Origin of the sequence: Allobosea spartocytisi (assembly GCF_014764685.1) — a bacterium.
Classification (GTDB): domain Bacteria; phylum Pseudomonadota; class Alphaproteobacteria; order Rhizobiales; family Beijerinckiaceae; genus Allobosea; species Allobosea spartocytisi.
This window is the reverse complement of the sequence record NZ_JACXWY010000005.1, coordinates 1-55169: the sequence shown is the minus strand read 5'-3', so window position 1 is coordinate 55169 and position 55169 is coordinate 1. Positions and strand designations below refer to the sequence as shown.

Sequence of the window (55169 nt, the reverse complement as noted above, 5' to 3'; positions counted from 1 at the left end):
GGATCGGCGACAGCCATCGCGGCTTCCTCGGCTTCCGCGCCCGCTTCGAGGGCAGGGCCGCGCATTCGAGCGACCCCGGCGCCGGCGCGAGCGCGATCTATCCGGCCGCCGATTTCATCGGCTTCCTGAAGAGCATCGGGCACCGCACCGGCGTGGGCGCCAGCGCGACCACGGTCAATATCGGCCGGATCGAGGGCGGAACCGCGATCAATATCGTGCCGTCCCTCTGCGAGGTGCTCTGGGAGTTCAGGCCGGTCACGGCTGGCGATGCCGCCGAGATCGAGGCACTCGCTCGCGCCTATCTCGCCCGCGCGATGCCGGACGACATCCGCCCATCGCTGCTGCGGGAGATCCATGTCCCGCCGCTCAGCGCGGACGGCGAGGCGGGGGCGCTCGCGGTCGCGGCCGCGCTCGGCGGCATCGTGCCGCCCTTCCCGATGGCCTTCGGCACGGAGGCCGGCTTCTTCCAGGCGGCGGGCATCTCCGCCGTGGTCTGCGGGCCGGGTTCGATCGCGCAGGCTCACCAGCCCGACGAATGGATCGCGCGCGCCGAGCTCGATGCCGCCGACGCCTTTCTCGCCCGCCTTACCGGCTGGGCCCGACGCCAGCACGCCTGAACGCCCGCAGCCTCGACGCCAAGGGCCTGTTTTCCAAAGAGGGGATCACCATGACAGAACTCGCCGCCACGCATGGCATGTCCGAATCCGAATCCGGAGCCGGGAAGACGGCCAGCAGGTTTTCGAGCCGACGGGCGGTGATCGCCGCCGTCGCCGGCAACACGCTGGAATGGTACGACTTCGCCGTCTACGGCTTCTTCGCGCTGACGCTCGCCAAGCTCTTCTTTCCCGCGGGCGACGCCACGGTTTCGCTTCTGCTCACCGTCGCCACCTTCGGCGTCGGCTTCGTGATGCGCCCGGTCGGGGCGCTCGTGCTCGGCACGCTCGCCGACCGGCGCGGCCGCAAGGTGGCGCTTTCGCTGACGATCCTGCTGATGGCGCTCGGCACCGCGATGATCGCTTTCGCGCCGACCTACGCAACAGCCGGCGCCTGGGCGCCGGCGATCATCGTGCTCGCGCGGCTGATCCAGGGCTTCTCCGCCGGTGGCGAGATCGGCGGCGCCACCGCCTTCCTGGTCGAGCATGCCCCGCCCGAGCGCCGCGGGCTCTATGCGAGCTGGCAGCAGGCGAGCCAGGCCGGTGCCCTGCTGCTGGGCTCCCTGACGGGCGCGCTGCTCACCGGCCTGCTCCCGCAGGCCGAGCTCGAGGCCTGGGGTTGGCGCGTGCCGTTCCTGATCGGGCTCCTGATCGCGCCGGTCGGTCTCTACATCCGCTCGCGCGTCGACGAGACCGAGGCCTTCAAGGCCATCCTGCGCGAGCGTACCGCGCGGCCTGAGACCGATTTCTCTCCTTTGCGCGACACGCTCGGCCAGCATCGGGCCGCCGTGATCACAGGCTTCGGCATCACCATCGCCTGGACGGTCTGCACCTATTTCTTCCTGGTCACCATGCCGACCTATGCGGTGCGCCAGCTCGGCGTGCCACAGAGCGCGAGCCTTCTCGCCAACAGCGTCGGGCTCGCGCTGATCGTCGTGCTGGCGCCCGTCTTCGGCGCCTGGTCCGACAAGGTGGGCCGGCGCCCGATCATGCTGGCCTCGGTGGTGGGGCTCTTCCTGCTGAGCTGGCCGATGCTCCTCTGGCTGACGGGCCAGCCCAGCGCCTTCAACCTCATGCTCGCGCAGATCGTCTTCGCCGTGCTGATCGCGGGCTTCAGCGGCCCCGCGCCGGCGGCGATGGCTGAGCTCTATCCGCCCGCCATGCGCTCGACCGGCCTGTCCATCGCCTATAATTTCGCGGTCACGCTTTTCGGCGGCTTCGCGCCCTTCATCACCACCTGGCTGATCGTGCAGACCGGGAGCGCGCTCGCACCGGCCTGGTACGTCATGCTGGCGGCAGCCTTCAGCCTGACGGCCCTGCTCATGGGCGGCAAGCTGATGCGGATGTCCGCCGGGCGCTGAGCGAGGCGGGCGGCGGCGCGGCATCCGCATCTTCGCTGGACAGGATTGCGTGCCTGCCCAGCAGGACGCCTCGGCAGCCTTACGGATGCGATCCGGCTTTGGCCGTCCGAGATCGCATGCCGTTCACCCTCACGCCACGGCGGCCGACATCGCGGCAACCGGGATGTCTGCCGGCGATTGAGCGTCAGCCAGGCGGTCGATCTGCTGCTGGACCTGGGCCATCACCTGCCGGGAGAACGGCCCGAGATGGAGATAGAGCGCGACCATCATCATCACATAGGGCAGCGCCTGGCGATTATGCGTGAGGCAATCGATCACGGTTTTCCAGAACTCGCGCCGCACGCCGCCTTTCGCCGTCGTCATGCGCCAGATCAGGCGCCATGACGATCTCATCTCCTCCCACTCCATCGACTTCGGCAGCTCCAGCTGGCGATTGGTGCAGTCGAGCATGCGGCCGACCCGCCGGACGCGCCCGAAGAAGGCGCCGGGTGCATAGACCGCCTCGAGCACCGCCCTGTAGTCGTCCAGGATGGCGCGGCGCGGGCGGCTGGTGACGAAGTTGAGCCCGGCGGTGCACTGATCGCCCAGCCCTTGCGTATGGTCGGCGTCGTCGGGAATGGACAGGCGGCCTTCGCGATCGAGACGCCGCGTCAATTGGGTGTTGGGCAGCGCATAGAGCAGGCCGACCATGCAGACAGGGATCGCGGTATCCTCGATGCAGTCGATCATGCCGCGCGCGACGCTGCCCTTCTCGCTGTCGAAGCCGAGGATGAAGCCGGCATTCACGAAAAGCCCGGCCTTGTAGATGCGATGGACGCTCTCCTGGAGGCTGCGGCGGGTGTTCTGCTTCTTCTGCATCGAGACCAGCGTGTCGGTATCCGGGCTTTCGATGCCGACAAAGATCGTGAAGAAGTTGGCCTCGCTCATGGACTGCATCAGAGCGGCGTCGTCGGCGAGATTGATCGATGCCTCGGTCGAGAACTCGAAAGGAAAGTTCCTGTCCCTGATCCATTGCGTCAGGGCGGGCAGGAATTGCTTCAACGCCTTCTTGTTGCCGATCAGGTTGTCGTCGACGAAATCGACATGGCCGCGATATCCGAGCGCGTGGAGGGTATCCAGCTCGGCCAGGATCTGCGCGTTCGTCTTCGTGCGCGGCACGCGGCCATAGAGCTCGATGATGTCGCAGAATTCGCAATTGAACGGGCAGCCGCGTGAGAACTGCACGCCGACATGCAGGTAATGCGCGAATTTCAGGAGGTCGAAGCGCGGTGTCGGGCTCCTGGTGACGTCGGTCTTGCCCATCTCGGAGCGGAAGTCCCCGCTTCTCGCCCCCGCGTTCCAGGCATCGACGAAGCCAGCCATGATCTCCTCGGCCTCGCCCAGCACCCGAAAATCGGCGGCCTCGTAGATCTCGGGCGTCGATGTCGCATCGGGACCGCCGACCACGACCGGCTTTCCTCGGGAGCGGCACTGCGCGATGACGGCCAGCGTTCCGTCCTGCTGCGGCAGCATGCCCCCGGTCATGACGAGATCCGCCCAGGCGAAGTCCCGTTCGTCGAGCTCCTCCGCATTCAGGTCGAGGAGCCGGATCTCCCATGTCGCGGGAAGCAGCGCCGCAACGGTGATCAATCCGAGTGGCGCGGCGGGGTGGCGCGCTCCGGCCAGTTCGCAGGTCGCCTTGTAGTTCCAGAAGGATCCCGGGTTGAACCGCGGATAGATCATCAGCACCCGGCAGCGGTCGATCGACATCTCATCTTCCTTGTTCGCGCTTGGTGAGCCGGGGAGGAAGCGGGAGCGGCAAGATCGCGGCGGCCATTCGGGGCACGATCCAGAATGGCTCCGGGCAGTTCCCACCCATAGCACCATTGCTCCAACCGTTCGAGGACGGATAAGCGAGGGTCGGTCGCCCTTATCCGGAGAGAGCAAGGCCGGTGCCGCGGCGTGGCGCGCGCAATTCGCCTTTCACATCAAAGCGCTGCCCATTCTCGGATGGTTGCGGGGCCACCGGGACAGCTCCAGAAACTGCCGCAAGCGACAAAGCTTGGAGGCGGCAGCGGCTCAGGCACATGTTCGCGCCCTCCGCGCCTGAGGAGCTTGAGATACGGCAGCGACGACGCTCCGATCGATCGTGATCGACACCTCCTGAAACGGCGATAAGATCGCAGGGCATGGTCCTGTTCGAGTCGATCCTCGCCATCATGTTCGGGGCTGTCCTTCTCGCAGCGGGGTCGCGGCGGGCCGGTATCCCCTACCCGGTCGTGCTCGCCATCGGCGGGACGGCGCTCGCCTTCATTCCCAATGCGCCGCGCATCACGCTGGATCCGGAGCTCGTGCTCGCCCTGTTCGTCGCGCCGATCCTGCTCGATGCGGCCTTCGACAGCTCGCCGCGCGATCTGCGCCGGAACTGGCTGCCGGTGACCAGCCTGGTGTTCATCGCCGTCGGCGTCACGACCGCTGCCGTCGCCCTGGTGGCGCGGTGGTTCGTGCCCGAACTGCCCTGGGGGGCTGCGATCGCGCTGGGAGCGATCGTCGCGCCGCCGGACGCCGTCGCGGCGACGGCGATCCTGCGCAGGGTGCGGCCGCCCCATCGCATCGTCGTGATCCTCGAGGGCGAGAGCCTGCTGAACGATGCGACCGCGCTGCTGATCTACCGCCTGGCGCTGGGAGCCGTCGCAGCCGGCAGCTTCAGCTTGACGAGCGCCTTGCCGGCCTTCGCCCTCGTCACGGTGGGCAGCATCATTCTCGGCGCGCTGCTGGGCTGGGTTTCGGTGCGGCTGCTCGCGCTGTTCGGCGACCCGCCAAGCGCCATCATCCTGCAGTTCATCTCGACCTTCGGCGTCTGGATCCTGGCGGAGCGGCTGCATCTGTCCGGGATCATCACCATCGTCGTCTATGGCATCGTTCTCGCGCGAACAGCACCGGCCCGGACGAGCGCGCGGCTGCGCATCCCCTCCTATGCCGTGTGGGAGACCACGGTCTTCGTGCTCCAGGTCCTTGCCTTCGTGCTGGTCGGCTTGCAGTTGAGGCCGATCCTCGAGGGTTTCGACGCCGCGCAGCGCGTCGAAAATGCCTGGATCGCGTTCGCGGTTCTCGCAACCGTCATCGTGGTCAGGCTGACATGGGTGGCGACCTACAGGACGCTCGCCCTCATGCGTCCGGGCCGAACCTCCGGCGCGAGCGACAAGGCGGCCTCGCTCCGGAACATCAAGGGCAGCGCCGTCGTCGCCTGGAGCGGCATGCGCGGCATCGTCACGCTCGCCGCCGCCTACGCCCTTCCCGCCGGTTTCCCCCATCGGGACATGATCCTGCTCTGCGCCTTCACCGTCGTGGTCGGTACGCTGCTGATCCAGGGGCTGACGCTTGCGCCGCTGCTGCGCTATCTCGCCATCAGCGACGATCACCCGGTCGACCGTGAGTTCGCCCTGGCGCGGAAGGCGGCGCTTGAGGCGGCGATCGAATCGCTCGAAGGCGCGCTTCCGGCGGCTGCGGCGCCGATCCGGCAGGAGTATCGCGACATGCTGGAGCAGACCGGGCGGACCGCGCAGCTCGACACCGACCATAACGCCCTGCGGCGGACGGCGCTCGCGGTTGCGCGCAAGACGGCATTCGATCTGCGGCAGCGCGGCACCATCGGCGACGACGCCTTCCACCGACTCGAGGAGGAGCTCGACTGGCTGGAGCTCGGCGCTTCCCCGCGGGAGGGCACTGCATGAAGCCGCTCGATGTCGCGATCGTCGGGGCCGGAGCGGCCGGCGTGGCCGCAGGCCGGCATCTCGCCGCGTCCGGGCTTGCCGTGCTTCTGATCGAGGCGACCGACAGGATCGGCGGGCGGGCGCATACCGCTTTCGGCGACGGCCTGCATTTCGACCTCGGCTGCGGCTGGCTTCATTCGGCGGATCGAAACCCCTGGGCCGCGCTGGCACCGGAGCTCGGCTTCCAGCTCGACCGAACCACGCCGCCATGGGGCGTCCAGTTTCGCGATCTCGGCTTTCCCGCGGCCGACCAGCACGCCGCGCGCGCGGCCTTCGCCCGTTTCGAGCAGCGCCTGCGTGAGGCGCCGCCCGGCAGCGATCGCGCCTCGGATCGTCTCGATGCCCGCGACCGCTGGACGCCCTATCTCGAGGCGCTGAGCACCTACATCAACGGCACGGAGCTGGAGCAGCTTTCGATCCGCGACTATCTCGCCTATGCCGATGCCGACAGCGGCGTGAACTGGCGCGTGAGCGAGGGCTATGGCCGCCTCATTGCCGCCGCGGCGAAGGACGTTCCGGTCGCGTTGGGCACGCCGGTCTCGGGCATCGACGCATCGGGACGCGCGTTGAGGCTGACCACCGCCAGAGGCGAGATCGAGGCGGCGCGCGTCATCGTCACCGTCCCGACCGACGTGCTTGCCTCCGGCGGGATACGTCTGCCGCCGCGGGCTTCGGATCACATCGATGCCGCCAGTGCGCTGCCTCTCGGCCTGGCCGACAAGATCATCTTCAAATTGTCCGATTGCGACGGATTCGAACCGGACACGCAGGTCCTGGGCAATCCGTATGTGGCGCGAACGGCAAGTTACCACCTGAGGCCGTTCGGCCGGCCGCTGATCGAAGGCTTCGTCGGCGGCGCGGCTGCACGCGAGCTCGAAGCCGATGGCGGCGCTTTCGCCGCTTTCGCGCTCGATGAGCTGGCCGGGCTTTTCGGCTCGGGGATCCGGAGCCGGCTGAAGCCGATCGCGCAATCGCGCTGGGGCCGCCAGCCTTTTGCGCGAGGCTCCTACAGCCACGCCTTGCCAGGCCATGCCGAAGCCCGGGCCATTCTCGCCGGGGATGTCGATGGCAGGCTCTTCTTTGCCGGCGAGGCCTGCTCGACGCAGGATTTCTCGACCGCGCATGGCGCCTTTCAAACCGGCCTTGCTGCCGCACGAGCCGTTCTGGCAACGCGGAAGGCTCGTTTGCAGGTCTAGAGACCTGAGGAGCGTTGTCGCGGGTGTCATGCGCTTCGGCCTCACCCCGCCCGGACTTCGTCACGCGCGCGGCGTGGAGCTGGCGATGGCCGGCGCGCACGATGCCGAGGTCATGGCCCCATCGAGCATGCCACCGACAAGGAGGCCAAAATCTATCGCCGGCAGGCAGAGCGCCGCAGCCTCACAGGCAATGGACGAGCGAAGATCGACAACGTCATCGACCTGCGCGCCAAGCGCCGATCCCAGAACCAAGGGGGAGTTTGTGTTTGTAAGCGGCCCTGTAACCGGGCTGCAAACGGGGCTCTCGAAAGAGAGCTAAGTAATGGCGCGCCCGAAAGGATTCGAACCTCTGACCCTCAGATTCGTAGTCTGATGCTCTATCCAGCTGAGCTACGGGCGCGTATCAGTGCGTCAAGACGCTTGCGCGTCTGGCCTGATGCGGCGGATGTAGCCGCTCGCTTTCGTCTTGGCAACCCAGAAAATGACGGTGCCTCGCAAAGGGGCTCGGCTGTGGACAGCGCTGGGCGTCACCCGGCTGGACAAGCGGGCCGAAGACGCCGAGGAGGCGTCCTACAATGCCGCGGCGAGCCAAGCCCGGTGACCGGAAAGCAGATCGCCGGATCGGGTTCGATGCCGCCGAGCCATCAGCCGACGGGCGAGCCGATGGCGAGTTTCGGGCGCGGTTCGCGCTTGGGCCGGGCAGGGGGGCGGCCCTTCGGGAGCTTCTCCGCGATCCCGTACAGCCGCTCGCGGCGCTCGAGTTCGCCCCAGATCTCGTTCGGCTCGATGCCCATGGCCGCCCAGAGGGCGACGAGATTGTAGATCAGGTCGGCGCTTTCCAGGATCGTCTCGCGACGCTGGCCCTGAAGTGCGGCGATGCCGGTCTCGACCGCCTCCTCCGCCACCTTCTTCGCCATCTTGGCCATGCCGCCGGCGAAGAGCTTGGCCGTGCGCGAGCGGCTGGGGTCGCCTCCGCGGGTCCGCCTGATGGCAGCGTGAAGTCTCTGGACCGAATCACTCATCATCCGACCCTCAAGCGGCCAAATGTGAGTTTGATGACAGCGGCGGGCGAGGGCTTGCCGGGGAGGGATTGCGGGTATATACCCCGGAAATGCCTTCCCGCTGCTATTGCACCGTCCTGAGAACCGTGACCCGTCGGGTGGCCGGGGTCTATGATCGCGCGCTCGCGCCGCTCGGCATCAATATCGCCCAGTACAGCCTGATGCGGAACATCGAGCGGAACGCCCCGCTGACATTGACGCAGCTCGCCCGCCTGACCGAGCTCGACCGTTCGACCATCGGGCGCAATGTCCGCGTGCTGCAGCGCATGGGGCTGGTGGAACTCGGCCGTGGCGACGACCAGCGCGAGGCCATGGTCGAGCTGAGCGAACGCGGCCAAGCGCTCCTGAACGAGGCCGGGCCGCTCTGGGACGGCATTCAGAGCCAGATGGAGCAGGAGCTCGGCCCCACCACCTTGGCGCTGCTGGAAGCCGTCGCGGCGAACTGACGAAGCCTTTGTTTCGGACATAATGCGGGCATATGCCCTTAATGGAGATCACGATGGATCAGATCGTTCATCCGCCGTCCGGCCTTGCCGGCGCGCTGGGGCGCCGAGGCATTCACTATGGCTGGGTGGTCGCCGCCGTGACCTTCCTGACCATGCTGGTCACGGCCGGCGCGGTCGGCGCGCCGGGCGTTCTGATCGGTCCGCTGGAGCGGGAATTCGGCTGGGCGACGGCGGATATCTCCTCGGCGCTGGCGGTGCGGCTCGTGCTGTTTGGCCTGATGGGCCCCTTCGCGGCGGCCTTCATGAACCGGTTCGGGGTCCGGCGGGTCGCGAGCACCGCGCTCGTGCTGATCGCCAGCGGCATTCTCGGCTCCTTCGCGATGACCAAGATCTGGCATCTCGTGCTGCTCTGGGGCGTCGTTGTCGGATTGGGCACGGGGCTGACCGCGATGGTGCTGGGCGCGACGGTGGCGACGCGCTGGTTCCAGCACAGGCGGGGGCTGGTGATCGGCCTGCTGACGGCGAGCACCGCGACCGGGCAGCTCGTCTTCCTGCCGCTGCTGGCCGGGCTGGCGGACAGTGTCGGCTGGCGCGGCGCGCTCGTCTTCGTGCTCGGGATGCTGCTGTTTGCGGCCTTGATGGTGCTGCTGCTGATGCGGGACCGGCCGTCCGATCTGGGCCTCGCGCCTTATGGTGGCGACCGGATCGTGCCGGCGCCGGCGCAGCCCGCCGGTTTCGGGGCGATGCTGATGTCGCCGTTGCTGGCGCTGCGCGAGGCGGCCGGGACGGGCGCCTTCTGGCTGCTCTTCGGCACCTTCTTCGTCTGCGGGGCGAGCACCAACGGCCTCGTCCAGACGCATTTCGTCTCGCTCTGCGGCGATTTCGGCATGGCGGCGGTGACGGCGGCGAGCGTGCTGGCGATGATCGGCGTCTTCGACTTCATCGGCACGGTCGGCTCGGGCTGGCTGTCCGACCGCTATGACAGCCGCTGGCTGCTGTTCTGGTATTATGGCCTGCGCGGGCTGTCGCTGCTCTACCTGCCCTTCACCGATTTTTCGTTCTACGGCTTGTCGCTCTTTGCCGTGTTCTACGGGCTCGACTGGGTCGCGACCGTGCCGCCGACGGTGAAGATCACCGCCGACCGCTTCGGCGAGCGGGCCAATCTGGTCTTCGGCTGGATCTTCGCGGGCCACCAGCTCGGCGCCGCCTTCGCAGCCTATGGGGCGGGCTTCAGCCGCACGGCCTATGACAGCTACCTGCCGGCCTTCTTCATCGCCGGGGCGCTGTGCCTGATCGCTGCCGGCATGGCGGTCTGCCTCAAGGGCGGCAGCCTGCCGCTGCGGGCCCGGCAGGCCGCCGCAGCCTAGGAAATGCGGGTGGCCGAGCCTTGCGTCGCAGGCTCGGCCCTTCGCTCAGCGGGTGGCGCGGCGCGTGGCGCGCGCGACGGACGGCCCGGTGACGGCTCCGGCTGCACCGCCGACGACGGCGCCGACCGGTCCGGCCACGACGGCGCCCGTGCCGGCGCCGACAGCGGCGCCGCCGATGCGCTGCTCCACGGTGTTGCCGCAGGCGGCGAGCATGAGGGCGGCGGCGAGGGCGGAAGCGAGAAGGGGCAGGCGCATGGGCCGGGTCTCCGGTGAAGGCGAGGATGGGAACGCTGTCTTGTCGCCAAGGTTCCCGAGGATGGAAAGCGGATTTCCTGCCGGAGCGGTGGCGATCGCACTTGCGATCCACGGAAAAATCCGTATACAGCCGACATCGCAACAGTCGCACCGTTGTCATGGGCGATGAGGGCCGCGAGGCTCGCTTCGCAGACTGTGAGTTTTTTGACCGGCGCGCTCGCGAGGGCGGGCCGATGGAGTTGGTACAATGAAGATCCGCAATTCGCTGAAGTCGCTGCGTGCGCGCCATCGCGACAACCAGCTGGTGCGCCGCAAGGGCCGCGTCTACATCATCAACAAGGTCCAGAAGCGCTTCAAGGCGCGTCAGGGCTGAGCTTCCACGCAGCCTGCAAGGCCGCGCGGCGGAGCCAGGACTTTGCGAAGCGGGACGCCGATGGCGTGCCGCTTTTTTGCGTTGCCTCGCGCAGGCGCCGTCCCGCCTCGCCGGTGCGTGATTTGACGTCCCGGACAGGGCGACTAAATTCTCCCTCATGAGCGCATCTCGCATCGGCACCGCCCTTCTGGCGCTGGCCCTGACATCGGCAGGCGCCATGGCGCAGGCCGTTCCGCCGCAGCGGCCGGGCTCGGTCGCGCCCTCCGACAAGATGGAAAACCCGGCCGCGCCGGAGGCTCCCGCGCCGCGCACGCCGGCGGCGACGCTCGACCGGCTGTTCCAGCGCCTGCATGACGCGAAAACGCCGGAAGAGGCGCAGGGCGTCGCCAACCTGATCCAGCGACGCTGGGCGCGCTCGGGCTCCGACACGGCGGACCTGCTGATGACGCGGGCGCAGGAGGCGCTCAAGGCCAAGCAGACGGATCTGGCGATCGAATTGCTCGACCGGGTCATCAGCCTGCAGCCGGACTGGGCCGAGGCCTGGAACCAGCGCGCCAACGCGCTCTACATCGCCGGCGACCCGATCCGCTCGCTGTTCGACATCGGCGAGACGCTGAAGCGCGAGCCGCGCCATTACGGCGCGATGATGGGGCTCGGCCTCATCCTGCGCCAGCAGGGCGACGACAAGGCGGCCATGGTCGCCTTCCGCCGGGCGCTGGATGTCTATCCGGAATTCGAGACGGTGAAGAAGGCCGTCGAGTCGCTCAAATTCGAGGTCGACGGGCGCGATACCTGAGCGCCCGGAAACCTCCCGTCATGCTCGGGCTTGACCCGAGCATCTCTCGCCGAAGTGGATTTCAGCGCTTTGTCGTCCCGAGATTCTCGGGTCTGCGCTTCGCTTCGCCCGAGAATGACGCTGAGCGATGGCCGGCTCACGCCTTCGCGACATGCTCCTGCGCGACGAAGGCGATGCGGACCATGTTGGTCGCGCCCGGCGTGCCGAAGGGAACGCCGGCGACGACGATCACCCGGTCGCCGATCTTGGCGTAATGCTCGCGCACTGCGAATTTGCAGGCGCGGAAGGCCATGTCGTCCGCGTCGCTTGCGTCCTTGGTGACGATGGCGTGGACGCCCCAGACCAAGGTGAGGCGTCGCGCCGTGGCGCGGTTCGGCGTCAGGGCGATCACGGTCGAATTGGGGCGTTCGCGCGCAATGCGGAAGGCGGTGGAGCCGGACGAGGTCCAGGCGCAGATCGCCTTGAGGTTCAGCGTCTCGGCGATCTCGTGGGAAGCCTTGGCGATGGCGTCGGCGCCGGTGGCCTCCGGCTCGTTGCGCTGCGAATCGAGGATCGAGCGGTAGACCGCGTCGTTTTCGACCTCCTCGGCGATGCGGTTCATCATCGTCACCGCCTCGACCGGATACTGGCCGGCGGCGCTCTCGGCCGAGAGCATCACCGCGTCGGCGCCCTCGAAGACCGCGGTCGCGACGTCGGAGACCTCGGCGCGGGTCGGCACCGGGCTCGTGATCATGCTTTCGAGCATCTGGGTCGCGACCACGACCGGCTTGCCCTTGAGCCGGGCCATGCGGGTCAGCCGCTTCTGCGTGCCCGGCACCTTCTCCAGCGGCATCTCGACGCCGAGATCGCCACGCGCGACCATGATCGCGTCGGAGGCGTCGATGATCTCCTCCATCCGCGCGACGGCTTGCGGCTTCTCGATCTTGGCGAGCGCCAGCGCCCGGCCGCGCACGATCTTGCGCAGCTCCGCCATGTCCTCCGGCCGCTGCACGAAGGAGAGTGCGATCCAGTCGACACCGACCTCGGCCGCGACCTCGGCGTCGGAGCGGTCCTTCTCCGTCAGCGCCGAAACCGGAATGACCGTGTCGGGCAGGCTGACGCCCTTGCGCGAGGAGAGCCGGCCGCCGATCAGCACCTTCGTCACGGCCTGCTCGGGCGTCGCCTGCTCGACGATGAGGCGCAGCTTGCCGTCGTCGAGAATGAGATGGTGCCCCGGCTCGAGCGCGCTCAGGATTTCCGGATGGGGCAGGTAGACGCGGTTCACGTCGCCCGGAGCGGGGTCGGAATCGAGGATGAAGCGCGCGCCCTTCTCGAGCATGGCGCCGCCATCGCCGCCGAAGGAGCCGACGCGCAGCTTCGGCCCCTGCAGATCGGCGAGAATGCCGACCGGCCGGCGGAACTTCGCCTCCAGCCCGCGCAGCATCGCGACCTTGTCATGGAGCGTCTCGCGCTGGGTGTGGCTCATATTGATGCGGAAGACGTCGACGCCGGCCTCGAACAGCTTGGCGCACATCTCCTCGGTCGCGGAGGCGGGGCCCAGCGTGGCAATGATCTTGATCCGGCGTTCGCGCTTCATCGTCTTCCCCCGCGGCCGGCTCCAAGCCCGCCGCCATCTCTGTCGTTTCGTGCGGCCTGGTCCCGTTCGGCCCGGCCTCAGGGCCGGGGTGGGGCCCCGCCGGCGGTGTCGGTGAGCTGGATGGTCCAGCTCTTCTGCTCGCCCGTATCGACCTCGAAGAAACCGGCGCGATCATAGCCGCGCGCCAGGCAGTCCTCGATGCCGCGAATCGTGAATTCCTTGTTGCGCACGCACATGACGGATTTGCCCGTCCATTCGCCGCCCTTGTCGTAATCGACGGCGTGCACATAGTAATAACGCGCGGCCAGCGTGCCGCGCAGCAGCGTCTCGCAGCCGCGCGGGCTGATGTTCCACCAGCCCTCGGTCGTCCAGCCCTGCGCGTCGCGATAGCCGATGGCGACGCCGATGCGGCTCGTGGTGGTGTTGCACATGCGCAGATCGGCCTTGGCCGGCAGCGCGCCCAGGAGCAGGAAGGCGGCGCCGACGGCCCATGCAAAGGCGGCCGTTCGAGGATGTCCGGGCATTCTCACGGTTCGATCAGGATCACGCGGCAGTCATTGACGTTCGTCAGGGTCGGTCCCGGCTGCAGCAAATCGCCGAGCGCTTCGAAGAAGCCGGTCGAATCGTTGTCGGCGAGGGATCGGGCAGGATCAAGGCCGATCGCGGCCGCGCGCGTCAATGTCTGGGGATCGATGACGGCGCCGGCCGGGTCGGTCGCCTCGCCGCCGCCGCCATCGGTGCCATCCGTATCGCCGGCGAGCGCGACGATGCCCGCCTCTCCGCCAAGCGCGATGGCGAGCGCCAGCGCATATTCCTGGCTTGGGCCGCCGCGGCCGGAGCCGCGCAAGGTCACGGTCAATTCGCCGCCGGAGAGGATCGCGGCGCGCCGGCCCTCGGCCTTCAGGCGCCTGGCCATGTCGGCATGGGCGGCGGCGACCTCGCGGGCCTCGCCCTCCAGATCCGCGCCGAGATCGATCACCTCATAGCCGGCCGCCTCGGCGGCGGCGCGAGCGGCGGCGAGCGCATCGGCCGGGCGGGCGATGATGCGGAACGTGCTGTTGGCGAAGGCGGGGTGGCCGGGCTTCGGCGTCTCATTGGCGTCGTCGTCGATGAGGGCGCGGGCGGCCGGCGGCAGATCGAGCCCGTAGCGGGCGACGATGGCGCGGGCGTCCGCCATCGTGCTCGGATCGGGCACGGTCGGGCCCGAGGCGATGGCGGCGGGATCGTCGCCGGGAACGTCGGAGATCGCGAGGGTCAGGAGCCGGGCCGGCGCGGCAGCGAGCGCGAGCCGGCCGCCCTTGATGCGCGAGAGCCGCTTGCGGACGATGTTCATCTCGCCGATCGGCGCGCCGGAGCGCAGCAGCGCCTTGGTCACGGCCCGCTTCTCGGCGAGCGTCAGCTGGCCGGCGGGCGCGACCCAATTGGCCGAGCCGCCGCCGGAAAGCAGGACGAGCACGAGGTCGTCGGCTGTCGCGGAGGCTGCGAGTTCGAGCGCGCGGCCGGCGCTGGCGACGCTGCCTTCGTCCGGCACCGGATGGCCGGCGGCCACCATCGGGATCAGCCGGGTCGGCGCGGTATAGCCGTGGCGGGCGACGGCGTGGCCGGTGAGACGCTCGGGCGGCAGGCCGCCCTCGAGGTAATGCGCCTCCGCCAGCGCCGTCATGCTGCCGGCGGCCTTGCCGGCGGCGAGCAGGATCAGGCGGCCCCGTTCCGGGGCGGGCGGCAGATGCTGCGGCAGGCAGCCCGAAGGATGCGCGCGCGCCACGGCGGCATCGTAGATCGTCCGCGCGGTCAGGCGCAGTTCGCTGATGTCGATCGATGATGGCCGCACGCCGCGCCTCGCCCCCGCGCCGCCCGTCGAGGGCGGTTGTTTATGGCCGAGTCTTAGGCCGGGCGCGCGCGCGCGTCATCTGCCTTTTGATGATGTAATCATACTTTTGAAGCTGCCGCGGCATCGGATCTGTTGAAGGACGCGCCGCTGCGAAGCGTTGCGGCTTGACGCCCGGACCCGTTCCGGGCGAACGCTGCCGGCCGAATTTTACGATCCCGGAAGGATATGACATGGACGATCCGGTTCAGGGCGATCAGCTCAAGAGCATCGTCGAGCGCATCGAGCGGCTCGAGGAAGAGAAGAAGACGATCGCCGACGACATCAAGGAGGTCTATGCCGAGGCCAAGGGCAACGGCTACGACGTCAAGGTGCTGCGCAAGGTCGTCGCGCTGCGCAAGCGCGACCTCGAGGAGCGCAAGGAGGAAGAGGCGATCCTCGACCTCTATCTCCAGGCGGTCGGCGAGACGGTCTGAGCCTCGACAGAGAATACTGAAACGCCGCTCGAGAGATCCCGAGCGGCGTTTGCTTTTCAAGCGGTTCGTTCAGGCGACGAAACGCAGCCCGGTCCGTCCGGCGCTGCCCGGTCGCGAGCGAGCCTCGTTCAACGGTGGGTGCGGAACCGCAGCTCGTCGTCGATGAAGGTCTTCTCCGCAAAGCCGGCCTCGTTGGAGCCGAAGGGCATCTGGGCTTTGAGCTCCCAGGAGGCCGGGATGTTCCATGTCTTGGCCACGTCGGCATCGACGAGCGGATGATAGTGCTGAAGGCTCGCGCCGATACCGGCGTCGGCAAGCGCCGTCCACACCGCCAACTGCGCCATGCCGGTCGAATGTTCGGACCAGATCGGGAAGTTGTGCGCGTAGAGCGGGAAATTGGCCTGGAGCGCCTTGACCGGCTCCTGATCCTCGTAGAACAGCACCGTCCCGGCGCCGCTGGCGAAGCTGTCGAGCTTCTTGCTCGTCGCCTGGAAATCAGCCGCCGGCACGACCGCACGAAGCGCCTCGCTGGCGATGTTCCAGAACTTGTCGCTTTCCTTGCCGAAAAGGACGACGGCGCGCGAGCTCTGCGAGTTGAAGCTGGAGGGGGACAGGCGGATCGCGTCCCTGATCAGGGCATCGACCTGCGTTTCGGAGATCGGCAGGTTCTTGCCGAGGGCATATTGCGTACGGCGCTTCTTAAGCTTGTCGAGCATGGTTTCCTCGTAGGTGAACGCGGATCACGCTGGCAGGCCGATGAGCCGGAATGGCTTTTCTCGGAACGCACCCTGGGGCGCCCTTCTGCGAAAGCGGGACCTGATGTTCGGTGGTGGAGAGGTAGCGGTTCACTTGCTGCACCGGAACACCCATAATAGGCACCAGACTGTTGCATCTGGAGGAACGCCCCATGGCGGAGCTCGACGATATCCGCAGCTTCATCGCCGTCGCCGAGACAGGCGGGTTCGGGCGCGCGGCCCAGATTCTCGGCCTGTCGAAATCCATCGTCAGCCGCCGCGTCAGCAAGCTGGAGGAGGAGCTCGGCACGCGCCTGCTCAGCCGCACGACGCGCGGAGTGAGCCCGACCGAGGCCGGCAACGAGTTCAAGGCCCGCAGCGAGCGCATCCTGGCGGAGCTGGAGGAGGCGCGCGAGGCGGTGGCGCAGCAGGCGGGCGGCGTCGCCGGCCGGTTGCGGCTCGCCATGCCGCTGACCTTCGGCAACCGCCATGTCGCGCCATTGCTGCGGGAGCTTGCGCTGAAATATCCCCGGCTCGAGATCGACGTGCATGCCAGCGATCAATATGTCGACCTGATCGGCGAGCGGTTCGATGCGGCGATCCGGGTCGGGACGCTGAAGGATTCGAGCCTGATCGCCCGGCGCATCGCGCCGGTTCACACTTCCGTTCTCGGCAGCCCCTCCTATTTCGCCCGCAAGGGCCGTCCCGCGACGCCGCACGATCTCGCCGAGCATGATTGCCTGCTCTACACCGGGACCGCCGAGCAGGAATGGACGTTCCGGATGGGCAAGCGCTGGGTTTCCGTCCGGCCGCCGGGCCGGCTGCGCTCGGATAGCGGCGAGACCTTGCTGGAATGGGCCGTGGCCGGGCTCGGCCTCGTCGTGCTGCCGAACTTCATCGCGTCGGACGCGATCCACTCGGGCGCGCTCAAGCACGCGCTGCTGGATTATCCGATGCCGACGCGCGGGCTCTATGTCGTGCGCCCGCCCGGCGCCTTCGTGCCGGGCAAGGTGCGCGTGCTGATCGACCTGCTCGTCGAGCGCTTCGCCGGCACGCCCTATTGGGACCCCTGCCAGATGGCGATGCAGGAGCGAGGCGTCTCCCGGGAGGCTCCGTGGGAAAGCGGCGAAGCGGTCGCCAGGGTTGCCGCCGCGCCGGAGCATCAGCCGGCGTGATCCCCGGCATCACGCGATTTCGCGTGGCTTTCGGCGCGGCTTCCGGCAGGCTCGCCTCGTTCCATGGGAGATCGCCTGATGCTGCTGGTCGGTATGCTCGACAGTCCTTATGTGCGCCGCGCCGCCATTATCGGCACGCTGCTCGACGTCGCCTTCGAGCATCGCTCGGTGTCGGTGTTCCGGCACATGGATGCGTTCCGCGCGATCAACCCGCTGATCAAGGCGCCGAGCCTGGTCACCGAGGGCGGCGTGGTCATCAGCGAATCGCTGCTGATCATCCAGCATTTCGAGGATGTCGCCGGCCGCTCGCTCAGGCCGGTCGAGCCCGTCTCGCGCGAGCGCGACCTGTCGCTGACCGGGATCGGCATCGTCGCGGCCGACAAGGCCGTCGCGATCGAATATGAGCGCAAGCGGCCGGAGGCGCAGCGCTACGCGCCCTGGCAGGAGCGCATTGTCACGCAGCTCCACACCGCGCTCGATCTGCTCGACGCGGCCGCCCGCGACGGCGCCCTGACGGCAGGACCGGAGCTTCTGCCCAGCGACATCACCGCCGCCATCGCCTGGGGCTTCTGCCGCTTCGTGATCCCGGACTTCGCGCCGGAGGAGCGCTGGCCCCATCTCGCGAAGCAGGCCGCCGCCTGCGAGGCGCTGGACGTCTTCAAGGCCTGGCCAATCGACAGGGAGTGAGGGCGCGGCGTCACTCTCGGGCGACCGCAGGCGACCCGAGAGTCTCGGACAGAAGGAGGCTCCGGGACAAGCGCGTCCGGAGATGCTCGGGTCAAGCCCGAGCATGACGGCGAAACGGCGCTCAGTTCTGTACGAAATTCGTCGGCAGCGGGCGCACGGCCGGGCCGGTGAAGGCGCCGGGCTTGGCATCGATCGGGTCGCCATGGCTGAAGCCGAGCGCCGCGGCGGGGCTTGGACCGGCGATCGGGGCGGCGGAAGGCGCTGCCGCGCGTGCGCGCGCCGTCGCCACCGCGACCGGCTTGCCGGTGTTGCGGGCCGGCCGGACGACCGTGGCGAACAGTGAATCGAGACCCGAGCGGTCCATGCCGACCGGCTCTTCGGGATCGGCGGCGACCGGTACCGAGCGCTCCGTCGCAGTCACGTAGCTGACGCCGCCTTCGCGCGGGCGGACCGGCGGCAGGCTCGCGGTGACGAGCCTGCCCTCGATGGCGGGAGAGGCGGCGTTTCCGCCATCGGCCGGGCGCAGGGCGGCGAGCGCCGCATCGGCGAGGCCGGTCGGCCGGATCGGCGGCAAAGGCGCATTGGCCGGCGTCCCGGCGACGACGAGGCTCTCCGGGGCGGTCATCGCGTCCGGGCGGCGCGGCGGCAGCGAGGCGAGGACGAGCTTCTGCTCGGCGCCCGGTCCGGTCTGGGCGAAGGCGAGCGGGCCGGCGGCGCCGGGAAGCGATGCGACCTGCACCGCCGGCTCGTCAGGCGGCGCGCTCAACCCGCGCGGCCGGGCGAGCGGCAGGGGCGCGTCGATCAGTTGCGGACGATTCTGGGGGGCGGGCTGCGGCTGCGGGGCCGCGGCGGCGATCGCCGCAGGAGCGGGCTCAGGCTGTGTCGGGGCCGCTTGCACCGGGGCCTGCACCGGGGCCTGCTGCGGCGCGATGCGCTGCGAGCGTTCGCGCGTGAGCGCCTGCGCGGCCGGATTGGGCGCGGCGGCGACGGCGAAGCGGCCGCCATCGGCGGCATTGCTGTCGACATAGCCGGTATTGGCATAGGCCATGACGGCCGGCTGCTGGCGGGTGCCGCGGCGGCCACGCGCGGCGGGCCGGGCATCGGCCTCCTCGTCGTCACCACCGAAGAGCGAGGCCCACAGGCTCTTGCCGCCGGAGGACTGGACGGCGCCCTCATCGGCATCGGCCACCGCATAGCCGCCGACCGAGCCGCCGCCCGACAGGATCTCGGCCCTGGCAAGCTCGTAGCCGGCGAGGGGCTGGCCGTCGGCCGGGATATGCACGGTCTTCTGGTCCGGGAAGAGCCGCACGAGCTGGTCGCGCGTCATGCGCGGCCAGGAGCGCACCGAGCCGACATCGAGATGGACGAAGGGGGTGTGGGCGTTCGGATAGAAGCCGACGCCGCCGCGCTGCAGCCGCATGCCGATCTCGCGAATGCGGGCCGTCGGCACGTCGGGCAGATAGAAGTCCATCGCCTTGCCGAGCATGTGCTGGCTGTGCTTGGCGACGGCGCGCGAGCGGCGGCGCAGCATGGCGTTGGTGTTGGGCGAGCGATAGGCGGAGACGACATGGAAGGGCTGCTCGGAACCGAGCTGGCGCTGAACCTCCCAGACGACGTCGAACAGGCGCGGGTCCATCCGGATCGGCTCGTCGCTGCGCCAGTCGCGCAGGGCCCAGTTCAGCTTCTCGAGCGCGGAGGAAACGTAGCGACCATCCTGCTTGAAGGTGACGGTCGTCTCCTCCTTGGTATGCATGTGCAGGATGGTGATGGTGCGCGTGTCACCGTTGGCGACGGCGTTCTGCGTGCCGCGAATGCCAAGCAGGGATGCGGCGACTGCGAGGCAGACCATCGCGACGCGGCGGCGCGCTGGCTTCGAGCCGAAGCGCAACCAACCTGGAATCGTGGCGTCTGTCCTGCCCAATCTGTCTGACCCGTCTCGGTGCCCCCGCCGAAGCGGTATGGTGAACGTGAACGAACAGTTGCGGAGAAGCGTTAACGACCCGTTAGCAAGCCGCCCAGCGCCGCGCCAGGAATTTCTGGGAACGTTTGGCTAAAGACGGATCGTGGCGAAAAGGTGCCCAACCGGCGGCCGGGCCCCAATTCGGCCGGATTCTCCACAATCGGGAGCCTGTTCGAAGTTCTGCGAGCCCTGGTCCCGAGGCGGCCGCGGCGCGGCTGCTCGGGACGAGGCCGAGAGATCCGGCGGGCCGTCAGCCCTGCTGCTCCAGCGCCTGCCGCACGAGACGGTGGAAGCCGTAGACGTCGTCGAAGCGGGTGATATGGCCGTCCGCGCCGATGACGATGGTGTTGTAGACGAGGTGGATCGGCAGCGGCTGCGGCAGGTTGATGCGGCGCTCGCCCTTGCCGATCAGCTTCTTCAGGCGCTCGCTCGTCCATTCCGGCCCGAGCACCTGGTCGGCCAGCGCGAAGGGGTCGTCGACGCGCACGCAGCCATGGCTGAGGGCCCGCCGCTCGCCGGCGAAGAGCCGGCGGTTCGGCGTGTCGTGCAGATAGACCGCATGCTCGTTCGGGAACATGAACTTGATCCAGCCGAGCGCGTTACGCTCGCCGGGCGGCTGGCGCACCGAGATGCCGCCGCCCTTGGTGCGGGTGACGACATAGCCGCGCTTGGCCGCATAGTCCGGATCGGCCGCCAGCCCCGGCAGGAACTCCTTCTTCAGGATCGAGGGCGGCACGTACCAGGACGGGTTGACGATGACGTGGTCCATCTTGTGCGAGAAGATCGGTGTCGCCGAATCCGGCTTGCCGATGATCGCGCGGGCCTCGTGGATCACCTGTCCGTCGCGGATGACGCGCACGCGCATCTCGGGCACGTTGACCATGATGTGCTTGGCGCCGAGATCCGGCGGCAGCCAGCGCCAGCGCTCCATCTGGGCGACGATGTCCTCCTCGCCCCTTGCCGTCGCGGGCTTGCCGAGTGCGGCGAGGGTGCGCTCGCTGAGGATGCCGTTGGCGGGCAGGCCGGCTTTCTTCTGGAAATCGGCCAGGGCCAGCGAGGTCGAGCGGTCGAAGACCGAATCGTCGCTGGAGCCGAGGCCGAGGCGGGCGCGCACCAGCGGCACGCGCTCGTCGCGCATGCCGAGCTTGAGCGGCGGCCCGGCCGGGATGCGCACCAGCGGCGTGTCGTCGAGATGCTCGCGCAGTTCGGCGAGCTTGGCCTTGAGGCGGCGATATTGCTCGTGCGGCGGGTTGTAGGCGGCGAGCACCGCGCCGGCATCGGGAGCGCCGGCGAGCTCGGAGAGCACCTCCGTCGCCGAGGGCAGGTAGAGCGTCGGCGTGATCAGCTTGGAGAGGCGGCGCGGATCGAGGCGGCCGCCGCGCGCGTCGCGGGCATAGAGCACGGCGAGCGCCGAGAGCCGCACATCGGCCTCGGCGAGCTTGGCCTTGTCGCTCAGCTCGAAGACCGGAAGGGCGTAGTCGGTCGGGCGCAGGCCATCATCGGCGGCGTGCTCGAGCTGGGCGACGATGCGCTTGCCGGCGGCGGTCCAGCCCTTGGCGTCGATCCAGAACGGCTTGTTCTCGTTCGCCTGATAGGCGGCGAGGATCTCGCCGCGCTCGCGCTCGCCGAGGCGGCGCACCGCGACGCCGTCATTGGCGCGCGCCGCGATATCGGCGGCGAAGGCGAGGCCCGGCGGCACGTCGACCACCACCTTCGGCATCTCGGGCGGCGGAACCAGCGACGGGATGGCTTCCAGCGGCCCGGCGGCCGGGGCGGCTGCGGGCGGCGCCACCGTCACCGAGGCAGTCACGGGCTTGTCCGGAGCCGGCAGGGCCGGGGCGGCCTGGACGGGCGCGGTCTCGGCGGGAGCAGGGGCGGGCGCCGGCTCGGAGGATTTCGAGGCCGGCACGAGCGCCGGGTCCAGCGCCGGCACCTCGACCTGCGGAATATCGAGCGTGACCGGTTCGGTTTCCGTCTCGACGGGGGCCGTGGCATCGACCGAGGCGGCACCGCGCAAGGTTGCGCCGCTCTTCACGGTTCCGGTGACGATGTCGCTGTCGGAGGGGCGGTCCGTCGCCGTCTGGCCGGCAGGGGCCGGCTTCTCGGTGTCAAGCAGCTTGAGCTGGGGCGTCTCGGGCAGGGGCACGCCGGTCGCCGGATCGGTGGCGAGGGGGGCTTGGGCGAGGGGGGCTTGGGCCGGAGGCGTTTGGGCAAGCACCGGAGCGCAGCTCAGCATGATGGCCAGGGCGGATGCCGAGGTCAGATTCGCCCAGTGGCGACGAGGCATAGTCGCTATCCCGATGAATGCCGGATCACGCCCATTCCTGCGTGACTCGGTTTGCTTCCACAAGATGCGGCGGCGCAACAGGCCGCCACTTTGATTCGTCGCGGCTCAGGCCGCGTCGGTCTCCTCAGGATGGCCGTCGCTCTCGATCAGCCCGTAATCCTTGAGCTTTCGGTAGAGCGTCGAGCGGCCGATGCCGAGCTTGCGCGAGACCTCGGACATGTGCCCGCGGTAATGCGCCAGCGCGAAAGTGATGATGTCGCGCTCGAGATCGTCGAGCTTGCGCATGTCGGAGCCGGAGACGAGCTCGAGCGAGTTCGGGTCGCGCACCGGCATGTGGATGATGCGGGGAGCGGCTTCGGCCTGCGCATCGGCCGGGCCGAGCTGGGCCGGCGCCGGCGGGATGCGGACGTCGTAGCCATCCATCTGCGCCGCGATCTGCGGGAACTCGGCGACGCCGAGCTCGCCGCCATCGGCCAGGACGACGGCGCGGAACATGGCGTTCTCGAGCTGGCGAACATTGCCCGCCCAATCATAGCTCGCGATCAGGGTCATCGCCTCGCTGGAGATGCCGCTGAGCTTCTTGCCCTCCTCGGCGGCGAAGCGGGCGAGGAAGCCGCGGGCAAGGTCGGGAATGTCCTCGCGGCGCTGGCGCAGCGGCGGCAGCGTGATCGGGAAGACATTGAGGCGGTAGTAGAGATCCTCGCGGAACTCGCCGCGCTTCACCTGATCGAGCAGGCTCTTGTTGGTGGCGGAGATGACGCGGATGTCGACCCTGACCGACTTCTTGCCGCCGACGGGGTCGACCTCGCTCTCCTGGATGGCGCGCAGCAGCTTGACCTGGGCGTCGAGCGGCAATTCGCCGACCTCGTCGAGGAAGAGCGTGCCGCCATTGGCCTCGACGAATTTGCCGAGATGGCGCTCGGTGGCACCGGTGAAGGCGCCCTTCTCATGGCCGAAGAGGATGGATTCCACGAGATTGTGCGGGATCGCCCCGCAATTCACCGTGACGAAGGGCTTGCCCTTGCGGTCGCTGGAGCCCTGGATGGCGCGGGCCAGCACCTCCTTGCCGACGCCGGATTCGCCCTCGATCAAGATCGGGATGTTCGATTTCGCCGCCCGTTCGGCCAGGCGCACGACGCGGGCCATGTCGGGGCTCTTGGTCGCGAGGTCGCGGAAGCCCAGCGTGTTGGAGGCGCGGCGCTTGATATGGCGCAATTCATGTTCGAGGGCGCCGAGCTTCAGCACGTTCTTGAGCGAGACCTGGAGGCGCTCGGCGCCGACGGGCTTGACCACGAAATCGACGGCGCCGGCGCGCATGGCCGTGACCACGGTCTCGATCGAGCCGTTCGCCGTCTGCACGATGACGGGCTTGTCGATCTCGCGTTCGCGCAGCGTGGCGAGCACGCCCATGCCGTCGAGGCCGGGCATGTTGAGGTCGAGCACGATCGCGTCGATGGCGTCGCCATCCGGGCCGGCGATCAGCGCGACGGCCGCCTCGCCATTCTCCGCAACCAGGACGCCGTAGCCGAAACGCTTGAGCATCGCGTCGAGCAGGCGGCGCTGGACGGGATCGTCGTCGACGACGAGAACGGTGGCGGTCATGACACCTCGAAAGACGGCGCAACAGGACGGAAAGGCTCGGCTTCGAAAGGAATCGCCTGTTCCGTTCTGGGGCATCGTCGGCCAGAAGAGTTAAGCGGAGTTTAAGCGCGCCGGCCGGGCCCGTCATCAGCGCTGCGGCAGAACGCCCGAGATTGATCCCCGGCCCCATGCTGGCCTAAGTGGGGGCACACCCGATGCCGCGAGACGGAGAGAGCATGTTCTTCCAGACGATGCGAGGCGAGACGGTTCACGGCCAGGCGGCGGCGCATGGCGGCGGCGTCGCCTCCGACAAAGCGCTCGGCGACCTGCCGGAATGGAACCTGGACGATCTCTATCCCGGGATCGATTCCGCTGCCTTCCGAGCCGATCTCGACCACGCCTTCACGCAGGCGCAGGCGCTGGCGGCGGGCTATCGCGGCAAGCTCGCCGAGCTGGCGGGGACGCCCGACGGCAGCGCCCTGCTGGCCGAGGCGGTGAAGGCCTATGAAAGCCTGAGCGACCTGCTCGGGCGGATCGGCGCCTATGCGGGCCTGGTCTATTCCGGCGACACCACCGATCCGCAGCGCGCCAAATTCTATGGCGACACGCAGGACAGGCTGAACGCCGCCATCACCGAATTGCTGTTCTTCGAGCTTGAGCTCAACCGGATCGAGCCGGACTTGCTGGCCAAGGTCGCCGGCGAGGCGCCGCTCTCGCATTGGAAGCCCTGGCTCGACGATCTCTCCAAGGACAAGCCGCACCAGCTCGACGACCGGCTCGAGGCGCTGTTCCACGAGAAGTCGATGACGGGCGCGGCCGCCTGGAACCGCCTCTTCGACGAGACCATCGCCTCGCTGCGCTTCGACGTCGACGGCGAGGAGCTGACGCTGGAGCTCACGCTCAACAAATTGCAGGACGCCGATGGCGAGGCACGCCGCAAGGCGGCGGAGGCGCTGAGCAAGGTCTTCCGCAAGGAGCTGCGCACCTTCGCGCTGATCACCAACACGCTGGCCAAGGACAAGGAAATCTCCGACCGCTGGCGCAAATTCGAGGATGTCGCGGATTCCCGCCATCTGGCGAACAGGGTCGAGCGCGAGGTGGTCGACGCTCTCGTTTCCGCGGTGCGCGAGGCCTATCCGCGGCTGTCCCACCGCTATTATCGCCTGAAGGCCAGATGGTTCGGCCGCGACGCGCTCGATTTCTGGGACCGCAACGCGCCGCTTCCGGAAATCGAGCAGCGCAGCATCCCCTGGACCGAGGCGCGCGACACCGTGCTTTCGGCCTATGGCGCCTTCTCGCCGAAGATGGCGGATATCGCCCGGCGCTTCTTCGACGAGCGCTGGATCGACGCACCGCCGCGTCCCGGCAAGGCACCCGGCGCCTTCGCGCATCCCACCGTGCCGTCAGCGCACCCCTATGTGCTGCTGAACTACCAGGGCAAGCCGCGCGACGTGATGACGCTGGCGCATGAGTTGGGCCATGGCGTGCATCAGGTGCTGGCGGCACCCAACGGCGCCCTGATGGCGCCGACGCCGCTGACGCTGGCGGAGACCGCGAGCGTCTTCGGCGAGATGCTGACCTTCCGGCGCCTGCTCGACACGACCAGCGACCCGAAGCAGCGCAAGGCGATGCTGGCGGCGAAGGTCGAGGACATGATCAACACGGTCGTGCGCCAGATCGCCTTCTACACCTTCGAGCGCAGGGTCCATGAGGCGCGTCGGCAGGGCGAGCTCACGGCCGAGGCGCTGTGCGATCTCTGGATGGGCGTGCAGGCGGAAAGCCTCGGGCCGGCGATCCGGCTGTCGAGCGGCTACGAGCCGTTCTGGTGCTACGTCCCGCACTTCATCCATTCGCCCTTCTACGTCTACGCCTATGCCTTCGGCGATTGCCTGGTGAACTCGCTCTACGGCGTCTACCAGAGCGCGGCAGAGGGCTTCCAGGACCGCTATTTCGCCCTGCTCGCGGCCGGCGGCAGCAAGCCCTATGGCGAATTGCTCAAGCCTTTCGGGCTCGATGCGAAGGATCCGGGCTTCTGGCAGATCGGGCTCAAGATGATCGAGGGGATGATCATCGAGCTGGAGGGGATGGAGTGAGGCTTGCCGTCATGGTCGGGCTTGCCCCGACCATCTCGGAAACCAGTGCCTTCTCGTCCTGAGATTCTCGGGTCTGCGCTTCGCTGCGCCCGAGAATGACGCCGCGGCGACTAGAACTGCACCCTCAAGCCCACCTGCGAGACATTCGCGGTGTAGTCCGATCCCACCGCCGTTGAGTTCAGCCGCTCATGGGTGAAGCTCGCGCGGATCGCGAAGGTGCGGGTCAGCTTGTATTCGATCCGTGCGCCAACATTCAGGTAGTCCTCGCGCAGGCCCTGGCCCTCATACTCCGTGCGGCTGAAATTGGTGAAGCCGGTGAGCGTGAGGTTGCGGCGCAGCGCGTGGGCGATCTCCAGCGTCGCGCGCCGCATCGTCGTGCCCGACGAGCCGGCGATGGTGGTGTCGCCGAGCTGGGCGGTGCCGCGCAGCGTCACCGTGGTCAGCGGGGTCGGCGACCAGAGGATCGAGGCGTCGCCGACGAAGCCGCGCAGGTCCTTCAGCCTGTTATCCTCGTAGCGCCGGTTCTGGTAGCCGCCCGAAACCTCGCCCTTGAGCTGCTGGCTGAACTCGAAGGTCGAGCCGATGCTGCCGGTGATGCCGTCGGAGGAGCGCATATAGCCGCTCGAATCGGTCTTCTCGTCGAAATCGCGCCGGTCGATCTCGGCCTGGACATAGGGCTTGAAGCCGGGCGTGACCTCATAGGCCGCGCGCAGGCGCAGGCCGTAATCGGTCATGTTGCGGTCCTTCTGGGAGAGGATTGCACCGCTCGTCAGCCTGGCATCCTCGAAGTCGCTGCGGTCGGCCGAGCCGCGCAAGGTGAGCTGCAGGCGGTTGAAGTCCTGCGTCACGCCGGCCGAGCCGCCATATTGCCAGACCTGCGGGCGGCCCTGGACATTGGCGTTCAGGTCCGGCGAGCCGGGACGCTGGGTGTCGAGCTTGAGGCGCGATTCGAGCAGGATGTGGGTGTCGCGCGTGGCGTCGAGCCTGAGGTCGAGATTGCCCTCGGCATCGGGGCGCGAGGCGTTCCGATCACTGAAGTAATCCATGTAGCCGGCGCGCAGCTTGCCCTTGAGCTCATGCACGTTCCAGTCGGACTGCACCTCCACTTCCGCGTCGTAGCGCTGGAAGACCGAGCCCTTGGTGCCGGGCGTGGCGCTGCGCTGCGGGTTGGTGTCGTAGCCGGTCGAGCCGGTGATCGCCGGCTTCAGCGTGACCGCGCCCAGCCGCAGGCCGAGCGGCGCCCAGGGATCGTCCTCGGCGCTCGCGCGGCGCCGGCGCGGGGGAGGCGGCAAGGCCGCTTCCGGCGCGGGCAAGACCGCGACAGGCGGTTGCGGCGGGCGGAACTGGCGCTGCGTGGTGCCGCGCAGGGCCGGCGGCTGCAGCGGCCGGCTGGCACGCGGCGGCTGGCGCCCGGAGATGGCGGAAGGCTGGCCCTGGACGAGGGAGGCCGGATCGCGGATCGCCTGCGGATCGGGGGTGGCGGGCGTGAGCGGCTGTTCCGGCGGCGCGGGAGGCTGCGCGACATAAGCCGGCGTTCCCGTCCTGAGCCCGGCGCGCGGCGCCTGCTGCGCGCCCGCCGGCAGGCAGCCGAGCGCCAGGGCCGCCAGCGCGGAGCCGGACAGAAGCAGGATCTTGGCGCGGCCTGACACGGGCTTCGCGGGGCTCCAGGGCAGCAACAGGTGACAGCAATGGCTGGCGCGCCCGGCAGAGGGCGCATGGTTAACGCAGTTAGAACGAACAGGGTTAAGGAGCCGTCAACGCGCCGGCCGCGATCGCCGCGGCGGTGGAAATCCCGCATCGCCCCGTGCTAGAGCGCGCCATGACCGAAAACATCCGCGCCTCGGCGCTCCGCACCATCGCCACGGAACGGGCCGGGCTCGACACGCTCCATGCCGCCCTCGCCGACGGGCTCGGGCAGCCCTTCACCGAGGCCGTCGCGATGATCCTGGCTGCGAGCGGCCGCGTGATCGTCTCCGGCATGGGCAAGTCCGGCCATGTCGGGCGCAAGCTCGCCGCGACCCTGGCCTCGACCGGCACGCCCGCCCATTTCGTCCACCCGGCCGAGGCGAGCCATGGCGATCTCGGCATGGTCAGGCCGGAGGATGTGGTGATCGCGCTGTCCTGGTCGGGCGAGACGGCGGAGCTTGCCGCGCTCGTCGGCTATACCCGCCGCTTCCGCGTCGGGCTGATCGCCTTCACCGCGAATCCCGAGAGCACGCTCGGCAAGGAGGCGGATGTCGCGCTGATCCTGCCCAAGGCGACCGAGGCCTGCCCCAACGGGCTCGCGCCGACCACCTCGACCACCATGCAGATCGCACTCGGCGATGCGCTGGCGGTGGCGCTGCTGGAGGCGCGCGGCTTCTCGCGGCAGGATTTCTTCGTCTACCACCCCGGCGGCAAGCTCGGCGCGCAGCTCAAGACGGTCGAGAGCATCATGCATCGCGGCGCGGAACTGCCGCTGATCGGGCTGGATACGGCGCTGCCCGATGTGATCGCCATGATCTCGGAGAAGAGTTTCGGCTGCGCGGTCGTGATGGATCTCGACGGCAGGCTCGCCGGGGTCGTCACCGATGGCGACCTGCGCCGCAAGGCGACGATGGCAGGCGGTGCCGCGCTCAGGGCTCGCGATCTCATGACGGTCAACCCGCGCCGCGTCGGGCCTGAGACGCTCGCCGTCGAGGCGCTGGAACTGGTCAATCGTCTCAGGATCACCGCGCTGATCGTGGCGGATTCGGAGGAGCGTCCGGTCGGGCTCGTCCATGTCCACGACTTGCTGGCGATGGGCGTCGCGTAGTCCCGGCCCGTCATGCTCGGGCTTGACGAGCATCTCGCGACATGGATGCTTCGGCTCCTCCTCGGCCTGATATTCGCGGATCTACGTGTCGCTGCGCCCTGCGCCCGAGAATGACGCCGGGTTCATGATGGTTCGGCCTTGCCGTCGGCGCCTTCCCGCCTATCTAAAGCTCCAGAAACTACAGCTTTGGAGGTTGCGATGGTTGCGACGGCACGGCTCGAACGCGTGATGCCGATCGGCGCGCTGGCAGAGCGCACCGGCGTCAAGGTCGAGACCATCCGCTATTACGAGCAGGTCGGGCTTTTGCCGCCGCCGGAGCGTTCCGAGGGCAACCAGCGCCGTTATGGCCGGCGTCATGCCGAGCGGCTCGCCTTCATCAAGCATGCGCGCGATCTCGGCTTCGCGGTGGACAATATCCGCACGCTGCTCAGGCTTTCCGACACGCCCGGCATGGCCTGCGACGAGGCGCATGCGATCTCCGCCGGTCATCTCGAAGAGGTGCGCGACAAGATCGCCAGGCTGCGCTCGCTGGAAAAGGAGCTGGAGCGGATCGCCACCACCTGCTCGGGCGGCGTCGCCGCCTGCGATTGCGCCATCATCGAGGCGCTGGCCGATCACGGCCAATGCGATCACGCCCGCCATTGAGGCGGTCTGGCGATGTGAAGCTTCAGCCGGCCGGAACAGCGGCCGTCATCCCGGATCGGCGCGGCTTTGCCGCTTGTCCGGGATGACCTTGCGTTTTCATCGGGCGGGGCTCGATGTCGATTGCCTCTCGTTTCCGCGCCGGAAAGTCTTAAATAGGAACTGCGCCGGACGGCCTCGCCGTCCAGTTTTCGGGTTGGCAAGAGGGCGGGCGATGCCGGTATTGCGTTTGTCGGCGGGCTTCCGGCCCGGCGAGGGGAACAAACCCCGATTCTCCGGGAGTCAGCGATTCGGGCTTGCTTCGTTCCGGAGTCGTTCTTGCCGGAGTTCTTCCTGCCAGAGTCGTTCCGACAAGACCCGTCCCTGATTTCAGTTCACGCACCCGCCCGGACGGCTGAGGCTCGCGTCGAGCCGGTGTCGCCCGGATGGACGAGATGATCGGCCCTTCGCCTTGCAGCTCTTTCGTTCGTTGCCTCCCGCCGCCCGCGCCAACAGCGTCACCGCGGTGCTCGGACCCACCAATACCGGCAAGACCCATCTCGCCATCGAGCGCATGGTCGCCCATCCCACCGGGATGATCGGCCTGCCGCTGCGCCTGCTGGCGCGCGAGGTCTATCAACGGGTCGTCGACAAGGTCGGGCCGGAGGCCGTCGCCCTCGTCACCGGCGAGGAGAAGATCAAGCCGGAGCGGCCGCGCTTCTGGGTCTGCACCGTCGAGGCGATGCCGCGCGATCTCGCCGTCGATTTCGTCGCGATCGACGAGATCCAGCTCGCCGCCGATCTCGACCGCGGCCATGTCTTCACCGACAGGCTCCTGAACCGGCGCGGCCGGGCCGAGACGATGCTGATCGGTGCCGGGACGATGCGTCCGCTGATCGAGCAGCTCATGCCGGGTGTCAATGTCGTCACGCGCCCACGCCTGTCGCAGCTCACCTTCGCCGGCGACCGCAAGATCACCCGTCTGCCGCCGCGCTCGGCGATCGTCGCCTTTTCGGTGGAGGAGGTCTACGCCATCGCCGAATTGATCCGCCGGCAGAAGGGCGGGGCGGCGGTCGTGCTGGGGGCGTTGTCACCGCGCACGCGCAATGCCCAGGTCGAGATCTACCAGTCCGGCGATGTCGACTATCTCGTCGCCACCGACGCGATCGGCATGGGGCTCAATCTCGACGTCAACCACATCGCCTTCGCGGCGGACAAGAAATTCGACGGCCATCATTTCCGCAAGCTCAACCCGGCCGAGTTCGGCCAGATCGCCGGCCGGGCCGGGCGGCATCTGCGCGACGGCACCTTCGGCACCAGCGGGCGCTGCCCGCCCTTCGACGCGGAGCTGGTGGATGCGATCGAGAATCACCGCTTCGAGCCGATCCGCCAGATGCAGTGGCGCAATTCCGATCTCGACCTGCGCTCGGTCGGCGGCCTCCTGGACACGCTGAACATCCAGCCCTCCGAACAGGGGCTGACGCGGGCGCTGATCGCCGAGGACATGACGACGCTGGAAATCCTGGCCAGGGACCCCGACATCGCGCCGCTGGCGCATGGCCGGGCTGCGGTGGAGCGGCTCTGGGAGGTCTGCGGCCTGCCCGATTACCGCAAGATCTCGCCGATGCAGCATGCCGATCTGGCGACGACGCTTTATCTCAGGCTGATGCGCCATGGCCGGCTCGATGCCGACTGGTATGCGGCGCAACTCGGCTCGCTCGACCGCACCGATGGCGAGATCGACACGCTCTCCGCCCGCATCGCGCAGGTCCGGACCTGGACCTATGTCGCCAACCGGCCCGACTGGTTACCTGATCCTGAGCATTGGCAGGGCATGGCGCGTCTTGTAGAGGACAAGCTGTCGGATGCTCTGCATGAGCGTCTGGCCCACCGATTTGTCGATCGGCGCACCAGTGTCCTGATGCGCCGCTTGCGGGAGAATGCGATGTTGGAGGCTGAGGTCACTGCGACGGGCGACGTGCTCGTCGAGGGCCAGCATGTGGGAATGCTGCAGGGCTTCCGCTTCACGGCGGACCCGAAGGCGGGCGGGTCGGAGGTCAAGGCTCTGAACCTCGCGGCCATGAAGGCGCTCGGTTCCGAGATCGAGGCCCGGGCCGCGCGCGTCGTGCTGGCGGGCGACGACGCCTTCCTGCTCTCGCATGACGGGCTCGTGCGCTGGACCGGCGAGCCTGTGGCGCGCCTCGTCGCCGGCGAGAAGGTGCTGGAGCCGCGGCTTCGCCTGCTGGTCGAGGAGCATCTCAACGGTGCGGCGCGCGAGCAGGTCGAGGCGCGCCTCACGCTCTGGCTGAAGAATCACGTCACCCGCCTGCTCGGCGCGATCCAGATCCTGGAGGCGGCCGAGAACGTCGCTGGCATCGCTCGCGGCATCGCCTATCAGACAGCCGAGGCGCTCGGCGTGCTCGAGCGTTCGAAGGTCGGCGAGGAGATGAAGGCGCTCGATCAGGAGGGCCGGGCGGCGTTGCGCCAGCTCGGCATCCGCTTCGGGGCTTTCCACATCTACATGCCCGCCCTGCTGAAGCCGGCGCCGCGCGCGCTCGCCGCCCAGCTCTGGGCGCTGAAGCATGGCGGACCGGAGACGGCGGGGCTCGACGACATCGCCCATCTCGCGGCGTCCGGCCGCACCTCCTTCCCGGTCGACAAGGCCGTGCCGAAGGGGCTCTACCGGGCGGCGGGCTATCGCGTCTGCGGCGAGCGGGCGGTGCGCGTCGACATTCTGGAACGCCTCGCGGACCTGATCCGCCCGGCGATCGCCTATCGTCCCGGCGCCACGCAGGGCACGCCGCCGGCCGGCAGCGCCGATCAGGACGGCTTCGTCGTCACCGGCGCGATGACCTCGCTCGTCGGCTGCGCCGGCGAGGATTTTGCCTCGATTCTGCGCTCGCTCGGCTATGTCTCGGTGAAGCGTCCGGGCCCGGCGATCACCGTGCCGCTGGCGCCGCCGCCGGCCGCCACCGAGCCGGCCAAGCCGGTCGAGGCGAAGGCGAGCGACGAGACGGCCGATGACGCTGCCGGCGAGACGCCGGTCGGGGCCGCTGCCGACGAGGCCGTGCCAGCCGATGGCGCGGTGTCGGCGGACGCTTCCGAGGAAGCCGCTGCCGTCGTCGAACCGGCCGAGGCCCTGAACGAGGGCGCGCTGGCGGAGGGCGAGACGCCTGTCACCGAAGCGCCTGCCGTCGAGACGGCGGATACGCCGATCCTCACCGAAACCGAGCTCGACGCGGTGCGCGAGCCTGTGCCGGCCGATGCGCTCTCGGCCTTGCCGGCTGCGCCGTCGGCTGAGGTTGCGGATGCAGCCGCGGAGGCCGAAATCGCTGCCGAAGCTGCGCCGGCCGAGCCCGAGCTCATCGAGATCTGGCGGCCGCATCGCCACCAGGGTGGGCGCCGGCCCGAGCATGCTCAGCGCGGCCGGCAGGACGGCCCGCGCCGCGAGGGCGAGCGCCGTGGCGGTGACCGTCCGCAGCGCGAGGGGCGCCCCGGCGGCCCGCGTCGCGACGGGCGGCCCGAAAATCGTCCGGCTGCCGCGGCAGCGGGCGAGGGTGCCGCTCAGCGCCAGGAACGTCCGAACCAGGACCAGCGCCCCCGCCGTGACGAGCGTCCGCGCTCCGATGAGCGTCCGCGCCGCGAGGATCAGCCGCGGCAAGGGCGCCCCGAGGGCGGTCGCGGCCCGCGCCCCGACTTCAAGCGCGACGGTCGCCCCGGCGGCCCGCGCCGCGAGGAGCGTGGGGGAGAGCGCTTCCAGCAGCCGCAGCGCCCGCGCCCGGCCAATCGCGAGCCCGATCCCGATTCGCCCTTCGCCAAGCTGGCCGCGCTCAAGGCGCAGCTCGAAGGCAGCAAGACCTAGGACCCGGGGAGGCGTAGCCGTTGCGGGAGCATCGTCAACGCCTCGACAAATGGCTCTGCTTCGCGCGCTTCGCGCGAACGCGGCCGGCGGCCGTGCGTCTGGTGGAAGACGGCCATGTCCGGATTGCGGGGCGGCGAGCCGAGAACCCCGCACAGGGGCTCAAGCTGGGGGACGTGCTGACGCTCGCCTTGCCGCACGCCACCGTCGTCGTGCGGATACTGGCCTTCGCCGAGCGCCGGGGCCCGTTCGAGACGGCGAGGCTCCTCTATGAGCGCCTCGACGAAGGCGGCGACGATCCCTCTCTTGCGGAGGGCGAGGGAGGCGACTAAATCCGGCCGCTATCGCCCGCAAGATCGATATGCGGCCATGCGGCGAACGAATTTCTCCCAGTGGATGCCGGAAGGGCAAAGTCTTCTGCCGAGCCCGGCGAAAACAATCTTGAAACCTGCGCCTGTCGGGGGTTTATGAGGTCGTTTAGAAGTGTTGGAAGGGCCGGCCCATGACCTATGTGGTCACCGAGAACTGCATCAAGTGCAAGTACATGGATTGCGTCGAGGTTTGCCCGGTCGACTGCTTCTATGAAGGCGAGAACATGCTCGTCATCCACCCCGACGAATGCATCGATTGCGGCGTCTGCGAACCGGAATGCCCGGCCGAGGCGATCAAGCCCGACACCGAGCCCGGCCTCGAAAGCTGGCTGCAGCTCAACACCAAATATGCCGCGAGCTGGCCGAACATCACGCAGAAGAAGGACGCCCCGGCCGATGCGAAGGCGTTCGACGGGGTCGCCGGCAAGCTCGAGATGTTCTCGCCCGAGCCGGGCGAAGGCGACTGATTTTCGCCGCTTCGGACGGTCCGTTCTGCGTTAACCATGACCGTGCCGCGCGCATGGCGGCGGATGGCTGCCCGCGTTTACCTTTGATTCGGCGTGTTTTTTGTGCTACACACAAACTCAGTCGAATTCGTTCCGCATGCCCCCTGCGAGGTTTTCACAAACGGGGCGTTCCCAAAGATCGCGTGCAACATGAAGGGCCGGCGGCTTTTCGCCGGAACAATCCGTTGTTCGCTTCTATGGGCGAGATGAACCAATCGACTGAGGGAGCGTGAAGCGCCGCATCACCGCGTCGCGTCAGGCGGAATGTCCCCGGCCATCCGGACGGGGACGGATTATCGCGCGCCCGCCACGGCGGGCCGGTCAGGAGTCGTAACGGCATGTCTACGGTGAAGAAAGCTGCTGTGCGCCAGGGTTTCAAGACGGGCGAATACGTCGTCTATCCGTCCCATGGCGTCGGACAGATCACGGCGATCGAAGAGCAGGAAGTCGCCGGCTTCAAGCTCGAGCTGTTCGTGGTCAGCTTTGCCAAGGACAAGATGACCCTTCGCGTTCCCACCGCCAAAGCCATCAGCGTCGGGCTGCGCAAGCTCGCCGATGCCGAAGCCGTCGCCAAGGCGCTGACCACGCTCACCGGCCGCGCCCGCGTCAAGCGCACCATGTGGTCGCGCCGCGCGCAGGAATACGAGGCGAAGATCAATTCGGGCGATCTCGTCGCCATCGCCGAGGTGGTGCGCGATCTCTATCGCTCGGAGGCCCAGCCCGAGCAGTCCTATTCCGAGCGCCAGCTCTATGAAGCCGCCCTCGACCGCATGGTTCGCGAGATCGCGGTCGTCGACGACGTCACCGAGATCGAGGCGCTCAAGAAGATCGAGGGCCAGCTCGCCAAGTCGCCGCGCCGGGTCGGCAAGGGCGAGGCCGTCGAGGCGGATGCTGAGCTCGAAGGCGACAACGACGATCTGCAGGAAGAAGCGGCCTGAGCCGTTCCTATCGGATCCCAGAATGCGAACCCGGCGGGCGACCGCCGGGTTTTTGTTTGCCGAGCCTTGCTTCGTCGCACTCGCAATGACGGGTGAAGGCGCCCGCTACTCGCCGATGACCTTGTAGCGCTGGCCGGGCGTGAGCGCGGCGGCGCGGTCGAACCCGTTCAGGAGCTGGAAGAGCTCGGCCGGCCGATCCTGCTCCGGCATGCGCTCCGCCATGCTCGCCACCGTGTCGCCCGGCGCCGCGTTGACGATACGGATGCGCAGCGGCCGGGCGGTCTGCGCCTCGGCCGGCGTCAGGGTCCGGAAGCTCTCGACGATGCTGCGCATCGGGCGTTCCGGATCGGCGGCGCCGCGCGCTGCCAGGATGAAGCGGTAGACGCGGTCGCCGAACTGCACGGCCGCCAGACGGAACGTCCAATCCGTGCCCTTGCCATGGGCGATGACGGCGGGCTGCCCGCCCATCTCGATCTTCTCGATGCCGGTCGTCTCGACACCCTCGATCCAACCGGCCGCGACATAGGATTCGAGCGTCTGGTCGGGCTTGAGCGTCACGGAGTCGAAGCGCAGGGCCTGCGCGCCATTGGCGCTGACGCCGATGACCATGTCCTGCGCCGCTTCGAGGCTGAAGCCGTCCGGCGCCGAGAAGGAGATGCGCAGCGAGCTGTTCACATAGCGCCGGCCGCGCACCACGCCGTCGCGCGGATCGTCGCCATAGGCGAGGCCGTCGATGGCGGTCAGCCAGCGGCCGGCATCGTGCTCGCCCAGGCCCGGCGCGGCGATCTGGCGCGCAGCGGCGGTGACGGCGGCGATGCGCTCCGGCGTCTGCGGATGGGTCGCGAGCATGTCGAGGCGCTTGTCCTCCGCGCTCTGCTGCTGCTGTCCGCTGTTGCGGAAGGCGGTGTTGCGGCCGAGCGTGTTGAGGAAGCGGCTCGCGCCGTAAGGGTCGTATCCGGCGCGGGCGAGGCTGGTCACGCTGATCTTGTCGGCCTCGAATTCCTGTTGGCGCGAGAAGCGGGCGAGGGAGAGCTTCGAGCCCGCCTGGACCGCGGCGCTCTGGTTCGGATCCTTCAGCACCTGCGAGACGACCTGGTTGACCAGGGCCGATTCCGCCTCCTTCTCGGCGCGCTGGACCGCATGCTGGGCGGTAACGTGCCCGATCTCATGGGCGAGGACCGAGGCAATCTCCGAGGTGTCGTTGGCGAGCGCCAGCAGGCCGCGCGTGACGTAGAGCCGGCCGTTGGGCAGAGCGAAGGCGTTGACCGCCGGTGAGTTCAGGATGGTGATCTCATAGGCGCCGATCTGGCCGTCGCTGGTCTTGGCGAGGCGCTGGACGATGTCGTCGAGCGCGGCCTTGGTGCGCGGCGCGCGATATTCCCCGCCGAAGGCCGCGAGCAGGCGCTGATGCTCCTGGTCGGAGGCGCGCTGGACGGGGCTGATGCGCGGCGCGATCTCGCCGTCGCCCGACATGCTGGCCGGCAGCACGGAGGTCTGGTCGCCGAAGCACCCGGCGAGCAGCAGCGCCAGGGCAAGGGCGCCGAGCCGCTTGCCCCGTCCTGCGAACCGTGTTGGCCAGACTTTCCGCATCCCTCAGTCGATCAGTTCCAGCGCGGCGCGCGAGGTGACTTCGAGCAGAAGGCCACCGCGGCCCGCGAGCACGCCATAGGCTCGCAGGCGTTTACCGCCGAGTGCGGCCGGGGTCCAGCCCGCCTCCTTCAGTTCCCGCCAGAGCTTGCGTGACAGAACGATCGAGGCCGCCTCCCCGGGCCGGCGCGAAAAGTTCAGATAGGTCCGCTGCGAGCGCTCGCCCACGGACGCGATCCGGCCTTCCAGCATGACGTAGCGACCCTCCTGCCCCTTGACGGCGGCGAGATCATGACCGTCGATCGCCAGCGGCGTCAAACCTTGGGCCGCCGGCGGCAAAACTTGCGAGGCAGAGGTTACCTTTGTCTGAATCGCGGTGGGGCCGGGCGCGCAACGCGCTACCTGCGCTTCTGCCAAGGGCAGGGCGGCGCCGCTCTTCTGGAGCAGTTGCGCGATCTCTTCGCGCCCGGCACCGGGCGCGGCCTCGACGAAGAGGCGGGCCGGCCAGCGACCCCAGCGATCCTTCTCGCCGGTGATCGCAAGCAGGATGTCGCGGCCGAGAAAGGGCGCGAGCCCGGATCGGAAACGGGCATCCTCCGCTGCATCCTGGCGAGGCGCCAGGCCGACCAGTCGCAAGGCGCGGCCATCGGCCAGGAGCGGATCGCCGGCGGCGTCGAAGCCCGAGAGGCGTGCCGGCACTGTCTCGACCGCCTCGACGCCGCAGGGCGTGGCCGCGCGGGCGGCAAGCGGCAGGGCGCCGAGGAGCCACAGGCCGAGAAGAAGGGGCTTCACCGTCATCGTGGTTATGCTACAGGGAGTTTCGTGCGTCCCGGTAGCTCAGCAGGATAGAGCAACGGTTTCCTAAACCGTAGGTCAGGGGTTCGAATCCCTTCCGGGACGCCATAAATCAGCGATATCAAAGGCCTGTAAGGCGGTTAGCCAGGGAGGTTCGCCACCCGGGTTAGCCACGCGCCTTTTGCCGGCCGCGGTGGAACTTCACCACCTTGTTCATGCCGGCCTTCGCGAGCTGCTCCTGCTCGGCCTCTTTCGAGTACAGCTCGGCGTGCTTGATATCGGTGTGGCCGAGCGTGTCCATGATCTGACGTGTGGTCGCTCCGCTCTCCGCTAGCATCTTGCCGAGGCTCTTTCGCAGACCATGCAACGTGCACCCGGGCGGCAGGCCGGCCGACTTCGTCCAGTCGGCCATCCGGCCGGTGAGGCTCTTTGGCGAGAACGGTTCGCCATACATCGTCTTCAGGATCGTCGGGCCCGACAGGTCGGCCGCATCGAGCGCTTCCCGCAGCATCGGCGTGATCGCAAGCCGCAGCTCCCGGTCCGTTTTCACCTGGCGCATGACGATCGCGTTGCCCTGGATGGTGCTGACCTCGAGCGCGGCCACGTCACTGCGGCGGTTGCCGAGCCAAAGGGCCAGCACATAGGCCAGCCGTGGCGTGGTGCCGATCGGCCACCTCTTCTCGAACTTCTCGCGCTCGTCCTCCGTCCAGGCTCGCCAGCCCTTGAGCTTCGGCCGGTACTTGAGGCGATAGGTCGGGTCGGCCTCGATCCAATCCTCATCGAGCGCGACCAGGACCATCTTGCGGATGACGACCAGCAAATGCCGCGCGGCGTGGGGCGTATCACTGCGATCGGCGAGCAGCTTCTTGACGTGCCGGCGCTTGAGATCCGCGATCGGCGTGTCGGCCCAGAGCAGATCCGCCTCGCCCGGGATGACCTCAGATGACAGGAAAGCTTCGGCGATCGCAGTTTGCTTCTGGCGAGTGACGGCGTCGAGCTGCTGCCATTCGAGACTGTCGCTGACGACTTTGCGCCAGGCGGCCTTGAGCGACTCGGGAATGGTCGCGTCGGGGTGCCGAATGACCTCGGCCTTGCGCGGAGCGCGGCCCTCGACCGCCGCCTGATACGCTTCCTCGAATTCGGGGTGCCCGGGCTGGTGCGGAAGCGAGATCGTCTTGCCAGCGCGGCGGAAGCGCCAGCGCTCGCGGCCGTGGCGATCCTTGTAGGTGCCGGCGTTCGGATAGTCCTCGCTCATGCCATGCACGCTATCCGCGCGCGCCAGCCCTGCGCAAGGCGGCGTCTATGACATTCTCGCGGACCTCGCCGAGCTCGCTGAAGGCCATGTCGAGCTGGACACGGTCCCAAACGACCCGCCCGTCGATCCGCTTCGGTTGCGGCATGCGCCGATCAGCGACGAGCTGATCGAACTTCGTCGGGCCGACGCCGACGTAATAGGCGGCCTCCTCGCGGCAGAGGCCGCGCGGCACCCAGGAGATCGTCTCGATTCGGCCGGAAGCGCGGGGCATCAGAGCGGCTCCTCGCGCGGCGGCAGGGGCTTGCCGGCAAGATGGGCGCGGGCGCGCTTCGCCGCCCAGATCATCGTGTGACATGTTGCGTTGGAGCTCTGCTCGCAGTGGCAGCCGTCGGCATACACGGCGCCGCAGATGATGTGCGCGAGCTTTTCCTCGGGAGACAGGTAGCGATCGGCGTTCGGATGGCGACGGGGCGGGCTTCGACGATGGGCTGCCATCAGCCGATGACCTTGGACTGCGGTGGCTGGTTACAAAGCGCGACGAAGTCCTTCGCGACGCTCTCGATCGCCGGTATGACTGGACGGTTGCAGGGGCCCTTCAACTGCTCGATCGTCCACCGCTTCTTCGCTTGCTTCAGTTCCACCGTCGCGACGCGCTTTTCGCCGAAGCGGATGCTGAAGATCCGGGACCGGCCCGAAATCACCTCGCCGGCGTAGCTGGAGACGCAATGGTGCATCGCCCGACCGTCCTCATAAAGGTCCTCGCCGGATCGAAGCGCGACGATGTGATGGCCGAGAACCTGCTCCTCGATCGGAAGATCGCCATAGTCGAGCGGCTCGTCGAACTCGCGGCCGTGAGATCTGAAGAAGCTGGCATTCTGCTTGTTCTTCGCCAGCTCGCGGTGCCAAGCTTCAGCCTCTGAATACGCTTTCTCCCAACTCCAGCGCGTGACGAACCGGCCGCGCAGATGAAGGGCGAGGTCGGCGACCTCGCGCCATTGCGTGAACGCCGCGCTGCGGCTGACGCTGGCCGCCATCCAATCGAACAGCAGGTCAGCCGGCGCTCCGGCGCGTTCCATGCGCTCCCGCCACGACCGGCACGCCATGAGCCAGAGGCTCTGACCTTCCGGGGCTGGGATCGCCTGGGCCAAAGTCGAGGGATTCAAGCGCGACAATGCGAGCAACGTGTTCTTGTCGGACGAAATCAGCGCAGTCGCCGTCAGCGCCCGCAAGGCCGGTGCGAGCTCCAGCGAAATCATGATGTCGCGCGGCCGCCGGACTTCCTCGGCGAAGTGCAGCGTCTTCGCAATCAGGCGCTTTTCCCAATTCACCTTGTGATCCCCGGAGACCATGACGACGATCGCCGGCGCCTGGAGAATGAGGTCCGCGGCGTGGCGATGGCTTCGCGCCATCAGCACGGCGCGGGCCTCGAGATGGGTGTCGCGGAACAGGCCGACGATCCGGTTGATCTGTTCGCGCTGCCAGGGCAGATCGCCGATCGTCGGAAAGGGCATCTTGCTGAAGTGATGGTGGCCGGTGCCGAACTGGCTGGAGAGCGCCTCGGTCATCCGCCCCTCACGAAAACAGGACGGCGCCCGTCATCGCGAAGCTGGCGATGACGAGCAGCCATAGGGCGAGGTTGAGGCGGCGGCGCGGGGTCATGCCGCCGCCTTCAGCGTGAGCCGCAGATGGCGCTCGAGAGCGGTCGCGAGGCGCCGCCAACGTAGCTCGCCCTTCGGCACGATCGCGCCGGCCATGGCCTGATACGCCGCCGGCAGGTCGAAGCTGTCGAGGCTGTCCAGCAGCTCGGGATGGTCGCGCAGCGCTGGCGTCGCTTCGAACACCGCGCAATAGGCCTGCAGCACCGGTGCGCGGACCATGCCGATATTGCCGTCGCCGACCTGAACGATCGCCTCGCAGGCGCGCTTCAACGTCTCGTCGCCATAGGCCTCCTGGAGCTTGTAGAGGATCGCGACGGCGAAGGTATCGCCGCGCTTCAGCTCCTTCTGGTGCCGCGGCGTGACCACGCGGGCGCCGGCCGGCGAGAGCACCAGCTCCAGCGCGATAGCCTTCGGATCATTCGCCGCGACGCGGGACTTGTGCAGCACCGCAGGCGTCACCGCGAGCTGGCGGGTATTGATCTCGGCGAAGGCCTCGGCCTGCTCGACCTCGTCGACCATCGAGATCATGCAGGGCACAGATTTGATGCCGCGCAGCCGGGCTGCATGGCAGCGGTGCTGGCCGTCGATGACGGCATAGAGCCCGCCCTCGATCGGGGCGACGATCACCGGCGCGAAGCGCGACCAGCGGAAGCGCTCGGCGATGCGGCGGATCTGTATCTTGCCGCGCTGGCCGATCGGCCGCTGATAGCGATCGTCGATGCGCAGCGCATCGATCTCGATCCACTGCGTCTGCGGCGCTGGGCCCAGCTGTGTGGCATAGGCGACGCTGGCGAAGTCCTCGATGACGATGGGACGAAGATGGTCCATCACGCGGCCTCCTCCGTCTCGGCCGGCTGGGCCAGCAGCATCTCGATCATCTGGTTCTTGCTCTTGCCGAAGGGAGCCTTGATGCCGCGAGCCGCGAACTCGGCGCGGACGTCGGGCGTCTTCAGCTCCTCGAGGCGCTTGCGCTCCTGGTCCTGCCAGATGCGCTGCGCCGCCTCGGCGGCACTCTCGGCCGTCTCCAGCTCGGCCGAGGCTTCGTGCTCGCCGGCTTGCTCGTCCTGGTCCTCGGCCTCCGGCTCGGCCGGCAGCACGGCATCGAAGACTTCGCCGCGGAGCGTGGCTGGTAGCCATGCGCGTGCGTTCGCCAGCCGGGCCGCGGTCGCGCCCAGGTCCGCCTTCTTCAGCTTGGCGTACTTTCCAGGATCGTCGCCACATTCCGCGATCGCGATGATCGATTCCTGCTTTGGCGCCTTGGAAAAATAGTCGGCGGGGTCGAACGCCTGGACGAGGGCGGCGCGGTGCATCTCCTTCGGCAAGGAGGCGCGCAAGTCGGTGACCGCATCGGCTTTCAGCGAATCGTAGCTGTGATAGGCCAGGGCCGCGCTGGTGAAGTCCAGCGTGCCGGCGATGACCTTGGCCGCGCCCTTCTGCAGGGCGTCCATGTCCCACCCGAGCACGTCGCGGAAGACCTTGCCAAAGCGCTCCTCGGTCTGATGGCTTCGGCCCGGCCATGGCAGGGACGGGCCCTGCTGGCGTCCCTTGTTGTCGAAGCGTAGCGGCGTCCCCCATGTCACTGCCGTTGCGACGAAGGCGGCCAGCGCGATCCGCGGCTCGCCGGCAAGGACATGGGCAGCAGCCCGGGTCGCGGTCAGCGCGAGATCGTCGACCAGCGCGGCGGATAGGCGGGCGGGCTCCGGCGCCTCCTCGCCGCCGGCTGAGGGCTTCGGCGCCGGCGCCGCCATGGCGGTCGGCTTCGGCTCCGCTTTCGGCTTGGAGCGGGTGTAGCCGCGCGCGATCGTCAGCTTGCCGTCGCGGTTGTACCCGACCGTGGTGATCGCCTTGCTGCGCTGCGCCTCGGTCAGGCGCAGCCATGTCTGCGCCTCGATAAGAGCTTCCAGCTCAAGATCCAGACGATCCTCCTCGTCGAGCAGCACGTCGCGGTCGCGCTCGATTTCGTCCAGGCGATCTTCGTCTTCGATTTCGAGCAGCGCCTCGTCCAGCTTGTCGCGATGCTCGGCAATGGCGAGCAGGCGCGCTTCGATCTCGATCGCGCGCGCTGGCTTCTCAGAATCCGGCAGCGCAGGTTTCGTGATGCGGTTCCACTCGTAGGTGCGCGCCTCATTGCCGAAAAGTACCTCGCCCCAGCCCTCGTCCTGCTTCAGCCGCGCCGCCTCGGCCGCGAGCTTCTCGTTGGCGAGGCGCTCCAGCAGGGCGCTGTCGGTCAGGTCCGGCTCGTTCGCGAAGAGATCGGCGACAAAGCCGCCGCCGGCGGCACGGTAAGCCTCGATACCGACGAAACGCACCTTCGGCGTGTCGGCTTCGACGGTTTCGGCCGTGAAGCTGCGGCGGACTGTGTCGGCGCGCAGGCGCCAGCCTTCATCCGTCTCAATCGCCTTGCGCAGATAGGCGGCCTGCTGCTCAGCCGGCACCAGCGTGAAGGCTCGCGCCGCCTCGCCGGTGATGCGTCCCTCGAGCCAGGCGGCGCGGACGTCTTCATGCAGGCGGCCGAGAGCTAGCCGCTGCTCGACGGCGCGCAGCGGGATGCCGAAATGCGCCGCGATCTCCTCCTTCGGCTTCCCCTTCTCGATCAGGTCGGCGAAGGCCTCGAATTCGCGGACCGGGTGCAGCGGCTTGCGCAAGACATTGGCCGCCAGGGAAACCTCGAACGCGTCGACCTCGTCCTCGCCGAGGCGGAGCACGACATGGACCTTGTCGATGGTCGTGATGTCAGCTGCGTCGTCGTCGGAATCGATCAACTGCAGGGCCTTGAGGCGACGGTTGCCGTCGACGATCTCGACCTTGTCGCCGCGGAGGCGACCGACCAGCGGCTGCAGCAGGCCATGGGCGCGGATCGACGCGACGAGTTCGGAAACCTCCTCGTCCTGCGGGCGGACATTGACGGCGTCGCCGGCGATGAGCTGGTCGAGCCGGTAGGCAATGACTTCGGTCATGAGGGGTCTCCGATCACGGCGGTCAGGACGGCGTTGGCGGGGAGGCGGAAGACGGTGACCTCGATCGAGGCGCGGTCCGGCCAGAGCAGATCCCTCCGGTCCGGCGTGACGATGCAGGCCTCGCGCAGGACCCGCTGGACGCGGCGCGCGAGATCGACGTCGAGGATGGCGTCCGGCACGTCGATCGCGACGAGGATGGTGCGCGGCGTCATCGGGCCGCTTCCTGGATGCGGTCGGCAATCGCGGGAATCGAGAGCTGCGAGCGCTGGGCATGGAGCTGCTGGCTCCAACGCTGAAACCGGGTGAGCCATGCTTCGCTGGCGCGTGCCGGCGAGAGCGGCTTGATCCGGTGCTTTAGCTTGAGGTGCGGCAGGCGCTCGAGGTTCTCGTGCCAGCGGCGCGGTGCGCGGGCGAGCAGATGCTCGCGCTCCGTCATGAGCAACTGCATGTCGAGGAGGTGGACCCGGTCGCGCACCACGGCCGGCAGCGGCCAGGGCAGGCCGGCCTCGGCATGCAGGTAGCGGTCGATTGGCTCGGCCAGGCGCTGTTTGATGCGCCTCATCGAGATCCGCGGCACCACGTCGGCACCGATCTCCCTGCGCATGTCGTCGAGGACCTGCTGCATGGCATCGAGCACCGGCGCGGGGATATCAGTCAGGATGGCCTCGTGCCCGTCATGCAGCAGGAAGGCCATGGCGAAGACGGGGTCCTGCGTCTGCGACCAGAGATAGTCGGCGCCGATGCAGCAATGCTGGGCGGCCGAGTAGATGATGCCGGTCGGCATCTGGTTGGCGAAGCGGCCGGCATTGCCGAGCGGGACGGCGATATCTCGCGCCACGTCGATCGTGCCTGGCTCGACGGCCCGGCCCAGCGGTAGCGCCCGGCCGCTGGCGGTCTGCGCCCAGGCGGCTTCCTGCGCCGGCACGGTATCGGCCGGCTTCATGAGCGGGCCTCCTGCCGGTTCCGCCGGCGCGCGGCGAGCCGTTCGGCCATGCCCTCGACGGCGTCGAGGTCCTCGACATCGTCGATATCGAAGGCGGCATCGCCGTTCAGTGCCTTGGCGCGATAGAGCGCGTCGATGAAGATCGCCCGCGTCGTCTTGCGGATCCGCAATTCGACGTCGGCTTCCGCCGCGCCGCGATCGTCGGCCCTCCGCATGGCGCCTCCGAGGCCGCCATCGTCCGGCTTGTCGAGCGGCACGACGCCGCGTGGATCGCCGCCGCGGATCATGCCGATACCCCGCTTTGCTGTAGGGGTGGCCGAAGGCGCCGCTCAGCCGCCTGCAAGGTCGACAGGCGCAAGGCCTGAAGGCGCGGGGAGCGGCATTGCATCGCCGGCTGGGCGATGGCGTCGATCGTGTTGACGGCGAGCACGCCGACGGAGGCCTGCTCGAGCACGGCCAGCGAGCCGGCCCACATCGCCCGCGTGGCGCTGGCGAGAGGGCTCGTCACGATCGCCTGACGGTCGGCCGCCATGCGCAGGCTGGCCTCGCGCATGTCCTGGGCGATCTGCGACAGGCGCAGCGCCGCGGCCATGCGGCGCTGGAAGGTGGCGGCGTCCATCTACGCCGCCTCCGTCTGGTCAAGGCCGTAGCGGGCGCCCTTCTCGGCGATCTCGCGCGCCATTTCCTTGGCAGCGAGCGGGCCGAGATGGGCCGCGGCCTCCTCGTGATAGCCGGCGCGCTTCAGGTCGTAGATGTCGGCGTAGCCGCGATCGAGGCGGTTCTCGTTGAGGACCTTGACCATGTCGGCGAGCACGGCCGCCTTCAAGTCTCCGTCGATGTGGCGGCCGTCGCCGATATCGCCGCGAGTGCGGACGGCCTGGGCACCATGGGTGCGGCGCTTGAAGATTTCGGCGTTGAGCTCCTCGATCGGCGACGGCTGGCCGGGGAGCGGGCGTTCGTGGCGCATCGGAATGCCTCCATCGGGTTGCGACAGAGAACAGAAATCCGGAAAATCAGAAAAAAGTCAATTGGGCTTCTCAGGAAAATCCGTACTGACAGAGCGAGTCAGGAGCCCGATTCGGGGCGAATTGACTCACCGGCCACCGTGAACACACTAAGAACATCTTAACGGAGGCGGCCATGAGTATCGCGTTTAAGGTCTACGTCCACTGCCCGAACTGCCAGAAGGATTACGGCAGCTTCCTGGAGCCTCCGGAGGCGGACGACGCGCCGCAGGACATCGATGAGTTGCTCGAAAGCAACTTCCTGCGCGACCAGAAATTCCTTTGCCAGGAGTGTGAGTCGCCGATCGGCATCGTGACCGGCGTCAAGGAGCTGAGGAACGAGCAGCTCGTCTCCGTCAGAAGACTGGAACCCTGTTCTTGATCTCGCGGACGAGCGCCAGGATCTGCACCTGGCGCCCGTCATCGGGTTTCAGGTTGCGCGGCACGACAATGGGTTTGTGCCGCGGATTGCTCGAGCGCGGATGGAAGACAATCTCTTCATCCAGCAGCTCGATCTGCTTTACCGACCATTCGCGAAGATGGCCGCCGTCGCGCTCCTGCTGCACGACGACGACCATCTTATCGCGCAGCGGAATGCCGATATCCTCGTAGTTGACGCCGATGACGCGCGAGCCTGGCAGGATAGGTGCCGGCTCGAGGCGGTTCATCGAATCGCCGATCACGTCGAAGGCCGTGCGCCTGGCGCGCGGGAAGTCCGGATCGGCCGGCTCGTAGAAGATCTCCGGCTCGCTTTGATCGAACTCGTCGATTGGAATGAAGGCGCCGGCTTGGACCGGCCCGACAACCGTCACCGGCAGCAATCTGCCTTCGCTGGTGAGTTGGACTTCCGAACCAAGCCTGAAGTCGATCCCCGGAATCGCCGGCGGCGGTTCCTCAAGATATGCCGCGATGAGCGGGATCTCTGTGATCGCGATGCGACGAGTGCCCTTCAGGATATCTGTGACCGTCGAGGGTGAGCGGCCGAGGACGCGGCTCAGCTCACCCTTTTTCTTGCCCGGCTTTTTGAGCCCGGCAGCGACCCACTTGATCAGCTCGTCTTGCATGGCGGCATTTTCTGTTCGTCAGAAGTCGAGCGCTATCAGGAAAACCCGGAATCGCTCTTGACTTGAAATCCGGAAAATCAGAAATTGCGCGCCATGGAACCGGCCGCATCTGTCATCGCCCGCCTCGGCGGAGAGAAAATTGTCAGCGAGATCACGGGCCGGGCCTACACCGCGCCCTATCGGTGGCAGCAGTCCGTCGAAAAGGGCGGCACTGGCGGGCTGATCCCGCAGCGCCTGCATATCAAGCTGCTCGAATACGCCATGGCGAACGGCATTGCCCTGTCGCCGGCCGATTTCCTGCCCGTCCACCCCCAACCCTCCGTGCCGGCGGCTTCGCTGGCGACGTCGGAAACCTAGTGCGTCGCGGCCCGCCGCGCTGCCGAGAAAAGCGCGGCCCCATTCTCCCGGTCGAAGAGGCGCGACATGAGCGAGCAGGATGCCTGGCATCACCGAATGAAAGCAGCGCAGCGCGATCTGATCGCGCGCTGCGGAGGCATCGCGCGGTCTGCCGATGTCGGCGAGGTCTCGATCGCGCAGATGGGGCGGCTCAACAATCCGAATGAGCCCGACATCATGTCGGCGCGGGTGAAGGCGCGCCTTGAAGCGGATGCCGGCTTCCCGGTTGTCACGAAGGTCGAGCTGGAGGCGCAGGGCTGGCAGGCATCTCAGATCGAGGTGGTTTCGCCGGCGCCTGATCTGCACGTGTCGACGGCCCGGGTGGTCGCCGAGGCCTCGGACATCATGCGCGTCTATGCGCAAGCCACGGTCGACGGGAAGCTGACGCCGGCGGAGATCCGGGGCCTGCAGCGGGAGTTTGCCGAGCTCGCGCGTGTTCTTGAGGATGCCCGCCTCGCCGGCGCCGCGTTGCTCGCCCTGGCGGGAGGGCTGAAGCATGACTGAGGCGGTCTTCATCTGGTCCGAAGCGACCGTCGCGCGGCTCAAGGCCATGGTCGAGGATGGCGGGAGCGCCAGCGATATCAGCAATATCCTCGGGTGCTCCCGCAACAGCGTGATCGGCAAGGTGCACCGGCTCGGCCTCGCCTTCGCGCGCGGCTGGGGCCAGCATGAGACGCCGGCGGCGAAGCAGAAGCGTGATCGGGCGATCGCCGTGAAGGCGCCGCCGCGCATCCTGGCCAAAGCACCGGCGCCGAAGCCGAAACCGAAGGCCCCGCCGGCGCCCGAGGTCGACCCGACTCCGAAGCGCTGGCCAAAGCCGGAAGGGCCCGAGGCCGTGGACATCACCGCGCTGCGGGCCGGTCTCTGCCACATGCCGCTGTGGTCGGACCTTCGCAAGGGCGGGCTGTACTGCGGCAAGCCGGTCGCGATCGAGGGGCTGAGCTGGTGCGACGCCTGCCGGCAACTCGTTTATGAGGCGCGGCCGATCCGCTCGCAGGAGGAGGCGCAGGCGCGAGCCCAGCGCCAGGTTCGGCAACTGGCCCGCAGCGGAGCGTTCGCATGAGCGCTGTCCCCATGAGCTTCGACGAGATCGCGGCGCGCCTGCGCTGCGCGGCCCGGAACGAGACGTTCTGCCTCAACCATCTCGAGCTGCTGGTTGCCAAGGCACCGGGCGAGGACCCGCGCCTGCGCGAGCTGACGATCGGCGAGACATTGCGCCAAGCGGCTGCACTGGCGAAGGCCAGCGAAATCGCGCTAGCGCTCGCCCGCAATCCCGAGATCGCAATCGGGCTCGGTCTGCTGCCGCCGGCGGAGGCTCTGTCTTGAGCACAACCCCGAACCAGGTGGGCGGCAACATCATCCTGCTGCTGCAGGACCGGCAGCCCGGGCCGCTCTCCTTCGCGGTGATCAGGCAGCAGCTCAGCCTGAACAAGGTCGCGCTCGCCCGCGCGCTGGCCCGGCTCGTCGCGATCGAGGCCGTTCATGTCGACGAGCAGCACCGGCTGGTGACGCTGCTCGACGCGGCGGTCGAGATCGAGGAGCCGGCCGAAGTGGAGGCGCCGGCGCCGGGCCTGTCGATCGAACAGGAACGTCGGCTCCATGACGCGATCCTGCAACGCGCGGCGCGTCTGGCGAAAGCACGCGACCTGCGCGGCGCCGTCGGCCTGCTGAACGCAGCAGCCGAGCGCAGCCGATCGGAAGTCGCGACCAACTTCCTCGTTCTGGCCGATCTCTATTCCGCGGGGCATCGGCGCTACCCGGACATCACCCCGACCGAGTCTGAACAGTTGCGGCGCCGCTCCGGCTATCTCACCGGCGCCGATATCGATGATGCGCTTGCGAGCGAGCGATGACGGCGCGTGTGCCCGACGATCTGTTCAACGACTGGGTCGAAAAGGCCAAGGCCGTGAGCGTGCTCAACTGCGCGCTGAAGTTCCGTTTCCAGCCCAAGGGCGGCGGCGCGAAGCTGGCGACCCGGGCCGCAGGTGAGATCGTCGGGCCATGCCCTCGCTGCGGCGGCGTCGACCGCTTCTCGATCAAGCCGAGTGAGTCCGCATGGTACTGCCGCGGCGCCGGGCAGGGCGGCTACGACTCGATCAGCATGGCGCGCTACCTGTTGCGTGACGCCGGCTTCATCGAGGCGGTCGAGGAGCTGACCGGCGAGCCCAGGCCGCAGGCCAAGCCGGAAACGTCGGCGGAAAGGCAGGCTCGCGAGGCGCTTGCCGCGAAGCGCAAGGCCGATGACGAGGCCGCGCAGGCCAAGCAGAGCCAGGAGCAGAATGAATGGCGCGAGGCCGAGCGCCGGCGCCTGCATGGCCTGTGGCGCGAGGGCCGGCCGGCGCCGGGCTCGCTGGTCGAAGCCTATCTGCGCCACCGCTGCATTCCCGGCGTGCCGGCCGGTGCTCGTCTGCGCTTCCATCCGCGCATGCATCTGCGCGAGCCGGCCGGGCCGGGCGGCAAGATCATCTGGACCGGGCCTGCGATGCTCGCGGCAATCGTCCGGCAGGATCGTTTCGTCGGGCTGCACATGACCTGGCTCGACCCGCGCTTCGCGGCCGGCACGGTGCCGCTCGAAACCAAGGGCAAATTGCTGATCACCACGGATGGCGAGCTGCTCGACCTCCCGGTGAAGGGCGCCGATCTGATCGACGTGAAGCGCTCGCGCGGCTCGAAGCAGGGTGGCCATCTGCTGTTGGTGCCGGCGCCTTCAGGGACGCCGCGACGACTGGTGATGGGCGAGGGCATCGAGACGACGCTCTCGGTCTGGGCTTCAATGGTCGAGGCCGGTGAGGACATGGCGGATACCGCCTTCTATTCGGCGATCGATCTCGGCAACCTCGGTGGCAAGGCCCGCACCACGGTGCGGCATCCGACGCTGCGCCGCATCGACAAGACCGGACGCTCGATGCCCGTCAACGTCGCCGGGCCGGTCCCCGATACGGACGAGCCGCATCGCGCGATCGCGATTCCCGACAGCGTCGACGAGCTGCTGCTGCTCGCCGATGGCGACAGCGATCGCTTCACCGTCGAATGCGTCATCGGCCGCGCTGCGGCGCGCTGGGCGAGGCCCGGCCGAACCGTGCGCGAGGCCTGGCCCGAAGAGGGCGGCGACTTCAACGACATGCGGATGCGCCTGGTGCGCGAAAGGAGCGCGGTATGACCCCTCTCTCAACCCCCGCCGCGCAGGGGACGGTGGCCGATGCCGAAACCGTGGCGCGAAAGGCCGGCTGGTATCCTGCAATCGGGAAGCCCGGGAAGTTCACGCGGGCGAGCAAGCGTCACCAGGGCGGCGTATTCGTCGAGAGCTGGGAAGAGGCGTGCGAATATGACCGCCTGCCATTCTCCCCCGCATCCGCCTCCGCCTCCCCTGAAGCCTTGCCGGCTGAGGCGAAGGACGACGTAATCGCGTGCTTGCTTGCCGAGAAGCCGTTTTGGTTCGATCCGGCTACAAATTTCGTCCACGCTGACGACGGCGGCGGTCGGGGCACACGATGGGAGCCCGCCACTGAAGCCTTGCCGGTGAGCGGGGTGGAGGCAGTCAATGAGCTGGACGCCTTCTATCAAGGCTGGCTTGCGAAATGGCGGGAAAAGCTCGCCGCCCTCACCGCTACCCCAGCGCTGGAGGATCGGACGACCAACGATGCCCATGCGCCGGATCCCGGGGTGCGGGTGAAGCAGCTAGCTAAGGAGATCGTCCGCAACGTCTGCGAGCTAGACGACATTCCAGACCCCGAGCATCCCGATACGATCATGGTCACGGTCAGCGATCTAGAGGCGGTCATCGCCAACGCTCTGGAAAGCGCCTCCCTCGCCAGCGACGCCAGCCCGAGGGGTGAGCCTACGGACGCCGAGATCACGACGGTATGGCGCGCTGCGATGACGGTTGCTTGTAACATGGTCATCAAGCGGCAGAACGATCTCAACGACGATGACGGCCCTATCGATGTGCTCAACGAGCAGGGGCAGATAATCCACCAGATCAAGAAGTGGATGGAGCCTGACAGGGTCTATCTTGCGGAATTGCGCGATCTCCTCGGGTACGCGCATCCCGCGCCCGCCACGGTGGAGAGCGACGCGTTGCGCATTCGGCTCGGAAGCTATGCGATCACCGAGGAGTACGACTTCCCCGGCGATGCAGAGGAGTTCTGCGGCTACTGGTGCCACGAATGCCGAGAGCACGTCGAGGCTGATGGAACGGGACACGGCAAGGACTGCCCCTGCCATGGCGTCGCGCCTAATACGCCGCGCGCTGTCAAGGAACGCGCCGCCCTAGCGCCCGCGACCGAGGCGGCGTCATGACTATGGCCTGGGTCCGCAAAAGCTATCGCGTGCCGGCGAAACGCGGCGGCCGCGTCGAATATACCGGTGAGGGCCGACCCGAGTTCGGAACGATCCGCAGCGCGCGCAGCGGCCGCCTGATGATTCAGATCGACGGCATCCGGCACACAATGCCGTTCCATCCGACCTGGCGCCTGCGTTACCTCGACCCTGCCGTGTCGGAGATCCCGCTCTGACACCCTCGAACGACGATACGCCTCCGGACGATCCGATTCTCGGCGCGGTCCATGCTGCTCAGCCGGTTCCCACCCCTCCTGCCGCCGAACCCGACGAGGACGGGATCGACGATGGCGAGGGCGACCGGCCGGAGCTGACCCCATCGGAATGGAAGCTGATCCGCGAGGCCGTGCAGCATGGCTGTCACGACATCGGCAATTCGCGCCGGTTCCGGCTGCGCTGCGGCACGGCGGTGATCCATATCCAGAATGTCGGCTGGCACGTCTATGACGGCTCGCGCTGGATCGAGGATATCGACGGCGTCCATATCTCCCCGCTGGTGCACGCGACCGTCGAGTCGATCGCGCATGAGGCCTATCTGATCGAGCCGACCGAGAGCGAGGCGATCCGCATCGCCGCGGGCGAGGCGGCCGAAGTCGAGAAGGAAGCGATCGACCAGGCCAAGCCCTCCGACGAGGACAAGGCGCTCCTGGTCGAGCTCAACCGCGCGATCGCGGCGGCTAGCCGGGCGCGCAAGGCCGTGGCGAACCGCAAGGCACAGCGCCGGCGCTTCGCCAATTCGAGCTGCAACACCGGAAAGATCGACGGCATGTTGAAGCAGGCCGTCGGATTCCTGTCGAAGGCGCTCGCCGACTTCGACACGGACCCGCTCGTCCTCAACCTCGAGAACGGCACGCTGCGGATATCGAAAGAGACAGTCGAGGATGAGGAATCGGACCCGGCCGCGCCGCGTTTCCGGACCACGGTCACGATCAAGCTCGATAAGCATCGCCGCGACGACTGGATCTGCAAGCTCGCGCCCGTCTCCTATGATCCGAAGGCGGAATGCCCGATCTTCGACAAGTTCCTCGAGCGCATCCTCCCGCACCCGCAGATCCGCGCCTATGTTTTGCGCTATTTCGGCTATGCCCTGACGGCCCTGACCACCGAACAGGTCTTCGTGCTGCTGCATGGCGAGGGCTCGAACGGCAAGTCCACCCTGGTCGACATCATCTCCCGGCTGATGGGCGACTATGCGACCTCGCTGCCGATCGCGACGCTCACAGGCGAAGACCGGCGCAAGGGCGCCGAGGCCACGCCGGATCTCGTCCGCACGCCCGGCGCGCGCCTGGTGCGCTCGGCCGAGCCGAAGGAGGGCATGCCCTTCGACGAGAGCCTGATCAAGTCGCTGACCTCGGGCGAGCCGATCCTGGTGCGCCGGCTCAACCACGAGTTCAACGAGGTCTATCCCAAGTTCAAGCTGGCGATCTCGGCGAACCGCAAGCCGGTGATCAAGGGCAATGATGACGGCATCTGGCGCCGCGTCGTGCTCGTCCCATTCGACGTGCAGATCCCCGACTCCGAGAAGGACAAGGGTCTCCCGGACAAGCTCTGGGCCGAGCGCTCGGGCATCCTCAACCGGCTGCTGCAGGGGCTCGAGGATTTCCTCGTTCTCGGGGCCCTCAACCCACCCGACGAGATCAAGGCGGCGAGCCAGGAGTATCGCGACGAAAGCGACCAGATGGGCGCCTTCGTGCGTGATGCGCTGATCGTCACACGCGAGCCCTCGGACAGCGTCAAGGCCGGCGACCTCTTCCGGGCTTTCGAGATCTGGTGCCGGCAGGCGGCTCGAACGCCGTTCAAGCCGACGACCTTCACCAGGCGTCTGCCGAAGACCGCGCACGACTTCGGCTTCGAAAAGGGCAAGTCCTCTGACTCGATCTACATCGGCGTGCAGATCAAGGCCGATTTCCAGCCTCCGGCCGAGGGTGAGCGCTGGCCCTCGCGCACCCGAAACGACGATTGACGGGAGGCTAGGGAGGGTAGGCGCCGGCCTGCTCGCTAGCCTCCCGCAAAGGGGTGCGGGGAAACGCCCGCAAGTTCAATGGGTTGCAAATGGGATGGGAGTGTAGGGAGGCTAGGGAGGCTAGGCGCACATGCCCGCACGCGCGTGTGCGGGGTGTAAGGGGAAGCCACGGGGCGTCGCTGATGGCGAGAGCCCGTCACAAGGCCTCATAGCCAATTACCCTCCCTATCCTCCCTACACTCCCAAACGAGTAAAGAAGCACAAAGAATACAAAGAGATAGAGGGATTGAGGTTTCGGGAGGCAAGCGGTTTCCGGTTTTGCTTGCCTCCCTAGCCTCCCAAATTCAGGGTTTCGGATGAAAACGATTGAGATCGAGGCGCTCCTGTCCTGGGCCTATTGCGAGGAGCTGCCGAAGGCGGAGACCGCCGGCGTCGGCGGCGCCTTCATCGAGACCTATGGCGGCGGTTGGGATGCGGTGTCGCGGCAGGGCGAGTTGATGGCAGACATGGTCAGCGACGGCCGGCTGAACAGCTACGGCGTGGTTCCGCTCGCGGCCAGCTATGGCGCGCCGCCGCATCCCGACGCCTTCGTGGTGCATGGTGCGGTCGGCCGCCTCGCCGGGATGGATCTCGACTTGCCCGCAGGCTGGTCGCCGCTCCAAGGCTTGGGCCTTTCGGAAGAGGAGCAGGCGGATGCGGTTGCGCGCGCCATGCCTCGCATTGCGATCCTCGATGGCGAGCGCTTGCGGCTTCGCTTCAAACCGGTCGAGCTGGTGCGGCGGCATGCGATCCTGCGATCGGCGCCGTCCTGGGAGTTCGAGCGCCCGAAGGCACGTTTCATCATGCTGCATGGAAAGCCGGCCTGGTTCCGCAAGGTGCCGGTCGAGGGCGCCTTTGGCCGGCTCTATGAGCAGGAGGTCGATGGCTACAACCCGCGCGCCAAACGGCCCTGGCCGGGAGCCTATCGCAAGACGGTGCTCGATCCCGACCCGACTCTCGCTGTGGTGGATCGTGCGGAATACGAGGTCTGGCATGCAGCGCTTGGCTTGCTCGTCGACATGCTGACCAACGAAGGGGAGCTGTCAGCCCATGCGGTGAAGGGCTCGGCGCGGCCTGCCCGGCCATGGGCTCGGTGACATGCAGATAGTTGGGTTTCTGACCCTTGCGTGCGGCAGTCGCTTGACATAGCTTGGTCCACGGTAATTCAGGTCACGAGACGCCGCCCGGTTCACACCGAGGCGGCGTTTCCTTTTGGGGCAGGCGTGGCGTCTCGCATTCCGTACTTCCGCACCCGTTCCGAGCGTGCGGCTGCCGAGCGGTCCAAGCGAGAGTACGAGCGCAGGCGCACGGCCGAAAGCGAAACGAGGCGGCTCTATTGGACCGCGCGTTGGCGCGCCATCGCCAAGGATCAGCTCGCCACCGAGCCGCTCTGCGCCATTTGCCTGACCGAGGGCAGGGTCACGAGGGCCACCATCTGCGACCACGTCGAGCCGCATCGCGGAGACGTCTTCGCCTTTTGGAACAACCCGCGCCAATCGCTCTGCGTCACGTGCCATTCGAGCGTGAAGCAGGCCGAAGAGGCGGCCGATCGGGCCGGACGGGGGGGTGGGTGAAAGTTCAGGCCCGATGGACCCTGCACCGGCGGGGGAAGTCGGCGTTTTGCTGCGCGAAATTTTCGCGACAGGTTTTTTTTGGAGGACTGAGGTGGGTCGTAGAAAGGACGCACCCGCCTTGCAGGCAGCCAAGGGCTTTCCGGGCAAGCGTCGGGCCAAGGTGATGAAGGCCGCGGCTGATCTGGCGGCAAAAGCGCAGCCGGCGGCCGACCAGGTTGCCACCGCGCGCGATCCGTTCGCGGCGCCCTCGATGTTCCGGCAGGCGCCGGCGTATTACGCCCGGGCCCTCGAGGTCTGGTCGGACACGATCCGCGGCCTTCGCGTCATGGGCCGGCTCGATTCCCGCTACTCGCCCTCGATCGCGATCTACTGCGTCGCGGTCCAGGAGTGGGAGGCGGCGTGCAAGCACATCCGCCAGAACGGCTTCACGATGAAGGTGAAGCGGACGACGGGCGATACCTGGCTGCGGCCAAACCCGATGCTGGACGTCAGATCCGCGGCGGAATCGACCATCCGCGACAAGGCGAAGGAGTTCGGCCTGTCGCCGCTCTTCGACCAGGACCTGCTGCGCGTGCAGTCGTTCAACCGCTCGCAGGGCGATCTCTTCAACCCGGAGCCGGACGCGGCACCGGCGCTGGGCGGGGAGGCGCCGCCGCGGCCGGCGGCCGAGGACCCGATGGACCTGATGAACAGGGCCGACTCGGCGCCGCCCGGAAAACTGAACTAGGCTCAGGACCTATTAATTCCGATTGAGTTGTGATTCACGGTCTCCGAGAAGGAGGCCTTGATGGGTTTGTTTTTGCTGAGCGAGCGCCAGATGGCTCGGATATCGCCCTTCTTCCCGTTGTCG

56 protein-coding genes and 2 tRNA genes (1 of these 58 running past the window's edge) are annotated in these 55169 nt (G+C 68.0%); 32 read left to right on the top strand and 26 right to left on the bottom strand.

Going from position 1 to position 55169, the window contains the following annotated elements:
* Positions 1-617, top strand: the 3' portion of a protein-coding gene (gene argE, locus IED13_RS09900; RefSeq protein WP_191124081.1) for an acetylornithine deacetylase. The gene continues 499 nt to the left of window position 1, outside the view; the window shows 617 of its 1116 coding nt (coding positions 500-1116); its start codon lies off the left edge, out of view; its stop codon occupies positions 615-617.
* A gap of 50 nt (positions 618-667) precedes the next feature.
* The gene (locus IED13_RS09895; protein ID WP_191124080.1) at positions 668-2014 is read left to right on the top strand and encodes an MFS transporter; all 1347 of its coding nucleotides are present in this window, start codon (positions 668-670) and stop codon (positions 2012-2014) included.
* 129 nt (positions 2015-2143) lie between these two features.
* On the opposite strand, the gene IED13_RS09890 is transcribed toward IED13_RS09895, so the two are convergent.
* Positions 2144-3763, bottom strand: coding sequence for a B12-binding domain-containing radical SAM protein (locus IED13_RS09890; protein ID WP_191124079.1), 1620 nt, complete (start codon positions 3761-3763; stop codon positions 2144-2146).
* A 419-nt stretch (positions 3764-4182) separates the two neighbouring features.
* Between IED13_RS09890 and IED13_RS09885 the strand changes: the two genes are divergently transcribed.
* On the top strand, positions 4183-5727 hold the full coding sequence (locus tag IED13_RS09885; protein ID WP_191124078.1) for a cation:proton antiporter: 1545 nt from the start codon (positions 4183-4185) through the stop codon (positions 5725-5727).
* Positions 5724-6962, top strand: a complete 1239-nt coding sequence (locus IED13_RS09880) for a flavin monoamine oxidase family protein (protein WP_191124077.1) — start codon at positions 5724-5726, stop codon at positions 6960-6962. Before IED13_RS09885 ends, IED13_RS09880 begins: the two co-directional genes overlap by 4 nt.
* Before the next feature lie 323 nt (positions 6963-7285).
* On the opposite strand, the gene IED13_RS09875 is transcribed toward IED13_RS09880, so the two are convergent.
* Positions 7286-7362 (bottom strand) — tRNA-Arg (locus IED13_RS09875).
* Positions 7363-7606: 244 nt separating this feature from the next.
* Positions 7607-7984, bottom strand: coding sequence for a phosphoribosyl-ATP diphosphatase (gene hisE / locus IED13_RS09870; protein ID WP_191124076.1), 378 nt, complete (start codon positions 7982-7984; stop codon positions 7607-7609).
* An 89-nt stretch (positions 7985-8073) separates the two neighbouring features.
* Between hisE and IED13_RS09865 the strand changes: the two genes are divergently transcribed.
* A complete protein-coding gene (locus tag IED13_RS09865; RefSeq protein ID WP_191124075.1) occupies positions 8074-8469 on the top strand; it encodes a MarR family winged helix-turn-helix transcriptional regulator in 396 nt (131 codons plus the stop codon).
* 53 nt (positions 8470-8522) lie between these two features.
* The gene (locus IED13_RS09860; protein WP_191124074.1) at positions 8523-9836 is read left to right on the top strand and encodes an MFS transporter; all 1314 of its coding nucleotides are present in this window, start codon (positions 8523-8525) and stop codon (positions 9834-9836) included.
* A gap of 45 nt (positions 9837-9881) precedes the next feature.
* Here IED13_RS09860 and IED13_RS09855 read toward each other — a convergent pair whose 3' ends face one another.
* On the bottom strand, positions 9882-10091 hold the full coding sequence (locus tag IED13_RS09855) for a hypothetical protein (protein WP_142023042.1): 210 nt from the start codon (positions 10089-10091) through the stop codon (positions 9882-9884).
* A gap of 247 nt (positions 10092-10338) precedes the next feature.
* On the opposite strand from IED13_RS09855, the gene ykgO reads away from it, so the two are divergent.
* Both ykgO and IED13_RS29090 read left to right on the top strand, forming a co-directional pair.
* Positions 10339-10464, top strand: a complete 126-nt coding sequence (gene ykgO / locus IED13_RS09850; RefSeq protein WP_038363015.1) for a type B 50S ribosomal protein L36 — start codon at positions 10339-10341, stop codon at positions 10462-10464.
* Positions 10465-10621: 157 nt separating this feature from the next.
* Positions 10622-11260 carry a tetratricopeptide repeat protein gene (locus IED13_RS29090; RefSeq protein WP_112764903.1) on the top strand — a complete coding sequence of 213 codons (639 nt, stop codon included), beginning with the start codon at positions 10622-10624 and terminating at the stop codon, positions 11258-11260.
* Positions 11261-11396: 136 nt separating this feature from the next.
* Here IED13_RS29090 and pyk read toward each other — a convergent pair whose 3' ends face one another.
* The 3 genes from pyk to IED13_RS09830 form a co-directional block, all read right to left on the bottom strand.
* Positions 11397-12836: a pyruvate kinase gene (pyk, locus tag IED13_RS09840; protein WP_038363019.1), complete on the bottom strand. Its 1440-nt coding sequence runs from the start codon at positions 12834-12836 to the stop codon at positions 11397-11399.
* Positions 12837-12913: 77 nt separating this feature from the next.
* Positions 12914-13360: a DUF1036 domain-containing protein gene (locus IED13_RS09835; RefSeq protein WP_191124073.1), complete on the bottom strand. Its 447-nt coding sequence runs from the start codon at positions 13358-13360 to the stop codon at positions 12914-12916.
* A gap of 2 nt (positions 13361-13362) precedes the next feature.
* A complete protein-coding gene (locus tag IED13_RS09830) occupies positions 13363-14667 on the bottom strand; it encodes a glycerate kinase type-2 family protein (protein ID WP_191124072.1) in 1305 nt (434 codons plus the stop codon).
* Between the two features lie 230 nt (positions 14668-14897).
* Here IED13_RS09830 and IED13_RS09825 point away from each other — a divergent pair, with 230 nt between their 5' ends.
* A complete protein-coding gene (locus IED13_RS09825; RefSeq protein WP_038363023.1) occupies positions 14898-15140 on the top strand; it encodes a DUF2312 domain-containing protein in 243 nt (80 codons plus the stop codon).
* 128 nt (positions 15141-15268) lie between these two features.
* Here the strand turns inward: IED13_RS09825 and IED13_RS09820 are convergent, their stop codons facing one another.
* Positions 15269-15856 carry a nitroreductase family protein gene (locus IED13_RS09820; protein WP_038363026.1) on the bottom strand — a complete coding sequence of 196 codons (588 nt, stop codon included), beginning with the start codon at positions 15854-15856 and terminating at the stop codon, positions 15269-15271.
* Positions 15857-16047: 191 nt separating this feature from the next.
* Here IED13_RS09820 and IED13_RS09815 point away from each other — a divergent pair, with 191 nt between their 5' ends.
* Positions 16048-17049, top strand: coding sequence for a LysR family transcriptional regulator (locus IED13_RS09815; RefSeq protein WP_191124071.1), 1002 nt, complete (start codon positions 16048-16050; stop codon positions 17047-17049).
* A 78-nt stretch (positions 17050-17127) separates the two neighbouring features.
* The gene (locus IED13_RS09810; RefSeq protein ID WP_166653077.1) at positions 17128-17736 is read left to right on the top strand and encodes a glutathione S-transferase family protein; all 609 of its coding nucleotides are present in this window, start codon (positions 17128-17130) and stop codon (positions 17734-17736) included.
* 121 nt (positions 17737-17857) lie between these two features.
* On the opposite strand, the gene IED13_RS09805 is transcribed toward IED13_RS09810, so the two are convergent.
* The 3 genes from IED13_RS09805 to IED13_RS09795 form a co-directional block, all read right to left on the bottom strand.
* Complete coding sequence (locus IED13_RS09805; protein WP_318652241.1) at positions 17858-19624, bottom strand: peptidoglycan L,D-endopeptidase MepK; 1767 nt, start codon at positions 19622-19624, stop codon at positions 17858-17860.
* Positions 19625-19946: 322 nt separating this feature from the next.
* Entirely contained in the window at positions 19947-21983 is a 2037-nt protein-coding gene (locus IED13_RS09800; protein WP_191124070.1) for a L,D-transpeptidase family protein, read from the bottom strand.
* 105 nt (positions 21984-22088) lie between these two features.
* Positions 22089-23585, bottom strand: coding sequence for a sigma-54-dependent transcriptional regulator (locus IED13_RS09795; RefSeq protein ID WP_191124069.1), 1497 nt, complete (start codon positions 23583-23585; stop codon positions 22089-22091).
* Positions 23586-23800: 215 nt separating this feature from the next.
* Here IED13_RS09795 and IED13_RS09790 point away from each other — a divergent pair, with 215 nt between their 5' ends.
* Entirely contained in the window at positions 23801-25657 is a 1857-nt protein-coding gene (locus IED13_RS09790; RefSeq protein ID WP_113251928.1) for a M3 family oligoendopeptidase, read from the top strand.
* Between the two features lie 110 nt (positions 25658-25767).
* Here IED13_RS09790 and IED13_RS09785 read toward each other — a convergent pair whose 3' ends face one another.
* On the bottom strand, positions 25768-27306 hold the full coding sequence (locus IED13_RS09785) for an outer membrane beta-barrel protein (protein WP_162720073.1): 1539 nt from the start codon (positions 27304-27306) through the stop codon (positions 25768-25770).
* Positions 27307-27476: 170 nt separating this feature from the next.
* Between IED13_RS09785 and IED13_RS09780 the strand changes: the two genes are divergently transcribed.
* The 6 genes from IED13_RS09780 (at position 27477) to IED13_RS09755 (ending at position 34746) form a co-directional block, all read left to right on the top strand.
* On the top strand, positions 27477-28451 hold the full coding sequence (locus IED13_RS09780; RefSeq protein WP_112763112.1) for a KpsF/GutQ family sugar-phosphate isomerase: 975 nt from the start codon (positions 27477-27479) through the stop codon (positions 28449-28451).
* A gap of 198 nt (positions 28452-28649) precedes the next feature.
* On the top strand, positions 28650-29096 hold the full coding sequence (locus IED13_RS09775; RefSeq protein ID WP_185748038.1) for a MerR family transcriptional regulator: 447 nt from the start codon (positions 28650-28652) through the stop codon (positions 29094-29096).
* Between the two features lie 448 nt (positions 29097-29544).
* Positions 29545-32934 (top strand): helicase-related protein, encoded by a 3390-nt coding sequence (locus IED13_RS09770; protein ID WP_248312530.1) that lies wholly within the window; start codon positions 29545-29547, stop codon positions 32932-32934.
* A 20-nt stretch (positions 32935-32954) separates the two neighbouring features.
* Complete coding sequence (locus tag IED13_RS09765; RefSeq protein ID WP_038363042.1) at positions 32955-33263, top strand: RNA-binding S4 domain-containing protein; 309 nt, start codon at positions 32955-32957, stop codon at positions 33261-33263.
* 170 nt (positions 33264-33433) lie between these two features.
* Positions 33434-33769, top strand: a complete 336-nt coding sequence (gene fdxA, locus IED13_RS09760; protein WP_038363045.1) for a ferredoxin FdxA — start codon at positions 33434-33436, stop codon at positions 33767-33769.
* Between the two features lie 377 nt (positions 33770-34146).
* Positions 34147-34746 (top strand): CarD family transcriptional regulator, encoded by a 600-nt coding sequence (locus tag IED13_RS09755; RefSeq protein ID WP_038363047.1) that lies wholly within the window; start codon positions 34147-34149, stop codon positions 34744-34746.
* Between the two features lie 105 nt (positions 34747-34851).
* Here the strand turns inward: IED13_RS09755 and IED13_RS09750 are convergent, their stop codons facing one another.
* Together IED13_RS09750 and IED13_RS09745 are read right to left on the bottom strand one after the other, a co-directional pair.
* On the bottom strand, positions 34852-36336 hold the full coding sequence (locus IED13_RS09750; protein ID WP_133565436.1) for a M48 family metalloprotease: 1485 nt from the start codon (positions 36334-36336) through the stop codon (positions 34852-34854).
* Positions 36337-36339: 3 nt separating this feature from the next.
* Positions 36340-37131 carry a hypothetical protein gene (locus IED13_RS09745; protein WP_191124068.1) on the bottom strand — a complete coding sequence of 264 codons (792 nt, stop codon included), beginning with the start codon at positions 37129-37131 and terminating at the stop codon, positions 36340-36342.
* A 28-nt stretch (positions 37132-37159) separates the two neighbouring features.
* Here IED13_RS09745 and IED13_RS09740 point away from each other — a divergent pair.
* Positions 37160-37236 (top strand) — tRNA-Arg (locus IED13_RS09740).
* A gap of 58 nt (positions 37237-37294) precedes the next feature.
* Here IED13_RS09740 and IED13_RS09735 read toward each other — a convergent pair.
* The 11 genes from IED13_RS09735 to IED13_RS09685 form a co-directional block, all read right to left on the bottom strand.
* Entirely contained in the window at positions 37295-38383 is a 1089-nt protein-coding gene (locus tag IED13_RS09735) for a tyrosine-type recombinase/integrase (protein WP_191124067.1), read from the bottom strand.
* Positions 38384-38393: 10 nt separating this feature from the next.
* Entirely contained in the window at positions 38394-38654 is a 261-nt protein-coding gene (locus IED13_RS09730; protein ID WP_191124066.1) for a hypothetical protein, read from the bottom strand.
* On the bottom strand, positions 38654-38878 hold the full coding sequence (locus IED13_RS09725) for a hypothetical protein (protein ID WP_191124065.1): 225 nt from the start codon (positions 38876-38878) through the stop codon (positions 38654-38656). Before IED13_RS09725 ends, IED13_RS09730 begins: the two co-directional genes overlap by 1 nt.
* Complete coding sequence (locus IED13_RS09720) at positions 38878-39948, bottom strand: PcfJ domain-containing protein (RefSeq protein ID WP_191124064.1); 1071 nt, start codon at positions 39946-39948, stop codon at positions 38878-38880. The genes IED13_RS09725 and IED13_RS09720 overlap by 1 nt, the downstream gene beginning before the upstream one ends.
* Before the next feature lie 90 nt (positions 39949-40038).
* On the bottom strand, positions 40039-40869 hold the full coding sequence (locus IED13_RS09715) for a DUF6551 family protein (RefSeq protein WP_191124063.1): 831 nt from the start codon (positions 40867-40869) through the stop codon (positions 40039-40041).
* Positions 40869-42998: a ParB/RepB/Spo0J family partition protein gene (locus tag IED13_RS09710; RefSeq protein WP_191124062.1), complete on the bottom strand. Its 2130-nt coding sequence runs from the start codon at positions 42996-42998 to the stop codon at positions 40869-40871. The genes IED13_RS09715 and IED13_RS09710 overlap by 1 nt, the downstream gene beginning before the upstream one ends.
* Positions 42995-43210, bottom strand: a complete 216-nt coding sequence (locus tag IED13_RS09705) for a hypothetical protein (protein WP_191124061.1) — start codon at positions 43208-43210, stop codon at positions 42995-42997. Before IED13_RS09705 ends, IED13_RS09710 begins: the two co-directional genes overlap by 4 nt.
* Positions 43207-43941, bottom strand: a complete 735-nt coding sequence (locus IED13_RS09700; protein ID WP_191124060.1) for a hypothetical protein — start codon at positions 43939-43941, stop codon at positions 43207-43209. The genes IED13_RS09705 and IED13_RS09700 overlap by 4 nt, the downstream gene beginning before the upstream one ends.
* Positions 43938-44228, bottom strand: a complete 291-nt coding sequence (locus IED13_RS09695; RefSeq protein ID WP_191124059.1) for a hypothetical protein — start codon at positions 44226-44228, stop codon at positions 43938-43940. The genes IED13_RS09700 and IED13_RS09695 overlap by 4 nt, the downstream gene beginning before the upstream one ends.
* Complete coding sequence (locus IED13_RS09690; protein ID WP_191124058.1) at positions 44225-44560, bottom strand: hypothetical protein; 336 nt, start codon at positions 44558-44560, stop codon at positions 44225-44227. Before IED13_RS09690 ends, IED13_RS09695 begins: the two co-directional genes overlap by 4 nt.
* Positions 44561-44908, bottom strand: coding sequence for a hypothetical protein (locus IED13_RS09685; protein ID WP_191124057.1), 348 nt, complete (start codon positions 44906-44908; stop codon positions 44561-44563). It lies immediately after the preceding gene.
* 173 nt (positions 44909-45081) lie between these two features.
* On the opposite strand from IED13_RS09685, the gene IED13_RS09680 reads away from it, so the two are divergent.
* Positions 45082-45327, top strand: coding sequence for a hypothetical protein (locus tag IED13_RS09680; RefSeq protein WP_191124056.1), 246 nt, complete (start codon positions 45082-45084; stop codon positions 45325-45327).
* Here IED13_RS09680 and IED13_RS09675 read toward each other — a convergent pair.
* Positions 45302-46009, bottom strand: coding sequence for a LexA family protein (locus IED13_RS09675; protein ID WP_191124055.1), 708 nt, complete (start codon positions 46007-46009; stop codon positions 45302-45304). The genes IED13_RS09680 and IED13_RS09675 overlap by 26 nt on opposite strands.
* 93 nt (positions 46010-46102) lie before the next feature.
* On the opposite strand from IED13_RS09675, the gene IED13_RS09670 reads away from it, so the two are divergent.
* From IED13_RS09670 to IED13_RS09615, 12 genes are all read left to right on the top strand, one after another.
* Positions 46103-46366, top strand: coding sequence for a hypothetical protein (locus IED13_RS09670; RefSeq protein ID WP_191124054.1), 264 nt, complete (start codon positions 46103-46105; stop codon positions 46364-46366).
* 66 nt (positions 46367-46432) lie between these two features.
* Positions 46433-46909: a hypothetical protein gene (locus IED13_RS09665; protein ID WP_191124053.1), complete on the top strand. Its 477-nt coding sequence runs from the start codon at positions 46433-46435 to the stop codon at positions 46907-46909.
* Positions 46902-47468 (top strand): GcrA family cell cycle regulator, encoded by a 567-nt coding sequence (locus IED13_RS09660; RefSeq protein ID WP_191124052.1) that lies wholly within the window; start codon positions 46902-46904, stop codon positions 47466-47468. The genes IED13_RS09665 and IED13_RS09660 overlap by 8 nt, the downstream gene beginning before the upstream one ends.
* Positions 47465-47731, top strand: coding sequence for a hypothetical protein (locus IED13_RS09655; protein WP_191124051.1), 267 nt, complete (start codon positions 47465-47467; stop codon positions 47729-47731). The genes IED13_RS09660 and IED13_RS09655 overlap by 4 nt, the downstream gene beginning before the upstream one ends.
* Positions 47728-48258, top strand: coding sequence for a hypothetical protein (locus IED13_RS09650; RefSeq protein WP_191124050.1), 531 nt, complete (start codon positions 47728-47730; stop codon positions 48256-48258). Before IED13_RS09655 ends, IED13_RS09650 begins: the two co-directional genes overlap by 4 nt.
* Entirely contained in the window at positions 48255-49565 is a 1311-nt protein-coding gene (locus tag IED13_RS09645) for a DUF7146 domain-containing protein (protein WP_191124049.1), read from the top strand. Before IED13_RS09650 ends, IED13_RS09645 begins: the two co-directional genes overlap by 4 nt.
* The gene (locus tag IED13_RS09640; protein ID WP_191124048.1) at positions 49562-50704 is read left to right on the top strand and encodes a zinc-ribbon domain-containing protein; all 1143 of its coding nucleotides are present in this window, start codon (positions 49562-49564) and stop codon (positions 50702-50704) included. The genes IED13_RS09645 and IED13_RS09640 overlap by 4 nt, the downstream gene beginning before the upstream one ends.
* 2 nt (positions 50705-50706) lie before the next feature.
* On the top strand, positions 50707-50919 hold the full coding sequence (locus IED13_RS09635; RefSeq protein ID WP_248312529.1) for a hypothetical protein: 213 nt from the start codon (positions 50707-50709) through the stop codon (positions 50917-50919).
* Between the two features lie 170 nt (positions 50920-51089).
* The gene (locus IED13_RS09630) at positions 51090-52706 is read left to right on the top strand and encodes a DNA primase family protein (RefSeq protein WP_191124046.1); all 1617 of its coding nucleotides are present in this window, start codon (positions 51090-51092) and stop codon (positions 52704-52706) included.
* Positions 52707-53062: 356 nt separating this feature from the next.
* Positions 53063-53842 carry a hypothetical protein gene (locus tag IED13_RS09625; RefSeq protein WP_191124045.1) on the top strand — a complete coding sequence of 260 codons (780 nt, stop codon included), beginning with the start codon at positions 53063-53065 and terminating at the stop codon, positions 53840-53842.
* A 126-nt stretch (positions 53843-53968) separates the two neighbouring features.
* Complete coding sequence (locus IED13_RS09620; RefSeq protein WP_191124044.1) at positions 53969-54319, top strand: HNH endonuclease; 351 nt, start codon at positions 53969-53971, stop codon at positions 54317-54319.
* A gap of 13 nt (positions 54320-54332) precedes the next feature.
* Complete coding sequence (locus IED13_RS09615; protein WP_191124043.1) at positions 54333-55046, top strand: P27 family phage terminase small subunit; 714 nt, start codon at positions 54333-54335, stop codon at positions 55044-55046.
* The last annotated feature ends 123 nt before the right edge of the window (positions 55047-55169 follow it).

What these genes read in the sequence shown, in the direction of transcription:
- IED13_RS09895 (WP_191124080.1), top strand. Translation starts at nt 668, where the DNA reads ATGACAGAACTCGCCGCCACGCATGGCATGTCCGAATCCGAATCCGGA.
- IED13_RS09890 (WP_191124079.1), bottom strand. Translation starts at nt 3,763, where the DNA reads ATGTCGATCGACCGCTGCCGGGTGCTGATGATCTATCCGCGGTTCAAC.
- IED13_RS09885 (WP_191124078.1), top strand. Translation starts at nt 4,183, where the DNA reads ATGGTCCTGTTCGAGTCGATCCTCGCCATCATGTTCGGGGCTGTCCTT.
- IED13_RS09880 (WP_191124077.1), top strand. Translation starts at nt 5,724, where the DNA reads ATGAAGCCGCTCGATGTCGCGATCGTCGGGGCCGGAGCGGCCGGCGTG.
- hisE (WP_191124076.1), bottom strand. Translation starts at nt 7,984, where the DNA reads ATGAGTGATTCGGTCCAGAGACTTCACGCTGCCATCAGGCGGACCCGC.
- IED13_RS09865 (WP_191124075.1), top strand. Translation starts at nt 8,074, where the DNA reads ATGCCTTCCCGCTGCTATTGCACCGTCCTGAGAACCGTGACCCGTCGG.
- IED13_RS09860 (WP_191124074.1), top strand. Translation starts at nt 8,523, where the DNA reads ATGGATCAGATCGTTCATCCGCCGTCCGGCCTTGCCGGCGCGCTGGGG.
- IED13_RS09855 (WP_142023042.1), bottom strand. Translation starts at nt 10,091, where the DNA reads ATGCGCCTGCCCCTTCTCGCTTCCGCCCTCGCCGCCGCCCTCATGCTC.
- ykgO (WP_038363015.1), top strand. Translation starts at nt 10,339, where the DNA reads ATGAAGATCCGCAATTCGCTGAAGTCGCTGCGTGCGCGCCATCGCGAC.
- IED13_RS29090 (WP_112764903.1), top strand. Translation starts at nt 10,622, where the DNA reads ATGAGCGCATCTCGCATCGGCACCGCCCTTCTGGCGCTGGCCCTGACA.
- pyk (WP_038363019.1), bottom strand. Translation starts at nt 12,836, where the DNA reads ATGAAGCGCGAACGCCGGATCAAGATCATTGCCACGCTGGGCCCCGCC.
- IED13_RS09835 (WP_191124073.1), bottom strand. Translation starts at nt 13,360, where the DNA reads ATGCCCGGACATCCTCGAACGGCCGCCTTTGCATGGGCCGTCGGCGCC.
- IED13_RS09825 (WP_038363023.1), top strand. Translation starts at nt 14,898, where the DNA reads ATGGACGATCCGGTTCAGGGCGATCAGCTCAAGAGCATCGTCGAGCGC.
- IED13_RS09820 (WP_038363026.1), bottom strand. Translation starts at nt 15,856, where the DNA reads ATGCTCGACAAGCTTAAGAAGCGCCGTACGCAATATGCCCTCGGCAAG.
- IED13_RS09815 (WP_191124071.1), top strand. Translation starts at nt 16,048, where the DNA reads ATGGCGGAGCTCGACGATATCCGCAGCTTCATCGCCGTCGCCGAGACA.
- IED13_RS09810 (WP_166653077.1), top strand. Translation starts at nt 17,128, where the DNA reads ATGCTGCTGGTCGGTATGCTCGACAGTCCTTATGTGCGCCGCGCCGCC.
- IED13_RS09800 (WP_191124070.1), bottom strand. Translation starts at nt 21,983, where the DNA reads ATGCCTCGTCGCCACTGGGCGAATCTGACCTCGGCATCCGCCCTGGCC.
- IED13_RS09795 (WP_191124069.1), bottom strand. Translation starts at nt 23,585, where the DNA reads ATGACCGCCACCGTTCTCGTCGTCGACGACGATCCCGTCCAGCGCCGC.
- IED13_RS09790 (WP_113251928.1), top strand. Translation starts at nt 23,801, where the DNA reads ATGTTCTTCCAGACGATGCGAGGCGAGACGGTTCACGGCCAGGCGGCG.
- IED13_RS09780 (WP_112763112.1), top strand. Translation starts at nt 27,477, where the DNA reads ATGACCGAAAACATCCGCGCCTCGGCGCTCCGCACCATCGCCACGGAA.
- IED13_RS09775 (WP_185748038.1), top strand. Translation starts at nt 28,650, where the DNA reads ATGGTTGCGACGGCACGGCTCGAACGCGTGATGCCGATCGGCGCGCTG.
- fdxA (WP_038363045.1), top strand. Translation starts at nt 33,434, where the DNA reads ATGACCTATGTGGTCACCGAGAACTGCATCAAGTGCAAGTACATGGAT.
- IED13_RS09755 (WP_038363047.1), top strand. Translation starts at nt 34,147, where the DNA reads ATGTCTACGGTGAAGAAAGCTGCTGTGCGCCAGGGTTTCAAGACGGGC.
- IED13_RS09750 (WP_133565436.1), bottom strand. Translation starts at nt 36,336, where the DNA reads ATGCGGAAAGTCTGGCCAACACGGTTCGCAGGACGGGGCAAGCGGCTC.
- IED13_RS09745 (WP_191124068.1), bottom strand. Translation starts at nt 37,131, where the DNA reads ATGACGGTGAAGCCCCTTCTTCTCGGCCTGTGGCTCCTCGGCGCCCTG.
- IED13_RS09735 (WP_191124067.1), bottom strand. Translation starts at nt 38,383, where the DNA reads ATGAGCGAGGACTATCCGAACGCCGGCACCTACAAGGATCGCCACGGC.
- IED13_RS09730 (WP_191124066.1), bottom strand. Translation starts at nt 38,654, where the DNA reads ATGCCCCGCGCTTCCGGCCGAATCGAGACGATCTCCTGGGTGCCGCGC.
- IED13_RS09725 (WP_191124065.1), bottom strand. Translation starts at nt 38,878, where the DNA reads ATGGCAGCCCATCGTCGAAGCCCGCCCCGTCGCCATCCGAACGCCGAT.
- IED13_RS09720 (WP_191124064.1), bottom strand. Translation starts at nt 39,948, where the DNA reads ATGACCGAGGCGCTCTCCAGCCAGTTCGGCACCGGCCACCATCACTTC.
- IED13_RS09715 (WP_191124063.1), bottom strand. Translation starts at nt 40,869, where the DNA reads ATGGACCATCTTCGTCCCATCGTCATCGAGGACTTCGCCAGCGTCGCC.
- IED13_RS09710 (WP_191124062.1), bottom strand. Translation starts at nt 42,998, where the DNA reads ATGACCGAAGTCATTGCCTACCGGCTCGACCAGCTCATCGCCGGCGAC.
- IED13_RS09705 (WP_191124061.1), bottom strand. Translation starts at nt 43,210, where the DNA reads ATGACGCCGCGCACCATCCTCGTCGCGATCGACGTGCCGGACGCCATC.
- IED13_RS09700 (WP_191124060.1), bottom strand. Translation starts at nt 43,941, where the DNA reads ATGAAGCCGGCCGATACCGTGCCGGCGCAGGAAGCCGCCTGGGCGCAG.
- IED13_RS09695 (WP_191124059.1), bottom strand. Translation starts at nt 44,228, where the DNA reads ATGATCCGCGGCGGCGATCCACGCGGCGTCGTGCCGCTCGACAAGCCG.
- IED13_RS09690 (WP_191124058.1), bottom strand. Translation starts at nt 44,560, where the DNA reads ATGGACGCCGCCACCTTCCAGCGCCGCATGGCCGCGGCGCTGCGCCTG.
- IED13_RS09685 (WP_191124057.1), bottom strand. Translation starts at nt 44,908, where the DNA reads ATGCGCCACGAACGCCCGCTCCCCGGCCAGCCGTCGCCGATCGAGGAG.
- IED13_RS09680 (WP_191124056.1), top strand. Translation starts at nt 45,082, where the DNA reads ATGAGTATCGCGTTTAAGGTCTACGTCCACTGCCCGAACTGCCAGAAG.
- IED13_RS09675 (WP_191124055.1), bottom strand. Translation starts at nt 46,009, where the DNA reads ATGCAAGACGAGCTGATCAAGTGGGTCGCTGCCGGGCTCAAAAAGCCG.
- IED13_RS09670 (WP_191124054.1), top strand. Translation starts at nt 46,103, where the DNA reads ATGGAACCGGCCGCATCTGTCATCGCCCGCCTCGGCGGAGAGAAAATT.
- IED13_RS09665 (WP_191124053.1), top strand. Translation starts at nt 46,433, where the DNA reads ATGAGCGAGCAGGATGCCTGGCATCACCGAATGAAAGCAGCGCAGCGC.
- IED13_RS09660 (WP_191124052.1), top strand. Translation starts at nt 46,902, where the DNA reads ATGACTGAGGCGGTCTTCATCTGGTCCGAAGCGACCGTCGCGCGGCTC.
- IED13_RS09655 (WP_191124051.1), top strand. Translation starts at nt 47,465, where the DNA reads ATGAGCGCTGTCCCCATGAGCTTCGACGAGATCGCGGCGCGCCTGCGC.
- IED13_RS09645 (WP_191124049.1), top strand. Translation starts at nt 48,255, where the DNA reads ATGACGGCGCGTGTGCCCGACGATCTGTTCAACGACTGGGTCGAAAAG.
- IED13_RS09640 (WP_191124048.1), top strand. Translation starts at nt 49,562, where the DNA reads ATGACCCCTCTCTCAACCCCCGCCGCGCAGGGGACGGTGGCCGATGCC.
- IED13_RS09635 (WP_248312529.1), top strand. Translation starts at nt 50,707, where the DNA reads ATGGCCTGGGTCCGCAAAAGCTATCGCGTGCCGGCGAAACGCGGCGGC.
- IED13_RS09625 (WP_191124045.1), top strand. Translation starts at nt 53,063, where the DNA reads ATGAAAACGATTGAGATCGAGGCGCTCCTGTCCTGGGCCTATTGCGAG.
- IED13_RS09615 (WP_191124043.1), top strand. Translation starts at nt 54,333, where the DNA reads ATGGACCCTGCACCGGCGGGGGAAGTCGGCGTTTTGCTGCGCGAAATT.